Raw genomic sequence first — 57,671 nt, forward strand, 5'->3', positions numbered from 1 at the left:
TGTTCTGGCACTGGATGCCTGGTGGGCAAGGTATCGTCGCCGCAAAACCTGATTGCAGCCGTGTGCTTTCATTCTGCGGGATTCCTGCTATAGGTTGAGTGTAATCAGCAGGTTTTTCGTCCTTCCCAGACATCACATGAAATAAGGCCGCCATGGGACAGTCACTATTCAGATCGTTTCACATTCTTCTGGCCATTCTGTTGCTCTCAGTGACCGGGATGGTGACCGCTCAGACGCAGGAACAGTCACAGGCGCCGGAGCTGCCTGCCGATATTGATGTCCGGTTTGTGGTGGATGTTTCCGGGAGCATGGAACGTACCGATCCGGGTAATCTGCGCAGTCAGGCTGTGCCCATGCTGGCCGAGCTCATGCCCGAGGGAGCCCGTAGCGGACTATGGACTTTTGCACGCTACGTGAACATGTTGGTGCCCTTGGAAGAGGTCGACGATCAGTGGCGTCAGCAGATGCGTGATGCCCGCTCGCAGATTGGATCGCCTGGACAGTACACGCACATGGGGCGGGCCCTGGAGACCGCCACTGAGGACTTCTGGCCTGGCGGTGATTATGACAATACCCATGTGGTCCTGCTTACTGATGGTATGGTGGATGTTCCAGAGGGCGAGGAGGCCAGTCGGGAAGAGCGTGAGCGTATTCTGGATCAGGTGGTCGGCCATTTTCAGGAGCATGGCGCACGGCTGCACACACTGGCGCTTTCGGAAGAAGCTGATGGCCCCCTGCTGGAACAGCTTGCTGCTGAAACCGGGGGGCACCATGCCATCGCCCGCTCGGATACGGAACTGATCAGGGCCTTTCTCTCAGCGTTTGGTGCGGCCTCGCCGACTGAGGAGGTTCCACTTGAGAACAAGGGATTCTCAATTGATGACAGTGTGGATGAGTTTACAGCACTGATTTTCCGGGATCGGGGAACAGAGTCGGCGGAACTGGTTGATCCGGCAGGCAACCGGGTCAAGCGTAACAGCCTGCCTGAGGGTGGCCGCTGGCACCGCGCGGAGACCTATGATCTGGTGACCATTCCGGAGCCCACCACCGGACGTTGGGAGGTGGACGCGATGGTGGGGCCGGACAGCCGCATCAAAGTGGTCAGTGAGCTGCGAATGGCAGTTGCTGATCTGCCGGCGCGGTTCTTCGCCTCGGATGTTCTGGATCTGGAAGTCGCCTTCTACGAGGATGGCGACCGGCTCACCGATGAGGACTTCCTCGGAGTGATGGATGTCCGCGCCGAGATCCGGAACGAGGAAGGGGATCGCCAGGGAACCGTCCGACTTTCAGGAGCGGGTGTACCCACCAACGGGGTTTTTGGCGGCGAGATTGCAACCCTGAGTGAGCCGGGACGCTACGAGGTCCGGCTTATCGGTGAAGGTGAGACTTTCCAGCGCAGTCAGCGTCAGGAGGTTAAACTGAAACCGCCGTTTGATACTGAAATCCAGGGCGTCGGGACCGGGGACGACAGCCGCTGGGTATTCCGGGTAATTCCGCGTGATCCTGGACTTGCAGCGCAGAGCATAGACGTTTCGGCGATGGTGACCGGTCCGGATGGTAAGACACGGAAGCGCATTCTGCAGTCGGACTCCAATGGTCGCGACCGGATGATGACGCTGACCGGAGAACAGGGCGATGGAACCTACCGTGTTCGTCTCAACATGGAGGCGCAAACCCAGGATGGTCGCCCTGTATCATTGAGTACCGCAGCTTTTGAGGCTCAGTTCCCACGCACGGCTGATACGGCGGATTACCAGACACTGAAGCCTGAGCCGCAGCGCCCGGAACCGGCGCCGCAGCCCGAGCCGGAGCCGGAACCAGAGCCGGAACCGCTTTTTGATCCTGAGCCTGTTGAACCGCCTGAGGAAAAACCAGAGCCGGAAAAGGCGTCTGATGCAGGGGATGGTATCAACTGGCTGCTTTGGGGCAGTGCAGGTGGTGGCCTTATCGGTCTGATGGCCATCGCTGGTGGGCTCTGGTGGTGGCTGCGTCGCCGCGGTGCCTCTGGCGCTCAGCGGCCTGCGCCGCGGGAAAGCGAAAGCACCCCTGAAACACCGGCGGATGAAGCGTCTGGTGAGTCCGAAGAACCTGCCATGGAGGCGGACCTGGAAACGGAAGACACACAGGAGCCGGATTCCGGGCCGGATGATGGCACTTCCCTGGCGGAAGCGGCCGCTGCCTATCAGGCGCAGAAAACAGAAGATGAAGCGCCTGAAGAAGACGAAGCGCCTGAGGCAGAAAACTCTGAGGCCCTATCAGAGGATGCTTCAGCGGGCGATGAAGCCGTTCCCACAGTGGAGCCCACTGGCGCTGACGAGGAGACTGCTACAGAGCCAGAGCCAGAGCCAGAGCCAGAGCCAGAGCCAGAGCCAGAGCCAGAGCCAGAGCCTGATGAAGAGGGGGACAGCGCTGAGCCCGATGAATCCGCCCAGGCAGAGGCCGGCGAAGCTGAGGAAGCCATTCCGACCCTCGGAGGTGAAGAGAGTTCGGAGGACGACCCTGAGGCGTTGGCTGATCAGATTCTGGAAGAAAACCAGGAAAACCAGGATAATGCCGGCGAGGACGAGTTCTCGCTGGAAGACTTTGATATATCCGAATTCGATGATCTGCCGGATCAGGGAGATCAGGCGGATTCCAGTGAAGAGGATGACAGCAACCGCTGACGTTCTGTGAACCTTGGCTGCGCCATGGTTCCGGATTCGGGGCCGACGATTACTTGTTGGCCCCGTCCGCCTGCCTATATACTTCGCCCCTCGCACAAGGCCGGACCCGTTATTAAGGGGACCGCGGCCGCCAGTTTCCTGACTGAGGTTCGCTGACATGAAATTTGAGGGTACCGAGAACTACGTTGCCACTGACGAACTCCAGATGGCCGTTAACGCAGCCATCACACTGGAGCGCCCACTGCTGATCAAGGGCGAGCCCGGTACTGGCAAGACCAAGCTGGCTGAGGAGATGGCTAGCGGCGTTGGCGCCGAGCTGATCACCTGGCACATCAAGTCCACCACCAAGGCCCAGCAGGGGTTGTATGAGTACGATGCGGTCTCGCGACTGCGCGACTCACAGCTCGGTTCCGACAAGGTTCACGACATTGGCAACTACATCGTAAAGGGCAAGCTGTGGGAAGCATTTGAAGCGGACCAGCGGGCTGTGCTTCTGATCGATGAGATCGATAAGGCGGACATCGAGTTTCCCAACGACCTGCTACAGGAACTCGACCGCATGGAATTCTTTGTTTACGAGACCCAACAGCAGGTGGTGGCAAAACAGCGCCCGATCGTTGTGATCACCAGTAACAACGAGAAAGAACTGCCGGATGCCTTCCTGCGGCGTTGCTTCTTCCATTACATCGACTTCCCGGATCACGACACCATGAAGGAGATCGTGGATGTGCACTTCCCAGGCATTCAGCAGCAGCTGGTTCAGGATGCGCTTGAGATCTTCTTTGACGTGCGCCGAGTGCCTGGCCTGAAGAAAAAGCCGTCCACTTCTGAGCTGATCGACTGGCTCAAGCTGCTGATGGCAGATGATTTGGCCCAGAAGGTTATCCAGGACAAGGACACCTCCGATGCGCTGCCGCCACTCTATGGGGCGCTGGTGAAGAACGAACAGGACGTGCACCTGCTGCAGAAACTGGCATTCATGGCGCGCCGGCGCCGCTGATACGCTGGCGGTAACGCGGATTCACCGACTTCGGGGGCTCTATGCTCATCGACTTTTTCCTGGAAGTGCGCCGCGCCGGGGTGCCGGCCAGCCTGCGGGAATTTCTGGACCTTACCGAGGCGCTGCAGAAGCGGCTGGCATTTGCGGATATGGAGGAGTTCTACTTCCTCAGCCGTTTGTGCCTGGTCAAGGACGAACGCCATTACGATAAGTTTGACCGGGCCTTCGATGCCTATTTCAAGGGTATCGAGAACCTGGATGAGCTGCTTGAGGCTCTTATTCCGGATGACTGGCTGCGCTCTGAGTTCGAGAAACACCTATCTGAGGAAGAGAAGGCGCAGATCGAATCCCTCGGTGGTCTTGAGGAGCTGATCGAGACTTTCAAGCAACGCATGGATGAACAGACTGATCGCCACGAAGGTGGCAATAAGTGGATTGGTACCGGCGGCACCTCCCCTTTCGGTGCTAACGGCTACAATCCTGAGGGTTATCGTATCGGCCAGGAAAAAGGCCGCCACGGCCGTGCGATCAAGGTCTGGGAAAAGCGTGAATACCGGGATCTGGATGATAGTGTCGCCATCAGTTCGCGCAATATCAAGGCAGCGCTCAAGCGCCTGCGCAAGTTCGCGCGGGAGGGCGCTGCTGAGCACCTGGACTTGGATGACACCATTCGAGACACCGCGCGCAATGGTGGCTATCTGGATTTGAAAATGGTTCCAGAGCGCCACAACGCGGTCAAGGTGCTGCTGTTCTTCGACGTAGGCGGATCCATGGATCCGCACGTGAAAGTCTGCGAAGAGCTGTTCTCCGCCTGCCGGGAAGAGTTCAAGCACCTGGAGTACTACTACTTCCACAATTTCACCTACGAAGGTGTGTGGAAAGACAGCAGCCGCCGTACTACTGAGATCACCCCCACATGGGAGGTGATCAACACCTATCCTCCGGATTACAAGGTGATCTTCGTTGGGGATGCCACCATGGCACCCTATGAGGTCAGTCATCCTGGTGGCTCCATCGAGCACTGGAATCAGGAGGCGGGCTCAACCTGGTTCCAGCGGATCACGGAGCATTTCAGCAAGGTGGTCTGGCTCAACCCACTGCCTGAGGATCATTGGGGGCAGGGTGGCTCCATGGGCATGATCCAGAAGCTGGTGGGATTCCACATGTACCCTATGACGCTGGAAGGATTGGAGTCGGCCATGCGTTATCTCAGTCGCTGAGTTGCGATACGCAATGATGACGAAGCTGTAAAAAGGCTTTAAGATCCGAATCCACAAAAACACCAATTAGAGACAGGTTACTCGAGGAGATCCGTCATGGATATGGAGCAGTTTTTCAAAGAGCGATACCCGGCTGAGCTCCCCCGGCAAGTGGATACCAACCAGTACAGCACCATGCTGGAAGTGTTCGAAAAATCCGTGGCGCGGTTTGCCGACCGGCCGGCATTCAGTGGTGTTGGCGTAACCCTGACGTACCGGGATCTGGATCATTACAGCCGCGCCTTCGCCGCCTGGCTTCAGAATGAGACGGATCTCCAGCAGGGCGACCGTATCGCCATCCAGATGCCCAATATCCCGCAGTATCCGATCGCCATCTACGGTGCGATGCGGGCCGGTCTGGTAGTAGTGAATACCAATCCGCTCTACACCACGCGTGAAATGGAGCATCAATTCAACGATTCCGGCGCTCGCGCGCTGATTGTACTGGCCAACATGGCCAGCAATGTTGAGAAAGTCCTTCCGAATACAGGCCTTGAGCATGTAATCGTTACCGAGCTTGCGGACCTGCACAAGCCGCTCAAGCGCAAGATGATGAACAGCGTGGTCAAGCACGTTAAGAAGATGGTGCCGGCTTACAATCTGCCCAAGGCTCATGCCTTTCCGAAAGTACTCAAAGCCGGCGCAGGCCTGACTTACCGCCCTGTCAGCATGCAGCGCGAGGACATTGCGGTTCTTCAGTACACTGGCGGAACGACCGGTGTTGCCAAAGGGGCCATGCTGACCCACGCCAATCTTGTCTCGAACCTGCTTCAGGTTAAGCCGATGGTTGAGACCCAGATGGAGGAAGGCAAGGAAGTGGTCGTGGCACCGCTGCCTCTGTACCACATCTACTCGTTCACGATGAACTGCGGCGTCATGCTTGAAAGTGGCTGCCACAGCATCCTGATTCCGAACCCGCGGGATATTCCAGGTTTCGTGAAAGAGCTCAAGAAGTGGCAGTTTACGGTTTTCATGGGGCTCAACACGCTGTTCGTGGCGCTAGCCAACAACGAAGAATTCCGCAATCTTGATTTCAGTAACCTCAAGATCACGGTAGCTGGAGGCATGGCCTTGACCAAGCCCACCGCGGATCAATGGCAGCAGGTTACTGGGTGTGAGATCACCGAGGGCTATGGCCTGACCGAAACCTCGCCGGTAGTAAGCCTGAATCCGCTGGGTGCCGCTCAGGTTGGCACCATCGGTATACCTATCCCGGGCACTCTCATCAAAGCGGTTGATGACGAGGGTAACGATCAGCCGGTTGGCGAGTCCGGTGAGCTCTGTGTGCACGGACCGCAGGTCATGAAGGGTTACTGGCAGCGTCCTGAGGAGACCAACAAGTCCATTGATGAGGAAGGTTGGTTCAAGACCGGGGACATGGCTGTGATCCAGGATGATGGTTTCGTAAAGATCGTGGATCGCAAGAAGGATATGATCCTGGTTTCGGGCTTCAACGTCTATCCGAATGAGATCGAGGACGTTGTGATGGGTAACCCGAAGGTTCTGGAATGTGCTGCTGTCGGGATTCAGGACGATAAGAGCGGTGAGGCGGTTAAGATCTTTGTGGTTGCCAAGGATGAAGACCTGAACAAGGACGAGATCATAAAGTACTGCCGTGAGAACCTGACAGCCTACAAGGTACCGAAGCACGTTGATTTCCGGGATGAACTGCCCAAGAGTAATGTGGGCAAGATTCTGCGAAAGGAACTGCGGGACAGCTGAGGTTGCCTGCAGGCTGGCTTCTGGAAACCCCGTCTGGATCAGGCGGGGTTTTTTGTTCTATGCCGTCCCCACCTCACTCCACTTAATCTCCTTTGCATTCCGGAGCGCATCTTTCATTGAGTGACCAGAAAAGCAATTGGCGAGAACAGATCAAACAGTCTCTGGCTGAGTGCCGGCAATGGGAGGCTGCGCGTATTCTGCGGCTGATGGGGCGTGGGCAGCCGGATGGGAAGACGCGGGAGCGGATTGAAGCGCTTCTGAAAGAAGGGCAGGAAGCGCTGGCGTACCGTCAGGGTCTGGTGCCTGCGCTGTCGTACCCGGAGTCGTTGCCGGTTTCTGAACGCGCCGAGGACATCCGTTCATTGCTGGAGCAGCACCAGGTAGTGATCGTGGCTGGTGAGACAGGGTCGGGCAAGACAACACAGCTGCCGAAAATGGCGCTTGAGGCCGGACGGGGTCGGCGCGGGCTGGTGGGGCATACCCAGCCGCGGCGGATTGCGGCGCGCACTGTGGCGCAGCGGCTCGCGGAGGAGATGCAGAGCCGCGTTGGTGAGACAGTTGGGTATCAGGTTCGCTTCAGTGAGCAGACAAGCGAGGACTCGCTGGTCAAGGTGATGACAGATGGCATTCTGCTGAATGAACTGACCCATGATCGGCTCCTGGATCGCTATGACACCATCATTGTTGATGAGGCTCACGAGCGCAGCCTCAACATTGATTTCCTGCTGGGGGCATTGAAGCGGATCCTGCCGAAACGGCCTGACCTTAAGGTGATCATTACCTCAGCGACCATTGAGCTGGATCGCTTCAGCGCCTATTTCGACGATGCGCCGGTGCTGGAGGTTTCCGGGCGGACCTACCCGGTGGAGGTTAGGTACCGGCCACTTGCGGATTCCGAGGATCCGGAGTCCGGTTGGCCGGGGGCAATCGAGTCGATTGTTCATGAAATTGAGGATTACGAGAAGGATCAGAGCAAAGCACCCGGGGATATTCTGGTGTTCCTGCCCGGGGAACGCGATATCCGCCAGGTAAGCACAGCGCTGCGGCATGCGGATCTTAAGCATACGGAGGTTCTGCCCTTATATGCGCGCTTGTCCAATCAGGAGCAGAACCGGGTTTTCCAGCCCCATGGCGGGCGCCGCATTGTGCTGGCGACCAACGTGGCGGAGACCTCGCTGACAGTGCCCGGAATCCATTATGTGATTGACACGGGACTGGCGCGGCTGAGCCGGTACAGTGTGCGTTCCAAGATGCAGCGGCTGCCGGTGGAACCCATCGCCCAGGCCAGCGCGGAGCAACGCAAAGGGCGTTGTGGGCGTGTGGCGCCGGGCCTGTGCTTTCGGCTCTATGATGAAACGGATTTCCTGAATCGACCGGAGTTCACGGACCCCGAGATCCGGCGCACCAATCTGGCCTCGGTGATCCTTCAGATGACCAATATGGGCCTTGGCGACGTTAAACGTTTTCCGTTTATTGATCCGCCGGATAAGCGTCTGGTCAATGACGGGTACAAGCTGCTGGAAGAGCTGGGCGCCGTCGACCACAGTCGCAAAGTGACGAAAGCGGGGCGACGCATGGCACGGCTCCCGGTGGACCCCCGCTTGGCGCGGATGCTGCTGACGGCGGAGCGTGAGGGCAGTCTGAGTGAAGTGGCCGTCGTCGCGGCCGGGCTCAGTATCCAGGATCCCCGTGAGCACCCCGGAGATAAACAAACCCAGGCCGATCAGGCACACGCGCTTTTCCGCGATAATCATTCGGATTTCAACAGCCTGCTCAACCTCTGGAATGCCTGGGAGGAGCAGCGCCAGTCACTGTCCGGCAATCAGCTCCAGAAATGGTGCCGGAAGCATTTCGTGGCGTTTCTGCGCATGCGCGAGTGGCGGGATATTCACCGTCAGATCCTGCTTCTGGCGCGCGAGCAGGGCATGCGCGTGAATCAACGGCCGGCAGACTACGGTGCCGTGCACCGGGCGCTTCTGTCCGGTCTTCTGGGCAATGTGGCACTCAAGGAGGAGAAGGGCTGGTTTCACGGCACGCGCAATCGCAAATTCCGTATATTCCCGGGCTCCGCCCTGGCGAAAAAACCGCCCAAGTGGATCATGGCCGCCGAAATCGTGGAGACCAGTCAGGTGTTCGCACGTATGGTTGCCGGGATCGAGGTCGAGTGGATTGAGCCGCTGGCAGAGCATGTCGTCAGGCGCAATCACGCGGAGCCGCACTGGGAAAAGAAACGAGCCCAGGTCATGGCCATGGAGTCGGTTACGCTCTATGGGCTGACGATCGTGGCGAATCGGCGGGTGGGGTACGCGCGCATTGATCCGGAGTTGTGCCGTGAGATCTTCATCCGGCGTGCTCTGGTTGAAGGGGAGTACCGGACGAAGGCCCCCTTTGTAGTGGCGAATCGGGAGCTGGTCGCAGAGGTAACAGAGCTGGAGGACAAGGTGCGCCGGCGGGATCTGCTGGTGGACGAGGAAACGCTGTTCCAGTTCTACCATGAGCGGCTGCCTCCCGACATTGTCAGTGGCAAGCACTTCGAAAAGTGGTGGAAGCGGCTCAGCGATGACGAGCTGAATCGTTTCTACCTGACCGAATCCGATGTCTTCCAGAAAGAGCCCGGCACGGACACCGCCAGTCTCTATCCGGATACGCTGGAGTGGCACGGTCTGGCGTTTGAGCTGCGATACCATTTTGAGCCTGGAACGGCTGAAGATGGTGTGAGTATCCGGGTGCCTCTCATGGCCCTGAAGCAGCTGCCGGTGGAGCGGCTGGGGTGGTTGGTTCCGGGGCTGTTGCGTGACCGCGCCATTGCGCTTGTTAAGAGTCTGCCCAAGTCCCTGCGGCGCAACTTTGTGCCTGTTCCGGATTTTGTAGATGCCGCGTTGTCCAATCTTACGTTCTGCAATGAGCCCCTGACGCGCAAGCTCGGTGAGCAGCTCCAGCGAATGACCGGGGTCCGGGTCCCGGTAGAGGACTGGAGCCCGCAAAGCCTGCCGGATCACTTGCGCATGAACGTCCAGGTGATCGATGAAAAAGGTAATATTCTGGATCAGGGGCGTGATGTGGAGACCCTGATCACCCGCCATGAAAGTGACGCGCATCAGGCGCTTCAAACCGCCATGCAGAATGAGCCCGAGACGTCCGACTCGGAAACCGTTGATACGGACTGGCCCGGGGGGAAATTGCCAGAGAGTGTGGAGACTGAGCAGGGCGGTATGCAGGTGCGCGTTTACCCGGTGCTGGCGGATGAGGGCCAGGGCGTGCGCCAGACCCAGGTGCTGGATCCGGTTCGGGCCTGGTATCTGAACCGTCGTGGCATCGCCAGGATTCTGGTGAACCGGCTTGGCAATACCCTGCGGGATCTGGATCGCCGGTTACCCGGTTTCCATGATGCCTCGCTGCTGTTTGCACCTGTTGGGCGCAAGGCGGAGCTGCTCGATGACCTTCTCATCGCAACCGCGCAGTCCCACTTTCTCGTGGATGAGGCCCTGCCGCGCAGTGAGCAGGCACTGCAAGCCTGCCTGGAAGCCGGCCGCAGTGGTTTCGTGCCGGCTCTGGAGGCCAATAGCCAGCTCCTGCTCCAGATCATGGAGCGTTATCACAAAGTGATGAAGGGCCTGAAAGGCAAGATCCCCCTGAACGTGGCTCAGAGTATGGCGGATCTCAAATTCCAGATGAATCAACTCATCTGCCCGGGGTTTATGGCGCAGACACCACCGGAGTGGCTTAAACATTTTCCGCGCTATATGGACGCGGCGCTGATCCGGTTGGATAAGATGCCAAGAGAAGCGGGTCGTGAACGGGCCTTTCTCAATGAATTCCAGCCATTCTGGGACCGCTACGTTGAGCGCCGCGAGGTACTGGCGGTGCAGGGCATTGAGGACGACGCCCTGATTACCTATCGCTGGATGCTGGAGGAATACCGGGTGTCTTACTTTGCGCAACAGCTCGGTACGGCCGTCACGGTTTCACCCCAGAGACTTGAGCGCCAATGGCAGCAGGTGCGCCGGTAAACCCGTACACCTGACACGCCGGTTCGATGTGTTACTATTTTCAGTAATCAACATCAACAACAAACCGGAGCCATCCCGTGTCGACAGCAGTAATTAGTGCCACCGGTCTCTTCTCGCCGCCCAGCGTTATCGACAACGACGAGCTGGTCGAGGCGTTCAATGCGTATGTTGAACTCTATAATACGCGTAACGCGGCGGCCATCGAACGCGGTGAGCTTGACGCGCTCCATCCTTCATCTTCCAGCTTCATCGAAAAGGCTTCGGGTATCAAGCGCCGGCACGTTATGGATAAGGACGGTATTCTCGACCCGGAGCGAATGAGGCCCTCCATTCCCCAGCGATCCAATACGGAGAATGGCATCCAATGCGAGATGTCGGTCAAGGCAACCCAGCAGGCGCTGGAGCGGGCAGGCCTTCATTCGAGTGATCTGGACGCAGTGATTGTAGCGTGCTCGAATCTGGAGCGTCCGTATCCGGCAGTGGCGGTGGAAGTGCAGGACGCGCTGGGCGTGGACGGTTTCGCGTACGACATGAATGTGGCTTGCAGCTCCGCGACCTTTGGCATCCAGAACGCGGTAGACGCGGTCAATAATGGTCATGCGCGCACCGTGCTGGTGGTCAACCCCGAGATCTGCAGCGCCCATCTGAATTTCTGCGATCGTGACAGCCATTTCATCTTCGGTGACGCCTGCACTGCCATTATTGTGCAACATCCGGATGACGTGCCCGCCGGGCGTGGCTTTGATGTACTCGGCACACGGCTGAAGACGCGTTTCTCCAACAATATCCGCAACAATTTCGGGTTCCTGAACCGTGCCGACGAATCCGGTATCGGCCAGCCGGACAAACTGTTTGTGCAGGAAGGGCGCAAGGTGTTCAAAGAAGTATCACCACTGGTGGCAGACCTCATCGGTGAACATCTGGACGCTCTGGGCCTTACAACCTCGCAGCTGCAACGCATGTGGCTGCATCAGGCCAACCTCAATATGAATGAGCTGATTGCTAAGCGGGTTCTGGGGCGGGACCCAGAACCCGGTGAGGCGCCGGTGATTCTGGATGAGTACGCCAACACAAGCTCTGCAGGCTCCATCATTGCATTTGATCAGTACCAATCAGACCTGAACAGTGGCGATCATGGCATCATCTGTTCTTTCGGAGCCGGCTACTCCATCGGGAACGTCGTCGTGCGCAAGCGCTGAAGCTGCCCTATTGGCCGCTCTCAGCACTCAGGGCCCGCATCATGATTGATCCACACTACTTTGGCGTTAAGTTTCCAGGCTGCTGCTCCTGTTCTGTGTCTGGCGTTGATTCCAGGGCCGGAACAGACGATTTCAATCCCCTTCAGACAGGATTTACAGATTGATGATGCAACGTACTCCCGTCGCTCTCTGTCTTGCTCTCGGGCTCAGCGCGAGCGCCCTGGCGCAGCAATCGGAAGGCGATGCCAGCAATTTACCCGGCAACGTTGACCCCGAAACGGTTGCGACGAGCTCTGTCTACGATGAACGTGACCCCTGGCAATCGTTCAACCGCAGCATATTCGCATTCAATGAGGTGGTAGACAGCAACGTGGCGCGGCCGGTGGCGCGCGGCTATAACCGGGTTACGCCTGAGCCGGTGAACAATGGCATCAGCAATTTTTTCAGTAATATCGGTGAGCCGGCCAACGTTGTTAACAGCCTTCTCCAGGGTAAAGGCGAAGCAGCACTGATCAGTACCGGCAGGTTCATCTTCAACACTACTTTTGGACTGCTGGGACTGGTGGATGTTGCCAGCTATATGGAGCTGCCGGAACAGGATGAGGACTTCGGACAGACGTTTGGTGTCTGGGGTGCGGATACAGGTCCCTTCCTCATGCTGCCATTTATGGGACCGTCGACGGTTCGTGATACGGCGGGGCGGAGTGTGGATTATGCCGTTCCGGATCTTATGGAGAATGTGGAATCACCGGAGCGCTATTTCCTTTACGCGCTTTATGGCGTGGATCTCAGAGCGTCATTGTTGAGCTATGAGGATCAGATCACGGGTGATCGCTACACGTTCATACGCAATGCCTACCTGCAACGGCGTGAGTATCAGGTCAATGACGGGCGCGTAGAGAATGATCCTTTTGCTGAAGACGATGAGGATCTCATGCTTGAGGATTTCTGATCGGGGCTATACTCAGGTCATGGTCGATCCACGCAGTGGTTACCGGAGTCCGTATGAGCCGAAATATCTCGCATTACCGCAAACTGATCGAGCAGGCGCGCACCTACGAACAGTGGAAGGCGGCGGCGCTTGAGCTGGACTACCTGGAAGGCAATGTGGAGTGGAAGGAAGCGTTTGCTTCTGATCTCTACAACTACAACCTGATCCATGACCGTCTGCGTGAGCTGCGCCATTACCACCAGACCGGTGACCACGCCCGTCTCAAGCGGGCAATCCGCGAGGGGCTCCATCATGACCTCGGCAATATCTCCAACCCTGCCCTCTACCACAATAGTTACGTTGGCACCAAACATCTGATTGAGGAGTACGTTAACCAGGTCTGCGACTCCATCAATCTGCTGTGCGACACGACCATTCCGGAGCTTCCGGAAAGCGAGAAGCTCGGGTTCTTCAAAGACACGCTGCTGAGTTATGGCCGACCGGCCCTGTTGCTGAGTGGCGGAGCTACTCTCGGCCTGTTTCATCTGGGCGTTATCCGCACGCTCTGGGAGCGGGATCTGCTGCCACAGGTGATCTCCGGCTCCAGCGCTGGCGCGGTGATGGCCGCCATGGTGGGCACCACGCCGGATGACGAGCTGGATCAGCTTCTGGAGCCAGAGCGCCACAACCTCAAGGCCTGGCGCTGGAAAGGGGTGATCAACGGGCTTCGGGGTGCCGGTTTCATGGATCAGGCCGTGCTGGAGCAGTGCCTGAGGGAGAATATCGGCGAATTCACGTTCGAGGAGGCGTTTCAGCACACAGGGCGTTCCACCAACATCAGCGTTTCCTCGGATCAGGGGCAGCATGCGGCGCGACTGCTGAGTGGTTACACATCGCCCTACATGCTGGTCTGGAGCGCCGCACTGGCTTCATCGGCGGTGCCCGGTGTATTCCCGCCGGTGCAGCTGCAGAAAAAGGACCACCAGGGGGCGACTGTGCCCTACATGCCCCGCTTGCGGTTTGTGGATGGCTCCGTGGTGAGTGATCTGCCGCGGGAGCGGCTCATGCACCTGTACGACGTCAACTTCACGCTGGTCAGTCAGACCAACCCCCATGTAGTGCCTTTTCTGCGGCGCCATCATGGGCGCACGCGGGAGAGTCTGGCGGGCTTGCCGCTGTCGATGCTGCGCGCTGAAATGCAGTTTCATGGCAAGGGGTTGTTCGACGTTCTCAGGCAACGCATGCGGCCGGAGCTGGCGCGCCAGGTCTGTGGCCAGATCTATACCATTATGGCGCAGCAGTACCAGGGGGATGTGACCCTGGCGCCACGCTACAGAATGCGCCATTTCCGGCAGATGATGTCCAATCCGTCGCCGGAGTTCGTGCGCGAAATGATGCTTGAAGGCGAGCGTGCAACCTGGCCGCTGATCTCCCAGATCCGGACGCACGCCAAGATATCGCGCACGCTTGAAAGCTGTATCCGCCGCCTGCGTCAGCATAACCGCAAAGGAGCCGAGCTGCACGTGATCGCAAGCTGAGCCTGTACGCTCCCGGTGGCGCCCGCTATCATGGGCGCCCCCATCCCCACCTGTGGACAGGAGCGCATGCTCAACGAGGACACCAAGGCTGAGATCCAGGCGGCGTATCGCGCCGTGCTTGCCGGCAAGGATCTGCGCGCCCGCTACGGTCAGCGGCTGATGATCGCGGAGATTGCCCGCTACCTCGGTGAGATCACGGAACACGATGGTCAGCGGACATCCGCCCATAAAGCCTGCGTCCTGGAGGCCGGCACCGGCACCGGCAAGACCCTGGCCTATCTACTGGCTGCCATCCCTGTAGCGAGGCAACTGGGCAAGCAGCTGGTGGTGTCCACCGCCACAGTCGCGCTTCAGGACCAGATTGTGAACAAAGATCTGCCGGACCTGAAAGCCCACTCGGGGCTGGATGTGAGTTGGTCTCTGGCGAAGGGGCGGGGCCGCTACCTGTGCCTGTCCAAGGTCGAGCAGCGGCTTCATGGTGAAGGCAATCAGGACAGTGACACCATTCCGCTGTTCATGCTCCAGGACGAGCCAGGGGAGCCGGCGGAGACCCGCGCATTCCATGAGAAGCTGTTCTCCAGCTACGCCGCGCGCGAATGGGATGGTGATCGAGACCACTGGCCGGATCATATTCCCGACGAAATCTGGCAGGGGGTGACCACGGATCACCGCCAGTGTACCAACCGGCGCTGCAGCTACTTCGACAGCTGCCCCTTTTTTGCTGCTCGTGCGGAACTGGAACACGCTGACGTGATCGTGGCCAACCATGATCTGGTGCTCGCGGATCTGGCGCTGGGGGGCGGCGCCATACTGCCTAAGCCGGAAGACACCATCTATGTCATGGACGAGGCCCATCATCTGCCGGACAAGGCTCTGAATCACTTTGCTGCCTCGTTGGGCCTGGAAGGTACCCGGCAGTGGCTGCGCAGTCTGAGCCAGGCCCTGGCGCAGCTGCTGCCGCACCTGCCCGCTGATTCTGAGGCTGCGCGCACCGTGCAGAAACTGACTGATCTGGGGCGGGAAGTGGACCCGATGCTGTCCGAGCTCCACCAGTGGCTGGAAGATAATATCCCCTGGGAAGGTGATGGTGATGCGAGCGCCAGCCAGTACCGTTTCCCCGGCGCGCGCTTGCCTGAGGCGCTGACGGAGCAAGTGACAGCGCTCCAGCTGCATCAGGTGCAGCTGACGCGGCGGCTGGATCAACTCGCTGATTTTCTGGAAGAAGGCATGGATGAACGCAGGGAAGGCGATATTGATCGGGAAACCGCTGAGGCCTGGTACCCTGTTGTTGGTCAGTTTCATGCCCGAGCTGAAGACCAGTTGCGCTTGTGGCAGGCCTGGGCTGAGGCCGTTCCAGAGGCTGAAGAAGGCGAAGACAACACCCGCACCCCAGCGCCGGCGCGATGGCTCAACCGCCGGGGTGGCGACAATGGGGATATCACCCTCTACAGCAGTCCCGTACTGGCGAACAATGTCCTTTTCAGCCGTCTCTGGAGCCGTTGTTTCGGAGCCATCCTGACATCTGCCACTTTGACGGCACTGGGCCGCTTTGATCGGCTCAGCATGCGCGCCGGTCTGCCGCCGGACAGCCGCTGTCTCGTGATTCCGTCTAATTTCCGTTATCAGGAAAACGCGACCGTGGAGGTGCCCGCCTCAAGCATGGAGCCAGGGGACCCGGCCAGTTATGCGGAACGGCTCGTGGATCGTCTTCCGGGCGTACTGGAGGGGGACACAGCCTCCTTGGTGCTATTTACTGCGCGCAGGGACATGCAGCGAGTGCGGGATATGCTGCCGGAAGCCTGGCGGGACTGTGTGATCACCCAGGATGATCATACGCGGGCGGAAGTTCTGGAGCGTCACCGCCAACGGGTGGATAACGCAGAGACCTCGATTCTGTTCGGGGTGGCCAGTTTCGCTGAGGGTATTGATCTGCCGGGAAGCTACCTGGAACACGTGGTGGTGACACGCCTGCCCTTCTCGGTGCCGGATGATCCCATTGAGGCCAGCCTGGCCGAGTGGATCGAGGAAAGAGGCGGCAACCCCTTTATGGAAATCAGTGTACCGGATGCCTCAATACGGCTCGTTCAGGCTGCAGGGCGCCTGTTGCGCAGTGAGTCCGATACCGGGCGGGTGACCATCATGGACCGCCGCATTGTCTCCCGGCGTTACGGCAGCATGCTGCTTGACGCACTGCCGCCGTTCCGCCGTGTGATTGCCGCCTGAGCGGACCTCAGTCCGCCCGCTTTGCTGGGTGAGGTTCTTGGCTGATGAGCCCCTGTTGCCGTGCCATGGCGTAGGCTGCTTTGGGCCCACTCCATAGTGATGGCAGCAGGATCAGCGATACCGGAATGGCTGTGATCACGATGAACTGCTGCAGCGCACTGATCTGGCCCTCACCCATGTAGAGCAGGATGGCCGCCATCATGGCCATGGCAACGCCCCAGAATACACGCACGGCGCGGTTCGGCTCGTCATGCCCTGTCCCGACTACCGAGATGGCGTAACTCATGGAATCGCCGGTGGTCGCCACAAAGATGGTGGTGAGCAGTAGTATGGCCAGCGCCATCAGCATGCCGCCGGGCAGTGCCTGAGCAACCGTCAGCGTGGCGACATCGAACTGGAAGTTCTGAAGCGGCTCGGCGAGGTCAATGACGCTCTGCATCTGGTAGAAAATGCCGGAGCCGCCCAGCAGCGTGAACCAGACCGTAGTGGCAACCGGTGCCATAACCGCGACCGCGAGGATCATCTGGCGAATGGTGCGGCCACGCGAGATACGTGCCACAAATATCGCCATCAGCGGCCCATAGCCGATGAACCAGGCAAAGAAGAACACCGTCCACCACTTCATCCACCATGCCGGTGCCGTCTCCGATGTCATGGTTGCCATGCGGAAGAACGAGGAGATGTATTCACCGAAGCCCTGGGTATAGGCGTTGATGAGGAAGAGGGTGGGACCGAAGATAAAAATGACCGCCGCGATGGCGAGTGCCAGCATCACATTGAAGCGGCTCAGGAACTGGATGCCACGGTGAATACCGGTTACCGCCGAGGTCACGTAGATCGCTCCTAGGGTGATTACGATCATCAGCTGCGTGGAGTAGCGGTCCTGAATGCCGAACAGCACCTCAAACCCGTAGCTTACCTGGGTTGCGAGAAAGCCGATGGGCCCTACGGTGCCGGCCACAACCGCAACCACACAGCAGGCATCCACAATGCTGCCCAGCCAGCCGCTCATGATGCGCTGGCCGAACACCGGGTAGAGCAGTGTGCGGGGGCGCAGTGGGTGACCAAGGTCGTAGTGATTGTGCGCCAGAATGATGGCGGTCAGTGATCCCAGAATGGCCCAGGCCAGAAAGCCCCAGTGCATGAATGACTGGGCGAGAGCGCCGGCGACGGCTTCGGCGGTGCCGGCCTCGGTTTCAAATGCCGGTGGCGTGACCACGAAGTGATACACGGGTTCACCAGCGGCAAAGAACACACCCCCGCCGGCGAGCAGTGTGCACATGATCATGGATAGCCACCGGAAGGTACTGATCTCCGGTGTGGTGCGGTTACCCACAAACGCACCGGCCGCGGGAGAGACGGCGACACCCAGCGCGATGAAGAAGGTCGCCAGAAGCAGCAGCTGGAAATAGGAGCCCAGCGCCGCGGCAGTGGCAGTAAAGCCGGCACCAATGCTTTCCGACACCATGTTGATGTCGTAGAGCGACAGCAGGATGAAAACAATGATGAACCCGGCACTGAGTCCGAGCACCACCGGATCACCAAGGGGGCGATTCTCAGTTTCAGCCCCGGGGGTCGGTTCGGATGGAGTCATGAGAGCCTCGTGGCGAGTGAGTTAAGCGCGGGATGATGACAGCTGATTTCAGGAAATCAATGGGTGTTTTGACAGGCGGACAGAAAAAAGCCACCAACGGTTGCCGCGGGTGGCTGAGAGAAGAGCTCAATTGAGGAGAAATCCGAAAGGCCTGAAATCGAATTCCTGTTGCCTCTTGTTACGGTGCCCAATTTAGGGCGGACGGGGGCGTAGAGGGATCGTCCAAAGGGCGTAAAAAGCGACCTGAAAGGGCGCATGGATCCCAAAATGTGATACGCGTCACATTTTAACCCAAAAACTAGTCGACCAGCCCCAGCTCACGTGCTCTTGCCAGCGCTCCGGTGCGGCTGCTCGCCCCGAGTTTCCCGTAAAGGTTGCGGATATGGGCCTTGACCGTGGTCTGAGCTACCGACATCCGCTGCGCGATCTCCTTGTTGGCGTGACCGGAGTGGATCAGTGCCAGGACCTCGATTTCGCGCTGGCTCAGAGGTTCCACCAGTTCTGAGGGGCCGGTACCGGAGGTTGCTGGCGCGGCAGGTGCCTGAGCGGCTTGCGTTATCAGTAGCGGATCAAGCTCGCGCCGGAATGCCAGCGGCAGTCCGTGATGGTTCATGCGCTGATACAAAGCCGCGAGCGCCGGTCCTTCCTCCACGAACAGGCGCAGGAAGCGTTCCCGTGAGGCGAGCTCCAGAGCACGGTGCAACATCACCCCTGCCTGCTCGGCGCGCTCCAGACGCTCCAGGCAGACCGCGTAGACCGCAAGCAGCTCAATCAGATGCTTAATGTGGCGACCTTTCTCGGTCGACAATCTCAGTGGCGCAAGAATGTTGATGGCCTCTTCCGCCTCACCCCCAGAGAGCAGCAGCCGCGCCAGGCCAATACGAGCCTGTTCCCGGTTGATGGGGTTGCGGTAGTTGTGATTGTCGAGTCGTTCCCGCCAGGTCTTAGCGCCTTTGATGTCGCCCAGTGCCAAGTGGCAGCGTACATGCAGCGCCTCCAGGCATGGCGGTTCGAAAAGGATGGCGTCGCGTTTCTGGTCCTGGACACGCTCGGCATCCTCAAGGTATTCCATAGCGGCCTGGTACTGCCCGCGGGAAAAGGCCAGATGGGCGCGGGTGTACTGGATCACCACATGCTGACCGGGCTCGCTGCCGGAGTCCAGATGGGGCAGCAGAGGGTTCATGTGCGCATCCGCCAGTGTCAGGTCATTCTTCTCCCGGTGGATCTGGACCATGGCGCTGTTCTGCCAGCAGGACACCAGCCGGGGTTGCTGCGGGTCGGTGTGATAGGAGTTTACCCATTCGCGCACGCTGGTACCTACCTCCAGCGCGCGATCCATCTCGCCCTGGTAGAACAGAATCCAGGCAAGGAGGCCACCGCTTGAAAGGGTGGTGGCGTGTTTCTTTTCGCGGCGGCCATGATCAACAGCGGATTCCAGGGCGTGGGTAGCGCTTGCCAGATCGCCGTTGGCATAGCAGTCCAATCCAATGCCGTAATAGGTCACCGATTTGAGTGGGATATTGGTGTGGTCAATATCCTTCAGAACCTGCTGGGTCAGGTGCCGGGCACTGGAGTGATCGCTGCGGGTGCGGGCCATGTAGGAGCGGATGAGCGCGATCTCATTGTGAAGTGCCAGAGCCACATCGGCGTTGTCGTCCGAGTTGGCCACACGGATATCCAGCGTGTCTTCCAGCTGTTCCAGCAACGGCTCGATGTTGTTGAGCCGGTTGAGGAAGAACAGCGCCCAGATCTCCAGCATCATCAGCCGCGGATTGGCGGTTGTGCGTTCCTGGGGCAGGTACTGCAGCCATTTGTGGACCAGTTCGTGAAAGCCGGTATGGATCAGGTTATTGCCGTATTGCTCCAGTACCTGCTCCAGCCAGTTCCAGTCTTCCAGCTGGAGGATCTGAACGATGGCCTCCTGCAGCAAGTCCTGATCCAGAAGCCAGCGGATTGCGCGCGCCTGCAGGTCGCGGTAGGCCTCCGGCTCGGTTTGGTGCAGGCGCTGGGCCAGCGCTTCCCGGAAAAGGTCGTGATAGCGGAACCAATGGTCACGGGTATCCAGGGGAATGATGAAAAGGTTGGCGTGGACCAGCTGCTCAAGAATGGCCTGGCTGTCGTCTCGCTCCAGGATGCTGTTGCACAGCTCGCCACTGAGGCGCCGGCAGACGCTGGTGCGCAGGAGAAAATCCTGAACTTGCGGTGTCTGCTGATCCAGAATTTCGGTCAGTATATAGTCACTGATCTGGCGGCTTTGATCGCCTTCACTGAGTACCACCTGGGCAAGACCACTATTAGCGTTCATGCTCTTGCCGGAAAGAGCCGTCAGCTGCATTGCGGCTGCCCAGCCCTCAGTCCGTTGCCAGATCGAACGTACCTTCTGTTCATCCAGCGCAAGCCCCATATAGTCATTGAAGAAGGCGCTGCATTCTGTTTCCGAGAAGGCCAGGTCGCTGGCATGGAGGCCTTCCATCCACCCTTTGACCCGCCATCGGGCGAGCGGAAGGGATGGTTCGGTGCGTGACAGCAGGACCAGATGCAGCGCCGGAGGCGCATGATCCACCAGAAAGGTTATCTGACGCTGGATGTCCGGGTCCCGGATCAGGTGATAGTCATCCAGAATCAGTGTGGCGTGCGGGATGGACTGTTCAATCAGGCTGTTGATGACGGCCGTAAGGGCACCCTCGATGTGCTCCTCGCCCGGAGTGTCCAGATAGCGATGGATGGCGTCCTGATGCCCCATGAACGCATTTTCCAGCGCGCCAACGGTATAGGACCAGAAACGGCGCGGTTCGTCGTCCTGTTCATCAAGCGATAGCCAGCCCACCGTCTGGTCGTGATCCGCACACCACTGGTTCACCAGCGTGGTCTTGCCATACCCGGCAGGTGCCGTGATGGTCGTGATGCGCCGTGCCGCATCGGGTTGCAACCGTTCAAGGAGACGGGGGCGGGCAATGGCGCGGGGATCCGCAGCCGGGCGCATGAATTTAGTTGCCAGTAACATCTTCCAGTCCCTGATCCCGTTCCTGTGCTCGGTTTCGCATTGTCGGGCCTGGCGGTTGCATGTTCAAGGTACGTTATGAGCCGGATTGCTGCACAGGGCTGGGACAGGATGCGGAAAAAATGGAATAATAGGCTATATTCTTATAGCCACATAAAAGCCCCGGAGTCTCCAGGCATGAAGCTGCAGCAACTGCGTTACATCTGGGAAGTAGCCCACCATGATCTGAACGTGTCCGCCACTGCGGCCGAGCTGTTCACCTCGCAGCCGGGGATCTCCAAGCAGATCCGCATGCTGGAGGATGAACTCGGAGTGGAGATCTTTGCGCGCTCGGGCAAGCATCTCACGCGTATCACACCGGCCGGCGAGAGTATTATCCGCGAGGCCGGTGAGATCCTGCGCCGGTCCGATGGCATCAAGCGCATTGCCCAGGAGTTCAGCAACCAGAAGAAGGGCGAGCTGCGAATCGCCACCACCCATACCCAGGCACGCTACGCACTGCCTGAGTTGATCCGGGCGTTCATGGCGGAATACCCGGAAGTGACGCTGCACATGAATCAGGGCACGCCCTGGCAGATCTCCGAGATGGCGGCTAACGGGGTGGTGGATTTTGCGATCTGCACTGAGGCTCTGGACCAGTTCCATGATCTGATCATGATGCCGGGCTATCGCTGGAACCGCTGTGTCGTGGTGCCGAAAGACCATCCATTGGCACAGCTGACAACTCTGACACTGGAAGAGCTCGCCAAGTACCCGCTGGTGACTTACGTGCAGGGGTTCACCGGGCGCTCACGGCTGGACAATGCGTTCGAGAGCCAGGGTTTGACGCCCCGGGTCGTGTTTACAGCCTCGGACGCGGACGTCATCAAGACCTATGTGCGCCTCGGCCTGGGCGTCGGCATTGTGGCGCATATGGCCCATGATCCGGCGGTCGACACCGACCTGGTGGCGCTGGATGCCCAGCACCTGTTCGAAGCCAGCATCACCCGCATCGCGTTCCGTAAAGGAACCTTCCTGCGCGCCTACATGGTCGATTTCATCCAGCGGTTCGCGCCGCACCTCAGTCGTGACCTCATTGAGGCGGCGGCGCAGCGCACTTCCCAGATGGAGCTGGATGAACTCTTCAAAGATGTGATGCTGCCTACCTACTGAGGAGGTGGCTTACTCAGCGCTGGAGCTGGTGATCATGTTGCTGGCGTGCAGGCCACATTCCTTCTGGGTCGCTTCCTCCCACCACCAGCGCCCCTCGCGCTCATGCTGGCCGGGCAATACAGGGCGCGTGCAGGGTTCGCAGCCGATGCTGACGAAGCCGCGGTCATGCAGTTCGTTGTAGGGCACTTCCATGGTCCGGATATAATCCCAAACATCCTTCGATGACCAGTTGGCCAAGGGGTTGAACTTGATCAGTGGGCCGTTGCGCCCCTCGAAAGTGGCGTCCTGCTGGACCACGGGGACGTCATTGCGGGTATCGGGGCTCTGGTCCCGGCGCTGACCGGTAATCCACGCATCGAGCCCTGAAAGCTTGCGCCGCAGCGGTTCCACCTTGCGGATGCCGCAGCATTCCTCGTGCCCATCCTGATAGAAACTGAATAACCCCTTGCGATTGACCAGATCCTGTACGGCCTGGGTATCAGGGAAAAGGAATTCGAGGTTCAGATTGTATTCCTGCCGGACATGATCCACGAACCGGTAGGTTTCGGGATGGAGACGACCGGTGTCCAGAGTGAACACGCTGAAGGGTTTTTTAAGACTGTGCGCCATCGCGATCAGTGCCACATCTTCAGCGCCGCTGAACGAAATGGCGATGTGCTCAAACTGCTCCAGTGCGGTTTTAATGATTTTCCGGGGCGAGGCCTCCGCGAGTTCGCTGTTCAGCGTCTCAATATCCATGAATGGCATTCCGTCTTTGGCGGTTTATTCATAACCGCCAAGTCTAACATCCGTAAGGCGTTATTACCCGTGCATTAAGTCCAGGCTTTATTTATGATAAGCACCTATAACGATACGACTTGTAATGCTGGTCTGGGTACTGGTGTAAAGGAGGGGACGTGGAGCTGGCCTGTCTTGATCTCGAAGGGGTGCTGATCCCCGAAATCTGGATTGCGTTTGCCGAAAAGACCGGCATACCGGAACTGAAAGCCACCACCCGGGATGTGCCGGATTACGATCAGCTGATGCAGCAGCGTTTGAAACTGCTGGAGCGCCACGGTTATGGGCTGCCGGAAATCCGTGAGGTGATCAGCGAACAGCAACCGCTTCCCGGTGCGCCGCAATTCCTGGACTGGCTGCGCCGCCATTTCCAGCTGGTGATTCTCTCGGACACCTTCTATGAGTTCGCTATGCCCCTGATGGCAAAGCTCGGCTACCCAACGCTGCTGTGCCACCATTTGACTGTGGGCGAGGACGGCACCATCGAGGACTACCACCTGCGCCAGCCAGACCCCAAGCGCCAGGCTGTGCGCGCTTTCCAGCAGCTCAATATGCGCTGCATCGCCACCGGGGACTCCTACAACGACACCAACATGCTGGCCCAGGCTGAAGCCGGGATTCTGTTTCATGCGCCGGACAACGTCATCCGCGAATTCCCGCAGTTTCCGGCCGTGCATGACTACGAAAGCCTCAAACAGGCGTTTCTCAACGCCAGCACCGCCCAGCACGAATAACGGCGCCTGCACGCATCTACGACGCAGGCGCCTGCAGGCGCTCGAGCACATCCATCAAGAGCTGGATTTTGGTGATCGACTCCTGATACTCAGCCTCGGGCTGGGAATCCGCCACAATCCCGCCACCTCCGAAGCAGGTAATCTCCCCGTCCCGGCATTCCAGCGTGCGGATGGCAATAGTGCTGTCAAAGCCGTTCCCCGGGCTCCAGTGGAAAAAGCTCCCGCAGTAGACGCCACGGGGCTGCTCTTCCAGTTCGCGGATGATTTCCATGGCGCGGCGCTTGGGTGCGCCGGTGATGGAGCCACCGGGGAAGGCGCTCAGAAGCAGATCCAACGGCGACAGCCCGTGCGCCAGCTCACCGGTAATACAGGACACCAGATGGTGCACATTGGCGAAGGTTTCCAGCGCAAAGAGTGGGGCAGCGCGTATCGAGCCGGTCCGGCAGCACCGGCCCAGATCATTGCGTAGAAGATCCACGATCATCAGGTTTTCGGCCCTGTCCTTGGGGCTCGCCAGCAGCGCCTGCGCCAGCTGGCGGTCCTCACTCGGCGTATCACCGCGTCGGCGCGTGCCCTTGATCGGGCGGGTCTCCACAAGGCCTTCCCTGACCCTGAGAAAGCGTTCCGGCGACAGACTCAGGATGCAATTGGCGCCCGTGTCAAAGTAGACGGAACAGGGGCCTGGATTGGCACTATAGAGCGCCTGGAAGGCATGGATGGGATGGCCCTGGTAGTGCGCACTGAATGGCTGGGCGTAGTTGACCTGGTAGACATCTCCGGCGTGAATGTAGTCCAGGATCCGCTGGATCCGCTCCAGGTAGAGCGCTCGTGACTGCAGGGGTCTGAACCGGGCGGTGAGATGAAAAGCGGCCGGTTGCGCCGCCTGATCAGGACGCTGGGCAAGCGCCTCCAGGTGCGCGTGGATATAGCGCTTACGCGCTAGGGGGCAGTCGGGATGGATGCGCAGCTCCAGAGTCCCCGCTTCTGGGCGGTACAGGATCAGCCAGTCGTACTCATTGACCTGGACGAGGGGCATTGATGATGGCGCGCGGTCCGCCAGCTCCATTTCCCCGTCGCCATAGGCCACAAATCCAAGCTTGAGCGGCAGCCAGCCCTCGCCACTACCGGGCGCCTGGCGGGCATGGTCGCTGAGGTTGGTGCTGTGGTCGGCACACCGGTAACGGGTCTCACGAAATCGCGGCAGAGCGGTCAGTATCCGCACGGGTGCCGGGTCCCGTGTAGCACCGGGCACATCAAACACGCAGAAACCGGGCTCCTGCGAAAGCGCCCGGGTCAGGGTTGACCAGCTGATCTGTAGCAGTGGTTGACTCGATTCCATGATGATTCCGGTGAAAAGCGTCACAGTTTAACCTTTCAGTAGCTTCTATGTGAGCCCGTGAGCCCCGTGCCAGCGCTGCTTTGAGGCACAATCATGGCCTGAATAGTAAGGCCAACGCCTGGAGGTTACACCATGCTTCGAACCCTGATTTGCACTGTGATGATTCTCATGCTGCTGCCTGCAGCCGGATCGGCGCAGGAAGCGGGTAAAAGTCTTGAACAGCAGAACTCAAAGGAGATGGCCTTTGGGCAGCTCTCTGAGAAACAGCAGAAGCTGGTTGTCGGGATGCTCAAAAAGCTCTTCAAGGAGGGCAAGGTCAAGGCGGAAGACAGCATCCGCGATAATGGCAGCTTTGTGCCTTACGCCTACGTTGCTAACCATCAGGGTAAAGGGCAGTTCCTGCACATTGACCCGGAACAGGAAATGCGGGCCGAAGTGGCGGCGCATGCGGTTCAGAAGACCATTGTGACCAACGCCCTTCGCGGCGATCTGGCGGCAAGTGGTCTTTTCATGACGTCAAAGATGCCACAGGGCATTAAGGAAAAGACGAAACAGGAGCTGGCAGAATCAATCAAGGGTGACAGAAGCATCGAGGATGTGCGCTTCCTTATGGTGGAGCTGCAGCACTTGGGTGGGCTTGGTCTGCTCATGTCGGTTCCCTATTGGGAAAACGATGAGGACAAGTGGGTGTTCGGAAAACCCATTTCCCAGCAGATCAATGCGGAGCTGCAGGCAACGGTCCAAAATATGATGCGGAAAGCGGCGCAAAAGCAGAAAAACAGTGGCTGACTCGCCTGTTCCTGGCCCAAAGCAGTTTGCCCTGTTTTCAGTAACGCAAATGGCCACCTGCGGGTGGCCGTTTTAGGTAAGAAGCTGACCGAATGTTAATAGAGTCACAAATCACCTCTCCCCATTGTCTCAGCTTCTCACCTGTGAACCTGGTCACTCTATGATCCGATTGTCTGACCTAGAATCAAAATTACCGGTCGGAGCCGGCCGGTAATAACAACAAAGCAAGCAATCAAAAAAATCTCGAAGGAGAACAATTATGAAAGGCCTGAATAAAGTAGCACTCGCAACCGCCGTTGCCGCAGCACCGTTCGCCGCTCAGGCAGAGCTTTCCGCCATGTCCGACCAGGCCATGGGGAACACCACTGGCCAGGCTGGCGTGACCATTGAGTTGGATACCCAGGTGAGCATGGACCAGATCCAGTACGATCAGGGCGCTGATACAGGCTCTGTTCTGATGAACAATCTGGACATTGCTGGTGTTGGCGGTCCGGGGTTTGATGATGGCCTCGACGTAACCGTGGACGTTGATCTGGCGAAAGACGGTGAAAGCCTGAGTGACTACAACCAGAAAATTGCTGCGCCTGGTGTCGGCACTGGCAATGATCTGGACCTGAACGATGGCGATGCCCTCATCTCCGTGGGCAACCTCAAGGGTGATGGCGCCGTCGACATGAACGTCAATATCGGTGATGGCGACGCGACTGGCGAACTGGGCGACGCGTCCAATGACGGCAACGCCATGCAGCTTGCCGACTCCGATGGTGATGCCCAGGCAACGCTGATCTCCGACATTGACATGAACTTGTTCCTGTCGCAGCTCGACATTGTTGCCCGTACTGACAACAAGGTTGGCGGCGACGCGGATTCCGGCTCTCTCGAGATTGAGACAGCCTTCGCCATTGACAACCTGGATGCGCAGTTCGACGTAGCGTCCGTGAATATCCAGGGCATGCGCATGGCAGGCGCTGACTCGCTGGGTGCGCTGAAATCCACAGGTGCCGGCTCCACAGCCGATCCCACGGCAATCAACCACGCGGTTGTGAGCATGGATATCGGCCAGGGCGATGCGGTTGGCATCAGCGGCGAGGCGCTCAACATCAACCTGGATAACTTCACGGCTGACATCTGGATGCCTGAGATCAACGTTGGTTCTGGTGATGGCACCACAGCCAGCATCGGCCGGGTTGGTATCGACAACCTGAACATCTCGCAGACAGAGATTGCAGTTTACGGCCGCGAATAAAGCCTCGGCCTAGTCTGGAAAGCCACCCTTCGGGGTGGCTTTTTTTATGCCTGAGTGTCCGTTTTGGGAAACCTTCCGCATCAGTGGAGGCGGTCGGGACGTTATGGTAAGGGGAGAAGCCGGGACTGCGACCGGAACAGCTCCCTGTTGTTGATCTGCTGATAAGGCTGTAGTGGGGGAACCAATGGCAGGCAAGAAAAAGCAAACAAAACGTATCAGAAAGCGGGGATCAGGGGGTGCCAGAGGAATGCCCGGCCATCGGGTTCCCGAGAACGAGGTTCCGCAGCTGGAACAGGCGAAGGCGAACCTGAAAGCAGCTGAAGGAGCAGAGGCCATTGCGACCGCGGCCCAACAGCTGCTGCGTATTGATCCGGCGGCCCCGGAAGGCTGGCATTCATTGGCCCAGGTGCAATCAAGCAGCAACAAAAGCGAAGACGCGCTGCTCAGTTACTCAAGGGCGCTGCGGATTGACCCGGACAACGAGACCCTTTTGGGGCGTTACATTGATCAGGCGCTGAAGGCGCAAGCCCATCTTGATGCCCTGAGCGCGGCGCGCCACTGGGCAAGTCTTGACAAGGAGCGCTCGGTGACCGCCATGAGGCTTCTGTCAGGCCTCTACGGCATTCTGGGTAAAGAAGCATTGAGCTGCCACTGGGCCCTGAATGCAGCGTATCAGGAGCCTACGGACAGCACAGAAGCCACCGATGAACAACACCTACGGGTACTGGTTCTGGGAACGCTGAACAACGTGCCCTACCAGTACGATCCCTCATCCCGTCAGCTCAGCGTCAGTGAGGGCCACAACAACCTCATGCACATGACGGACCGGGGCGCGATCGCGCTCTATTCGCTGACGGTGGACGTTATTGACGACCAGCCAGAGGTTCTTTCCCGTATTCCGCATGTGGACGTGATCTACAACAGCATTACGGACGTGGGGCGGTGCCACGAAGGCCTCAGGAAGGCGGAGAAAGTATGCGCCAAGTTTAACGCGCCCGTCATCAATGCGCCCTCCGAGGTGCTGCGCACCACACGCGCGGAAAACGCGGAACGTCTCGGGCAGAATGAATGCCTGCTCATGCCACGCAGTATCTCTCTGGGCCGGGTCCAGGGCGATATCAGTGGCGAGGTTCAGCGTGCCGTTAGGGATAATGGGCTCAAGGCACCGATCATAGTCCGGCCCTCGGGCTTCCAGAATGGCAAGCACATGTACCGGATCGATGATCCCGGATCCACCCCGGTACGGATCACCAGTGAAGCGGAGGTCTATGTCCTCCAGTATCACGATGTCACCTTCACCGATTCACGTGCCGAGGGCCACCGTTTCCATCCCAAATACCGTGCTTTCATGGTTGATGGCAAGCTCTATCCCGCCCATCTGCGGGTGGGCCATGATGGGGATTGGAACGTGCATTGGGAGGAAACCCGCAAGGCCTTCCGTAAATTCCCCTGGCTCTATGATATGGAGCAGGATTACATCGAGGATCCGGTGTCCCATTTTGAGGCTGGCATCTGGGAAGACCTTGAAGCAGCGCTAAAGACGCTGGATTTGGATTATTTCGGGGTCGATTTCGCCGTCTGCACGGAAGCTGGAAATCACGGCAGGATCGTGGTTTTCGAGGCCAATGCCAGCATGCGCAGCTTTCTGCGCCAGACCTACCAGAACACGCCCGAGAACGAGGCGGCCCGCGAGATCATCCTTGCGGCGCACCGGATGTTCTGTGCCCGGGGCGGTGTGCCGGAGTGGGATTTCAATCCACCGAAAGGGCTCGAGGGGCCGGCCCAGAAGCATGGTCTTGAACTCGATCCGGCGGTGCCCGTGGCCCGGCATGTGCTTTTCAGTGGCGACCTTCAGGGGCACGGCTTCCGGGAGTGGCTCCGGCATGAACTGCACACGCATAACCTGAAGGGATGGCTGCGGAACCTGTCCGACGGCCGTGTAGAGGCGGTCCTGGCTGGCAGTGACAAGGCGTTGGCGCACCTTCTGTCCGACCCCAACGGGCCGGAAGAAGCCTCCATCGACCAGGTGGCGGTCGCGGACTGGACCGGAACAATGCCGCGACGAATCCGTGTCCTGGAAGCCGCTAGTGAGCCTGCCGGCACAACCGCCGTGATGGCGGAAGCCTGAGGGAGTGCTGGTGCGGGGCAGTCATGGCGAATCTTGATCCGGACGATTTTGGAGCTCTGACACGCTTCTTCCACGAGGCGCTGGAGGCGGGGCTGAACCATTACAAGGGGCTGGAGCAGGCGCCGGTATGGCAGCCCGCTCCGGAAGCGGCATGGCGTGCGTTTGCTGGCCCCGCGCCCCGGGAGGGGCAGCCTGTTGACCAGCTCCTGGACCATTTCAGGGATTACCTGGTTCCGTATACCAACGGCAACCTCCACCCGGGCTTTTTTGGCTGGGTCCACGGTGGCGGTAATCTCTATGGCGCGTTGGGTGAACTCTGCGCGGCGCTGCTGAATAACAACCTGGGTGGCAGGAACCACATTGCACACGCGGTTGAAGGGCAGGTGGTTCAGTGGAGTCGTGACCTTTTTGATTTTCCTTCTGGGAGTTCCGGCCTGCTGGTCAGTGGTACCTCCATGGCTTCGGTTATTGCGCTTGCCGTTGCACGGCAATGGGCGCTGGGCGAAGAGGTGAAGCGCCAGGGTGTTCAGGGTAAAGGGCCGGTTCTGGTTGGTTACTGTTCAACCCAGACGCATGGCGCCCTGGTCAAGGCTTTTCAGCTCCTGGGCCTGGGCAGTGATGCCTTACGGCGCATTCCCGTGCGTGACGATCACTCGCTGGACACTGGGGCCTTGCAGGCTTGCATTGAGCAGGATCGTCGGGCCGGCCTGAAACCCTTTGCCGTTGTGGGTACGGTCTGTACCGTGAATACCGGCGCCATCGACGATTTGCAGGGCATCGCTGACATCTGCGAGCAGGAACAGCTCTGGTTCCATGTGGACGCTGCATTTGGTGCCGCCCTGGCGTTGCTGGAGGAATACGCGGGAGAGCTGGCAGGGGCCAGTCGCGCGGACTCAGTGGGTTTTGATTTCCACAAATGGTTTCAGGTCCCCTACGCTGTTGGCGGGGTCCTGGTCCGTGATGCGGACACGCACCGGCGTACTTTTTCGGAGCCGGTCGAGTACCTTGAGACCCAGCCATTGGGCCTGGAGGCCGGAGCCCCTTGGCCCTGCGATCTGGGGCCGGAACTGTCACGCGGGTTTCTGGCGCTGAAAGTCTGGTTCACGTTCCAGGGGGCAGGGCTGGATACCATGGCGGCCAGTGTCCGGAAGCATTGCCATTTGGCGCGTCAGCTGCAGGATACTGTCATGGCCGCAGCGGATATGGAGACCCTGGCACCGGTCAGCAGCAATATTGTTTGCCTGCGTTATCGGCCGGTCCGCGGTGGCAATGGGGCCGAGGATTCGGAGCACTACCTGAATGCCCTTAACAGGGCCATCGTGACGCAAGTGCAACTCCAGGGGGTATCCGCGCCCTCCACCACCACGCTCGATGGCGCTCTTGCAATACGCGTGGCCATCGTGAACCACCGAACCGAGTGGGAACACCTTGAGCAACTTGTCCGTCATACTCGCCGTATTGGCGAATGCCTGGATGCGTATTACCCCTCACTCCTGAATCCGACGCACTGGCATTTCATGCAGGGGGGCGACGGGCGTCTCGTTGTTGATCCCGTCACCGGACTCAATCGATACGGCTGCTCGCCCGCTCCCCGGGAGCATGCGTTCACCTTCGCCTCATCCACGGCATCCTCTGTTTCGCCTCAGGCCTATGAGGCGGCGGACCATTATCGTCAGCAGTTATTGCATGATGTGGTAGCTGGCGAGGCGGGCCGTGTGGTCCCCGATTATTTCCGTGGCCTTGAACAGGATCTGGGCCGGATTCTGGGTCTGGCCGATCTGGATCCAGGGGTTGTTCTGCTGCCCTCCGGGACCGATGCCCAGCTGCTGTCAGTGGGTGTAACAGCTACTGGATCGGCTGGCTCCTGGGTGAGCGTTGTCTGCGGCGCCGATGAAACGGGGTCTGGAACGCCGGAGTCGGTGACCGGGCGGCATTTTGACGACACTACCTGCCTCGGCGTACCAGTCAGCCGTGGTGAGCGGCTGGCTGGCATGGCTCCCATCGGTTACAGGGCGGTTGAGGTCCATGATGACAGCGGCCGCCCCCGTACCCCGGCAGAGATGGATGCCGCAACGCAGGCGCGTGTTGAGGCGCTGGTGAGCGATGGCCACTCTGTCATTCTGCATGCCATGGAGCAGTCCAAGCTCGGCAGGTGGTGTCCGTCACGGGAGGTGATGGAGCGGCTCCGGCAGAGCTGTGGTGATCGGCTCCAGATTGTGATTGATGCTTGTCAGCTGCGGACGGATCGGGATGATCTGCGGTGTCACCTCGAAAAAGGGGATATTCTGCTGTTGACCGGCTCCAAGTTTTTTACAGGGCCGCCATTCAGCGGTGCCGTAGTTTTCCCCGCCCAGCTCTGTGCCCAGCTGCCACGGGCGCCCAGCTTGCCAGTGGGATTTGCCGACTATCTGCCCTCGGATGCGCTTGGCAGCTGGCAGAGCCTGGTTCCGGGCGCCAATCCGGTCGTACAGACAGGCGTGCTACTGCGGTGGCGCGCGGCGCTGGCGGAGATGGAACGCTACTACGCGGTTCCAGAATCGCTCCGGATCGACGGGCTCAACCGGTTCAGCAACCAGGTTGTAAGGCTTCTGCGCGACCATCCGTTGGTGGAGCCGCTCTTCGAACCTGACAGCCCTTGGTGGGCCCGTAGCGACTTCAGTGGGGAAGAGCTTTCCAACCGGCGTACCATCTTTCCCTTCCTGGTTCGGGGGTCAGTCAACGGTGACTGGCTTGACCCGGGGGAGACCCGAAAATTGTATGAACTGCTGAACCAGGAGCTGGATACGGATACGCTGGAACCGTTGAGTCGGGAGAGGCAGAAGATCGCTGGCCAATGTTGTCACATTGGGCAACCGGTGCCTCTTAAAGGCTCGGACACGGCGGCTCTGCGAATCAGTATTGGGGCACGGGTTCTGTCCTGTGGGTATCACTCCGGCCAGGGGCTGGAAGCCCACCTGGAGGACGAGCTGGAACAGGTCGACATCATCCTGCGTAAGATCCGCCTCTGCATTGAACACTGTCTTACATGAGAGCGCGCTGGCGTGGGCAGTGAGCAACCATCAGCCTTCCCAAACCTCTGTGAGTCAATCCTCATTTCTGAAAAACAATGACGGTGGGTTAATATGGAGGTTATTTATAAAGTCTTTTATATCAGTTACCTATAAATGATATTGACTGAAATGGCCATTATTCCCGTCAGGTAAGCCATTCGTTCATTTTGCTAAACAGTCCATTTTTTAACCTCACATGGTCATTACCATGTTGCACATGGCGCTAACTACAAAAAGAAAAATGGGCGCCTGATTTGAGCGCAGCATGTGCTGCCCAATAACAAAGAAGTATGAGGAGTACCCCTATGAAGGGCCTGAATAAAATAACACTCGCTGCGGCCATTGCCGCCGCTCCCCTTGCTACCCAAGCGATGGAACCTATGTCCGATGAAGCCATGGGTAATACCACCGGTCAGGCAGGTGTCACTGTTGAGCTGGATACGCAGATTGCTATTGACCAGGTGTCTTACAGCCAGGGCGAAAATACCGGCTCGTTCCTGGTTAATGACATCGATATTGGCGGTGGTGCATTCGGTAATTCACTGGATATCGCGATCAACGTTGATCTGGTTGAGGATGGCCAGACCCCGGACGATGTGAAATCCGGAGTGACCCCACGAGCCATCCAGCGTAATCCGCTCAATGATGGTGATGCGCTTATCTCACTGAAAAACATTGAAAATGATGGCAGCGTTCCGGTTGATGCGGGCATTACCATCGGCAGTATGGGGCTTGAAAGCAAAGACGGGACAGAATCAGCAACACTGATCTCGGACCTGAACACTGAGATCTTCCTCTCCCAGCTGGACATCATCGCCAGGACTCAGGATCTGAATGGCGATACGGGCACCACTGGTTCGTTGGGCGTGGATGTGGCCTTCGGTATTGATAATCTGGATGTCAAATTTGATGTCGCAGCTGTGAGCCTGAGGGGCTTCCGCATGGCGGGTAAAAACGCGCTCCAAGATCTCAAGAAGGATGGCGATCTTGATGATCCCAACGATAACGGGAATAAGGGAACTGGTAGCGTCGCTGCCCAGCCGGCTCTGGTCAGCATGGATATTGGGGTAGGTGGCGCGGTTAATTCCGATGTGGATGAAGCCCTGCGGGTCGAACTGGACACCTTCCAGGCCGATATATGGATGCCTGAAATCGGCATCGGCAATGCTGACAGCAATACGGGCGAATACGCGAGCATTGGCTCTGTCGGCATCAGTAATCTCAAGCTTACTGATACGACCATGGCAATTTACGGACGTGAATAACTCTTGGAAGGCGTCTCAGCAGTAACAGCACGGCCGCCCTTGTTGGCGGCCTTGCTGTTTGAAGATGAACCGGTTTGCAAACCTAAGTCGCCGCAATCAGGAGTGAGTGATGAAAATGCGACAAATTCCCGTGCTCTCTATTCTGGCCGCTGTTTTGCTTATGAGTGTCAACGCTCATGGTTCCAATGTCAGCGCCGATACGAAGGTAGCGTTCGATCCCCGGAATCAGGTCATCCCGTTTCCTTATGACATCCTGTTCGAGGCGGGCGCGGATTCAGCCGGCGATCTTGATGGAACACTTAATATTCCCGTTGAAAATCCCGAAAGCAGCAGTGCCAGTGTACCGTTGGCGCTGAATCAGTTGGATGGCTTTTCAACCGTTGGTGCATGGCGGGTGGGGTTTGATGGCGCCATCAATCCCGAAACCCTCGTTGGGGGTGAGACCGTCCGTGTTTTTGAAATGAAAGGGGGCGGTAAGGGCTACCCTGAGCGGGCCCGTCCCAGTGATGTGGAGCGGGAGCTGGTTGAGGGTGAGGATTACACCCTGAACTACGACGCTGAGCAGCAAGCGCTTCAGATACGACCGCTTGAACCCCTGGCGTTCAATACTACCTATACCGTGGCCCTTATGAAGGGCATCGAGGATACCGACGGAGAAAAAGTGGGGTATCCCGTCTCTTGGCTGGGGGCTTTGAATACAGACAGGCTGGGCAGCTGCGATGAGCCCATTAAAGAGGGCCAGACGCTGCTGCAGTGTGTTACCAACCGTGCCATTGAGCCGATTGAGGAAGACCCGGATTACGAGGCCAGTCGGTTTGACATGCTGCTGGCCTGGGGCGTGACCACTCAGCGCGTGGATGCAACCTTCGCATCCGCAGCGACTTTCATCGAAAACGACGGTCTTAAAACACTTTTCAATGAAACGGAAGCCGAATGCACCTCTGTGATCTGCCTGGTCAATCTTGACGAGGCCACGGGGGAAGAGGCCCCGTCGACTCCTGGTGGGAAAGCCCGCATTCTGCCTGGTAGCATCCGGCTTCCCTACGGCATAGGTGAGGCATCCGATCTGTCGCCGGGGTCATCAGGCAACGACTTTGAACCCTCGCCGGCCAACGATGACGCGGCCCTCAGTGAGCACTGGGAATGCCAGGAGGGGCCCTGTAACTCAGACGCGGTTCGCGGCAACGCCGCTGGTAAGTCCATCGTTGACTCGGTTCAGACGGCGCCATTGGTGATGGCGGTGCCGGACCCAAGTGCTGGCGGCGTACCTGAACCATCCGGGGATGGCTACCCGGTTGTGATCTTCCAGCACGCCATTCAGCAGAATCGCTCCAATGCGCTCGCAGTCGCGGATCGGTTGGCGCAGGAAGGATTTGCCGTGGTGGGGATCGACATGCCACTGCATGGCCTTGTTGAACGCAACATTGATAACCCGGACCTTACGGATCTTTACGCGCCCAATTTCAATTCCCGTCTTTACAATTCGGCGATCACAAGCCCTTGTTGGATTTTCTGCGATGGGGATATTGAGTGGGCGAAAGGGATGCGCGGTGCACTGCCAGTCACCTACGAGCGCACCCAGTACCTTGATCTGGTGGGCAACGGTGATGACGCCAGTGATGGCGTGATTGATTCATCCGGATCGCACTTTCTCAATCCCTCGCAGCCGCTGACCCAGCGGGACAATCTGCGCCAGGGCGCGCTGGATCTGGTAACGTTGGCGCATCACCTGCGCAAAGGCGACGTTTCCGAATGCGGTACCCAACTGTTCAGTGATGGTTTTGCTGGGCCGGACTGCGGCAAGAACGCGGCACTGGGGCAGCTCGATCTGGGCTCTTTGCATTTCGTTGGGCATTCGGTTGGTAACGTTGTGGCCGCCCCCTTCCTGTCCTGGGATTCGCGCATTGAGTCAGCGTCTATGCTGACGCCCGTTGGGGGTCTGATGCGGGCGCTGGAAGGCAGCGAGACCATTGGGCCACAGTTGCGTGCGGGGCTTGCGGAAAGCGGTGTGGTGCCAGGCACGGAACGGTATTATCGCTTCTTTGCCTCGGTCCAAGCGGTTATCGATAGTGCCGAGCCGCTGAACCATGCGGCTGCGATCACCAAAGGGAGTGACGGTGAAGCGCGGCCTGTCTACCTGACGCAGATTCTCGGCAATGAGGGCGCCTCCGGAACCGGTAAAACCCCTTCCGATCTGGTGCTCCCGCCATCTGTCGAGGGTCGGCCGCTGGCCGGAAGTACGCCCCTGGCTGAGGCTGTGGGTCTGAAAAAGGCACCAACCGGTGCTGATGACCCGGGTAACGGGTCGGTTACGCTGCGCTCAGGCTACCGTAAAGGCGGCGTGCTTCAGGCGGCACTCGGGTTCCGTTTCGGCACGCACGCCTCGCCGCTGCGGCCCGTTACGCAAGACAGTGATCCCCGCGAGGGAGATGGGGCTACGTTCCCGGTCTACCGCGGCGAGCAGGTGCACAATGAGATGCAGAACCAGCTTGCCGAGTTCCTGAGCAGTGACGGCGAAAAACTCACCATTGAAGACGTTACTCTGGTTGAAGCACGCGACTAAGGCGTCACGTGGTGCATCAAACGAAGCTAGAAAGGGGCCATGAAATGGCCCCTTTCTATTTTGAAGATGCTCTCACGTGAATCGCTCTAAAAGAGGGGGTTACTGCTGTGGCACATCAATGGAGAGATCGAATCCGCCCCCTGGTTTGGGGGTGAGTTTGACCGGTCCGTCATCAATGCCTTTCGGCAGATCAATGGCCCCAACGCCGGGTGGGTTATTGCCCATTGAAAAGTTCAGCGTCTCGCCGTCGAAGCTCAGGCCAAGCTGGCCGTTCTCGTAACTGCGGCTGAACGGGCCTTCGGGAATGTCCGGCACGCCGTAGCCCGGAATCGACGGTTGCGCCAAACCGGTATCGATCCGTGGCTGTACGCCTGCGAGCGGGTCCGCCGAGGATGCCAGCGCCTGGCGAAGGAATTCCTGCTCGGCAAAGCGCTGAGCCTCATCAAGGCTTGCCATGCGCTGTTGCTGCCTTTCCATGATGGTCTGCGTTTCATCGGCTTCCGTACGGATGGGTTCGCCAGGGCGGACCAGCGCCCGGACGGCCCTCGCTCGGCTCTCTTCAACGCTACGGCGCTGGCGATCACTTCGAGGAGACACCACAATGGCGGAATCCTGGATGTAGGTTTCGACCATTTCATCCTGGGAGAGGCTCCGGACACCATCGGCAAGCGCGGCGCTGGCAAAAAGGCCTGCACCCAGTACGGTAGCGGTTAGAATCGGTCTGGTAGCCATGGTCGTATGCCCCGGTCGTATGCTGATTGGTCAGCTTTCAGTATTTGTTGTTTGACAGGCTATTGCAACAGCGATTGGTGCCTAACCGTGAGCGTTCGTTAACAGGCGTGACAGGAATCAAATGGCGGGTTCGTTTGTGAAACGTCTCTGGCGCCGGTGGGTGAACCGGCGTATTCCCCGGGCGGATGGTTATAGACCGGGAAGGCGTAACATTTTTGTCCTTCCCACCCGGGAGGGGCTGATGTTCACCGGGGTGCTGCTGATTTCGCTGCTGACCGGTATCAACTATCAGAACAGCCTGATTTATCTGTTTACCTTCATCCTGGGGGCGTTGTTCTACGGCACTATCTTCCAGACCTACCGTAATATCGAGGGGCTGCATTTGAGTTTGGTGCGGGCCGGTGAAGCCGAGGCTGGTAACAGCCTTCCTGTAGCAATCCGCATCACCGATGAAGACCACCGTTCCCGTTCGGCATTGCGGTTGCAGATTGACGCTGAGGCACCGGTCATGGTCACTGTTGAGGCGGGTGAGGGGCGTGTGGTGCTGCTGCCTGTTGCCACTCGCCGGCGCGGCCTGCGGCAAACCCCTTCCATCCGGCTCGAGACCGACTTTCCGTTCGGGCTGATCAAGGCCTGGACCTGGTTTCGCCCGGCATCCAGGGGCCTGGTGACACCGCGCCCCGTCACGCCACCACCGCTCGAGGTATCGCCGGATGTGGTGGGGGAAGAGGGCGAGGTTACGTTGAATGCCTCACCCGGTGACTCGGATATCCGGCTCAGGCCCTACCGTCAGGGTGATTCGCCCAGGCGTATCAGCTGGAAGCGCTTCGTGCGCAATGGCCAGTTGGTGGTAATGGACTGGGATACGCCGCCAGCGGACCCGCGCTGGCTGGACTGGGCGCAGTTCCCTGGCGTGGATACTGAGTTGCGGCTGAGTTATCTGGCCTGGCAGGTGGAGAGGCTGAGTGAGCAGGGGCAGCCTTTCGGGTTGCGACTACCGGGTCAGACCCTGGAGCCGGACAGCGGTGACCACCATGAGCGTGCCTGCCTGACCTTGCTGGGGACTTTCGGATTCGATGAGGCGCGGGCATGAGCCGTCATCACCTTGATCCATGGGTGGCCGCTTTTGGGCTGATCCTTCTGGCCCAGCTGCAGCGGTTGCCATTGTGGCTCTCGCTGGGCGCCGGCGCCGCGGCGCTCTCCGGCTGGCTGCTGCAGCGCTACCGGCGCCGCGGGCTCCGGCCCCTGTGGCTTGGCGTTCTGGCGCTCGCCAGCGCCGCGGCTTTCTGGGGCTATTACCGCGGGCAGTTCACGGTGGATACCGCTGCCTCCTTCCTGGTACTTACCGTTGCTTTAAAGTGGCTGGAACTGGGGCGGCGCCGGGATCTGTTCATTCTGTTCTTTATCCAGTGCTACCTGGCCGTGGTTACGCTGCTCTTCCATCAGTCCATGCTGTGGGCCGGGGGGCTTCTTGTCAGCGTGTTTCTGCTGTTCACCGGGCTGCAGATGGCGCTGGGCGGTCGTGTTGAGCGCATGGGCGGCGAGGCGATGAAACGCTCAGCTCTGGTTTTTGTGAAGATGCTGCCGGTGGTGATTGTGCTGTTCATCTTTTTTCCACGGATCGGACCTCTGTGGAGCGTGCCACTGGTATCTGATCAGGGCATGACGGGGCTGAGTGACAGTCTTGAGCCCGGGGCGATTACCAGCCTGGCTCAGAATGACGATCCGGCCTTCCGGGTAACCTTCGGCGGGCAAACGCCGGAATCGGGGCAGCGTTACTGGCAGGCTCTGGTGCTTGATCGGTTTGATGGCCGGCGGTGGGATCGGCGCAGCCCTGATGAAGGCGGTGGCATTTCCCGTGTTCCGGAGGATGCCGCAGCCGGAGAGATGGCGGAGGACGAGTACGAGGTGATGCTGGAGCCTCATGGGCGCCGCTGGGGATTCGCGCTGGCGGATTCAGTGCCGGCATCCACGAATGTAAGCCTGAATCACAACGGTATGGTGCGGTTTGAGCGCAGCGTGGATACCCGAAGGCGCTATCGCATGAAACGCGCGCAGCCGGCGCAAGCGCAGCGTCTTTCAGAATCCGCACAGCGTTTCTATACCCGCCTCCCCGGTGACACCAATGACCGGACCCGTGGATGGGTGGCCCAGCAGCGGCGACAATCCGGCGACAGAGAGGCGCTGGTGCGGCGGTTGATGGAACACTTCAATCAGGAGCCGTTCCATTACACCCTGCAGCCGGAGGGATTGGGAGAATCCGACACTGTGGACGCGTTGATGTTCGAAACCCTGGAGGGATTCTGTGAACACTACGCCAGTGCGCTGGCCTTCATGCTGCGCACAGCGGATATTCCGGCGCGGATTGTTACAGGCTACCTCGGCGGCGAGCCCGGAGTGGATGACGAGTATCTGATTGTGCGCCAGTATGACGCCCATGCTTGGGTTCAGGCATGGTTACCAGGGCGTGGTTGGGTGCGGCTCGACCCCACAGCCATGATTGCCCCTGACAGGATCGAGAACGGGCTGCGTGCGGCCATGGGAGAAGACGGTGGATTTCTGGCGGATGATCCCTTTTCCATGAACCGCTATACGGATGTGGGCTGGGTCAACTGGATGCGCCTGCGCTTTGATGCAGTCAACTACTATTGGCAACGGTGGGTCGTGGGCTACGAGGGCCAGACCCAGCTTTCCCTTCTGGATCGGCTGCCTGGTGACATCAATCGGCGGATGCTGGGTGTTATCACAGCAGTGCTGGTTGCTGTTCTGATCATGGCGGGCGTGGGAGTCTCGTTGCTGCGCTCCCGGCGCCGCCACTTCCGCGACCCCTGGTACCGGCTGTATGATCGGTGGTGTGGGTGGCTTGAGCACCGCAATGTCGCGGCCGGTCGCAACGAGACACTGGCCGGACAGGTGTCGGCAGCACAACAGGCCTTCCCGGCGCTGGCGGCTGACGTCCGGGCCTTGGGCGCGCTCCTGGAACGGGCTTTTTACAGTCCTGAGCAGCTGAGGCACATTGATCTCGCACGGGCGCGCCGTCTCATGAACGCAATCCGAAAACGGAAACCCCATGGCCGATCCGGAAACACAGCCACTGCAGAGTGATGCCTTCGCTCCCTGGCCCTGGCAGTCTGATACGTATGATCAGCTGATGCAGCGTCGTCAGGAGGGGCGTTTTCCCCATGCTTCGATGCTGCTGGGGCCGGCTGGCGTTGGCAAGCGTCAGCTATCGGTCGCGCTGGCGTCGCTGCTGCTGTGTGAAGGGCCGGTAAACAGGGGTGAAGGGACCACGGCCTGTGGCGAATGCAAACAGTGTCGCCTGCTGGCCGGCGAGGGCCACCCGGATGCACGCCGGCTCATGCCGACGGATCAGTCGCGTTTTATCCGCATTCATCAGGTGCGGGCGCTCGGCTCGTTCGTGATGGAGAGCCCCCAGGTGGCGCGCCGCAAGGTTGCGATTATTGAGCGCTCAGATCAGCTCAATCTCAATGCCGCCAATGCGCTGCTTAAAACTTTGGAGGAACCGCCTGCTGATACTTTTCTTCTGGTACTGCAGCGCGAGGGGCAACCGGTTCTGCCCACCATCCGCTCCCGCTGTCAGATCCTTCGGGTGGCAGCGCCGGGTACTGCCGAGGCCAGGCAATGGCTGGCGCAGCGGCGATCGGAGGATACCGCTGCGCTGGATCAGGCCCTGAGGTGGGCCGGAGGGGCCCCCTTGGAAGCGCTTCGCCTGCTTGAGGCGGACAGGCCAGGACAAAGGGCGCAGTGCCTGAAGGCGCTGCAGCAGGCGCTGAAATCGGAAATCACCATGTCCGAGGCGGTAAAACCCTTTCTGGCTATGCCGCTAACGGAAGTATTGGACCTGCTTCAGGGCTGGGCGCTGGATCTGGCACGGGCGGGAGCGGATCCGGACGCCATTGGCGACAATGAGGCAGCGCCCATGCTGCGGTTTCTGGCCGGGCGTCGGCATCCGTCGGAATTGACTGCCATCCATGAAAGCATTATGGAGGTTCGTCGGGGCCTGGATTACAACGTCAATCCAGAGCTTGAAGTGATCGGTATTCTGGAGCGGTGGCGCCAGCTGATGCGCCGTCCAGGGGTGGCAAACCCCGCATAAGCGGCTAGACTGGCCAAAAGCGAAAACGCAAGCAAACGGGAGAAACATGGGGCCTGGAATCGGCGCACGCAGCGGCATCATGACGCTGACCATCAAAGATAAGGCGGTGCTTTACGCCGCCTATATGCCCTTCGTTCGCAATGGCGGCCTTTTTATCCCGACGCAGAAAAACTACCGGATGGGGGATGAAGTTTTTCTGTTGCTCAACCTGATGGACGAACCGGAAAAGATTCCTGTTGCCGGCAAGGTGGTCTGGGTCACTCCGAAAGGGGCTCAGGGCAACCGTGCCGCGGGAGTCGGTGTGCAGTTCAATGGCGACGACGAGACGGCGCGCACCAAGATTGAAGCCTACCTGGCCGGGTCCCTGAATTCAGACCGGCCGACGCACACTATGTAACCCATGGCCACTTCTGAGCCTGAACATCTGACCCTGGATGTCCCGTCTGGCACTCTTGGGGCTGTTGCGTGGGGGCATCCGTCGTCCCCGTTGGTCCTTGCTTTCCACGGCTGGCTTGATAACGCTGCCAGTTTCAGCCGGCTCGGGCCGGCCCTTGGCGATCACTTCCGGGTCCTGGCAGTGGACCTGCCAGGCCATGGCCATTCCTTTCACAGGCCACCCGGGGCGAGCTATGAGTTGCTCGACTATGTGCGGGATCTCGCGCCCCTGTTTGATCGATTGGTGCCGGGAGAAGGGGCTGTTCTTGTTGGTCACTCGCTTGGAGGGATCATTGCGAGTCTTCTGAGTGTGGCGGTCCCAGAGCGGGTTAGGGCACTGCTGCTCATCGACAGCCTTGGCCCCTTGACTGGGGATGCTGAGGCCTTCCCGGCTCAGCTCAAGCAGGCCATAGATCGGGTGCGGCAGGGCAGCCGCGGGCAGCCTCCCTACTATGCGAGCCTGGAAGAGGCTATCGAGGCACGCATGAATGGGCGGATTCCACTGACCCGTGCTGCCGCTGAGTGCATCGTCCCCAGAAGTCTGCGACAGGATCAGGATGGCTGGCAGTGGAATACGGATCCGAGGCTGCGCTACCCCTCCATGCACCGGCTTGAGGAAGATGAAGTCACAGCTTATCTGGCGGCCATTGCGGTTCCCACGCTGCTGATACGTGCGAGCCGTGGTATGGCGGTTTTCAAGCCCGAATGGCTTGAAAACCGCCTGCCCAGGCTTGCTGACTGCACCCTGATGGATGTGGCAGGAAGTCACCACTGCCATCTGGATGCGGAAGGGGAGGGGGTTGCGGAAGGTTGCCTCGCCTGGCTTGGGAGGAAGGGGCTGTCCCCCTTGCAATGAGAGCGGGCTGTCCGCATTGTCGATCCACAGAGGGACCAACCTGAAGGGGAGCGGCAATGAGTGAGCCACAGACAGTGGCCCTGGTGCTTGGCAGTGGCGGCGCCAGGGGCTACGCGCATATTGGTGTGATTGAGGTTCTGAGGGAGCAGGGCTACAACATCGTCGCAATCTCTGGTGCCAGTATGGGCGCACTTATCGGCGGCATGTATGCAGCGGGTAAGCTTCAAGCCTACAAGGACTGGGTTACGGGGTTGGACCAGCTGCAGCTGCTGCGCCTGCTGGATTTTTCGCTGGGATCCCCGGGCGCGATCCGGGGCGAAAAGGTGTTTGGTGTTGTTCAGGAGATGCTTGGCGACACCCGGATTGAAGATCTCGGAATGCCCTTTACGGCCGTAGCGACCGACCTACTGGCCCATCAGGAAGTGTGGTTCCAGGAAGGGCCGTTGCACCAGGCGGTAAGGGCGTCGACGGCTATTCCCAGCGTGATCACGCCCGTCATGCTGCAGGGGCGTGTTCTGGTCGATGGAGGGCTTCTGAACCCTTTGCCTATTATTCCCACAGTGGCGGCCCATGCGGATCTGACCCTGGCCGTAAACCTCAGTGGTAATGATAAACGCTATGCCAATCTGCCGCCCCTTGAGGAGTGGGCATCCCGTGAGCGCAAACAGAGTGAGGCGGCGGCCGAGGCCGCGGCACAGGCGGCAGCCGATGAGGAAGTGGATCCTGCTGAGGAGGCTGACGCATCGCCGGATGAATGGCTCGACAGGCTCAAGCAGCGAGCGGCCAGCTGGTTCGATTGGGACAACCAGGAGGCTGCGGGCCGGCGGCGCAACCGGGCCAGCAGCGAGGAGCAGGCACTGATAGACGTCCAGAAGCGCCATGCTTACGAAGCGGAGGCAGGCGCTGGTAATGGCGAGGACGATGCGCGTGCCGTAAGTCTTCAGGAACTCGGGCTGGGCAAGTTCGACGTCATGAACCTGGCGATTGAAACCATGCAGGACTCGCTGACGCGCTACAAGATTGCCGGCTACCCGCCGGATATCCTGATCAATCTCCCCAAGCACGTATGCCGCTCGTTTGATTACCATCGTGCACCGGAGCTGATCCAGCTGGGCCGGATGATTGCCGAGGATGCGCTGGAAGACCACCGTAACGCGGGTAAGGGAGAACCCCGGATTCCGGGCTCGAAACGCCAATAGCTGGTATAATACGCGGTTTTACCGGAATCTGTTGGGGGCATTGGGTGACGAGCGAGGCCATTGAACAACTGCAAACCGTGCGTGACTGGCTGCGTTACGCGGTATCGCGGTTCCGCGAAGCGGGTGTCTGGTGCGGTCATGGCACCGACAGCCATTGGGACGACGCGGTGCAGCTGCTGATGCAGACGCTCCACCTGCCTATGAGCGATAACGTTCCGTTTCTGGATGCGCGCCTGACGCTCTCTGAACGGGAGCGGGTTCTGCAGCGCATTGAGCGCCGCGCTCGTGACCGTGTGCCGGTACCGTACCTTACCGGTGAAGCGTTTTTCATGGGATTGGCGTTTCATGTGGACGAACGTGTTCTGATTCCGCGCTCGCCAATTGGTGAATTCCTGGCCGCCGAGGGCGAGCCCTGGCTGGCGGGTCGACCGGTTGAGCGCATACTGGATCTTTGCGCCGGTAGCGGCTGTATTGGTATCGCCGCAGCCCATGTGTTTCCGCACGCTCGGGTGGATCTCGGTGAGGTCTCACCGCAGGCTGTTGAGGTTGCCGAAAACAACATCAAACGCTACGCCCTTGAGGGTCAGGTCCGCGCTGTCACCTCCGACCTTTTCGACCAGCTGGACGGGCCCTATGATCTGATCCTTGCGAACCCGCCGTACGTAGACGCCAGGGATATGGCAGAACTGCCCGCTGAATACCGGCATGAGCCGGAAATGGGGTTGGCTGCCGGCGATGACGGCCTGGAACTGATGGGCCGGATTCTGCATCAAGCGCCGCACTACCTGTCGCAGCATGGCGTTCTTGTGGGCGAAGTGGGCAACAGCCAGCCGGCGCTGGAGGCAGCCTTTCCGAGCGTGCCCTTCACCTGGCTTGAAATGGAAAACGGCGGTCACGGGGTCTTCGTGGTCGACGCGCAAACACTGGCGCAGGCCGCGCCCCTGCTGAATGGATAGAAGTCATGTCTGGTAACTCTTTCGGAACCCTCTTTACAGTCGCCACCTTCGGCGAAAGTCATGGGCCCGCGCTGGGCTGCATTGTCGATGGTTGCCCGCCTGGCATACCGGTCTCCGCGGAGATGATTCAGGCGGATCTGGACCGGCGGCGGCCGGGTACCTCCCGTCATACCACCCAACGCCGGGAATCGGACGAAGTGCGGGTTCTTTCCGGGGTGTTTGAGGGAGTGACCACGGGGGCACCCATCGGCCTGTTGATTGAGAATACCGATCAGCGTTCGAAAGACTATTCGCAGATCAAGGACCAGTTCCGCCCGGCGCACGCTGACTATACCTACTGGCACAAGTACGGTATCCGCGACTACCGCGGCGGTGGCCGTTCCTCGGCACGGGAGACCGCCATGCGCGTGGCTGCCGGCGCCATTGCCCGGGCCTTCCTGAACGAGAAGGGTATTCGCATCCGGGGCTGTATGACCCAGCTGGGGCCCATTGAGCTGGGTATGACCGATTGGTCCGCAGTGCACGATAACGCCTTTTTCTGTGCTGAACCGGAAAAAGTCCCGGACCTGGAATCCTTTATGGATCAGCTGCGCAAAGACGGTGATTCGGTGGGCGCTCGGATCCGGGTTGAGGCGGATGGCCTGATTCCCGGTCTGGGTGAACCTGTGTTTGATCGTCTGGATGCGGATCTGGCTAAGGCCCTGATGAGTATCAACGCGGTGAAAGGTGTGGAAGTCGGAGCCGGCTTTGAAAGTGTCAGCCAGCGGGGAACCGAACACCGGGATGAGATGACGCCGGACGGATTCCTTTCCAACAATGCCGGGGGCGTGCTGGGTGGCATCTCTTCCGGGCAGCCTCTGGTCGCCAGCCTGGCTCTGAAACCTACATCCAGTCTCCGGTTGCCCGGTCAGGGGATTGATGTCGAAGGCAATCCGGTGGAGGTTGTGACCACCGGCCGTCATGATCCCTGTGTGGGCATCCGGGCCACCCCAATCGCTGAAGCCATGATGGCGATTGTCCTTATGGATCACTACCTGCGCCACCGTGCCCAGAACGCGGATGTACGGGGGGATGCGCCTGATATCGAGAAGGTCCGCCGCCAGCAGGAGGGCTGATATGGCGGCCTCCGAGACGGGGACCTACTGGCGTCTATCCAACCTCTATCTATGGTTTTTCGCCGCCCTTGGCGTGTTCATGCCTTATTGGGCCCTCTACCTTGAAGATCAGGGCTTTCGCTATATTGAGATTGCCCTGCTCATGGCGACTCTCCAGGGAACCAAGATCATCGCCCCCAACCTCTGGGGCTGGCTGGGGGACCGTACCGGACAGCGGCTGCGCCTGATCCGTTTCGGCTCCCTGCTGGCGTTGGTGTGCTTCAGCTTCGCGTTGCTCCGGCCTGGCTTCTGGGGGGTGATGCTGGTGATGCTGTCGTTCAGCTTCTTCTGGAACGCGATACTGCCGTTGTTCGAGGTCATTACCCTGCACAATCTGGGTACCAGTTCACGGCGTTATGGCCGTGTAAGGCTGTGGGGATCGATCGGGTTCATGCTCTCGGTGGCAGGCTTCGGCGCAGCGTTGGATTATATGCCGGTAAGCGTCATCCCCTGGCTGGTGTTGCCGCTTTTTGCGGGGCTCTTTATAGCTTCTCAGCTGATCCATGATGAGCCCAGCACTCGCCGGATGCCCCATCACGGATCCGTTACTGCGATTATGAAACGGCCTGAGGTGTGGTCGTTCTTCATCCTGAACTTCATGCTTCAGGCGAGTCACGGCCCTTACTACACGTTCTTCTCCATCCACCTTGAACAGCTTGGCTACGCGAAAATCAGCACGGGCGCGCTCTGGGCGCTGGGCGTGCTGGCAGAGGTGGGGCTATTCCTGGTGATGCACCGTTTGCTGTCTGCTTACCCTATGCGGGCAATCATGCTTTGTGCGGCGGCACTGACGGCACTGCGCTGGCTGGTGATCGCTGAATTTTCACAGCTTCTCTGGGTTCTTCTAGCGGCGCAGCTGCTGCACGCGGCGTCCTATGCGGCACTGCACGCGGCGTCGGTGCACTATATCCGTCTGCATTTCGGAGATGGGCATCAGGGGCAGGGGCAGGCCCTATACAGCGGGCTTACATACGGCGCTGGTGGTGCTACCGGCGCTTGGCTCTCGGGACTGCTTGTGGAATGGGAGAGCACGGTCGCCGCCTTCTATGGCGGCGCCGGTTTCATGCTGGTCGGCATTGTGGCCGCCTGGGTGTGGATGCGGCCCGAACCGCAGAGGGCGTACGCCAGCCAGTAGTTTCCTGAGTCTGCGCGGCCATTCAGAGGTTGCTGAAATCGCTGGCGTCGTGGCGCTCGGGGAGCTTGGTGCTTTCCTCGCCCCAGGTCTTGTTGACCAAGCGGCCACGCTTCACCGCCGGGCGCTCGGCGATCTCATCCGCCCAGCGCATCACATGGGTGTAGCTGTGCGCCTCCAGGAATTCGGCCGCATCGTAGACTTTGTTCTTTACCAGCGCGCCGTACCAGGGCCAGATCGCCATATCCGCAATGGTGTATTCATCGCCTGCGATGTAGCGGTTGTCCGCCAGCTGGCGGTTAAGCACATCGAGCTGGCGTTTCACTTCCATGGTGAAGCGGTTGATCGGGTACTCGTAAGATTCCGGGGCATAGGCGTAGAAATGCCCGAAACCGCCTCCAAGAAGCGGGGCCATGCCCATTTGCCAGAACAGCCACGAGAGGGTTTCAGTACGCCCGTGAATGTTGCTGGGCAGGAAATCGCCAAACTTTTCGGCCAGATAGAGCAGAATGTTGCCGGATTCGAAGAGGCGCAAGGGCGGGTCCTGAGTATGATCCATCATGGCCGGTATCTTGGAGTTCGGATTAACGGCCACAAACCCGCTACTGAACTGGTCGCCTTCAAGAATGCTGATCGGCCAGGCGTCGTATTCCGCTCCGTTGTGGCCCTGCTCAAGAAGCTCCTCCAGTAGCACTGTAACCTTCACGCCATTGGGCGTTGCCAGGGAATAGAGTTGCAGCGGATGTTTACCTATCGGCAGGTCCTTTTCATGAGTGGGGCCGGCGATGGGGCGGTTAATGCTGGCAAAGCGCCCGCCACTGGTGTGTTCTTCCCATTTCCAGACTTTCGGAGGCGTGTAGTTGTTTTCACTCATGGTTGCAATCTCTCACTGCGTTCGGGATCTCGGCGGAATACGACCGATATTGTGGAGTATGCCATTCACAGGCCGGGTTCAATAAGCATCCCGGATCAGATCGATTCCCGGTTTCAGAACACGGCGCCATTGCGCATCCAATGAGGCGTCGTATTCCGAGTCGTGTTTGGCAACCGCCTTCATCAGCGCGTCCAGCCAAATGGAATACCATTCGGGTGCTATGTCATAACCGTGTCGTGAATGGGTTTCGGCCAGCTGCTTCAGTTTTGTGTCCGGCATTCCCCGGGCATAGAGAATCAGCTGCATGATGCCGTTGCGCAGCAGATGGCGCTGTTGCTTCATGTCGGTATCGCGGAACTGATCCTTGATGGTCTGTGAGCTGCTCATAAAGTAGTCATAGAAATCAATAAAGAACTGTTCGTCCGTGCAGACCCGCCCGTAACTCTGGAATACTGCTTCGACTTCAGAGCTGTCCATACGATCCTCTGCCTGTTTCTGTCCGTGTGTCTTAAGGCGGGATTATAGACCAGTAAAATCGGTTTGTGTTGACGCGCTTACGGTCTGGAGCAGCGCACGCGCGGCTCTTCCGGGTTCACGCCCGCGGATGCCTACAGCTCCCAGCAAACGGGTCAGGGGATCGGAGATATCGAGGGCCACCAGGCTGTTATCGAGCATTGTGTTGGGCAGTACCGACCAGCCCAGACCCACGCTGCTCATCATTTTGATGGTTTCAAGGTAATTGGTGGGCATCTGGGCATCCAGAGTGATGCCATGTTGAAGAAAGTGGTGGGAGACTACCCGGTAGGTTTCAGTGGTACTGGCAGGCAGGATGGCCTGATAGTGGGCTATGTCCTGGAGCGTCAGCTGATCAGCCCGGGCCAGTGGGTGATCCGGGCCACAAACGAAGCTCATCGGATCTTCCCAGGAGCACCAGACCTGGAAGCGTTCCATGATCCGATCGTTGAGCGTAACCCAGGCGAGCGGGGCGTCATGCTGGTGCAGCTGTTGGAACACCTGCTCGGACTCGAGAAACTGCAGGTTGAAGGTCAGTTCAGGTTCGGTTTGCTGAAGGGCCCGCAGCCATTTGGGCAGGTGATGGAGGCCAATATGGTGGCTGGTGATCAATGACAGGGGGCCCTGCATACGATGGTCAAGGCTGGCGATGGCTTCCCGGGCGTTGTGCAGATCGTCGAGTACCTTTCTGGCATGCGGGAGCAAGGCGTGGCCGGCGTCGGTCAGCCGCAGACCCCTGCCGCTGCGTTCGATGAGGGGGCGGCCGGTCTGGTGCTCCAGGGTCGCGATGCGTTTGCTGACAGCGGATTGGGTCAGATGCAGGGCTTCGGCGGCTTCGGAGAAGGAGCTGGTATCGATGACGGTGATGAAGGCGATGAGGGATTGCGTGTCCATTAAGAGTGTCTCCAGCCGTCAGGTCTTTACAGCGGGAGCCGCGCCCGCCACTCCCATTTCAGGCGCTTTCGCTCCCGCGCAACTGGCATAGTATTCTTGCTTGGAATTCAGACCAGGAAAAACATGAATTGAGGTGATCTGAAAAGAGTCTGTACCATGACGGGTAAATCGGTCAAACCACGTTCAGTCTGTTATCAGATCGGGCGTGGTCGCCTGCAAGGGGAGTAGCGCCATGAGTGGCAAGACACTGTACGACAAGCTTTGGGATTCCCACCTGGTGAAGGAGCGTGCTGATGGCTCCTGCCTGATCTACATCGATCGGCACATGCTGCATGAGGTGACGTCGCCGCAGGCCTTTGAAGGGCTTCGACTTGCCGGGCGCAAACCTTGGCGGATTGATGCGAATCTGGCGACGGTGGATCATAACGTCCCCACTACCGGGCGCGAGAATGGCGTTGAGGGGATCGCGGATCCGATTTCGCGGACCCAGGTCCAGACCCTGGATGACAACTGTGATGAGTTCGGGATTGTCGAGTACGGCATGAGCGATCAGCGCCAGGGTATCGTGCATGTGATCGGGCCTGAGCAGGGGGCGACTCTGCCGGGAATGACGGTTGTCTGCGGGGATTCGCATACCTCCACGCATGGGGCTTTCGGAGCGCTGGCGCACGGTATAGGGACTTCTGAAGTTGAGCATGTGCTGGCAACCCAGTGCCTGGTTCAGCAGAAGTCGAAGAATATGCTGGTGCAGGTGGACGGGGAGCTTAAGCCGGGCATTACGGGTAAGGATGTGATGCTGGCGATCATCGGTAAGATCGGTACGGCGGGTGGTACGGGTTATGCCATTGAATATGCGGGCTCGGCGATTCGCGGTCTGTCGATGGAGGCACGTATGACGATGTGCAACATGTCCATCGAGGCGGGCGCCCGCGCCGGTATGGTAGCAGTGGATGACAAAACCATCGATTATGTGAAGGGCAGGCCGATGGCGCCTAAAGGCGAGATGTGGGACCGGGCTGTCGAGGCATGGCGCCAGCTCAAGAGCGACAAGGACGCGGCCTTCGACAAAGTAGTCCATCTGGATGCCGCTGAGATTCAACCCCAGGTAAGCTGGGGGACCTCGCCAGAGATGGTTACCAACGTTGGCGATCGTGTTCCGGATCCGGCAAATGAAGCCGATCCGATCAAGCGTGAGGGGATGGAGCGTGCCCTGAAGTACATGGGGCTTGAGCCCAATACGCCAATGACCCAGATCAAGCTGGACCGGATCTTCATCGGATCCTGTACCAATGCCCGCATTGAGGATCTGCGCGAGGCCGCGTCCATCCTCAAGGGCCAGACCATTGCCGCAACGCTCAGGCAGGCGATGGTGGTGCCGGGGTCCGGTATGGTGAAGGCGCAGGCCGAAGAAGAAGGGCTGGACCGGATCTTCATTGATGCTGGCTTCGAATGGCGTGAACCAGGGTGTTCCATGTGTCTGGGCATGAATCCCGACCAGTTGGGTGATGGTGAGCACTGTGCGTCCACCTCCAACCGTAATTTCGAGGGCCGGCAGGGCTTTGGCGGACGCACCCATCTGGTGAGTCCGGCCATGGCAGCGGCCGCGGCCATGCATGGCCATTTTGTGGATATTTGCGAGTACTACGACAGGGTTGGGTGAGACCATGAAGGCATTCACGAAACACACGGGGCTGCTTGCACCCATGGATCGATCCAACGTTGATACCGACATGATCATCCCCAAGCAGTTTCTCAAGTCCATCAAGCGCACGGGGTTTGGGCCCAACCTGTTCGATGAGCTGCGCTATCAGGATGAGGGGAAGCCAGGCAAGGACAACAGTAAGCGTCCGCTCAATCCGGATTTTGTCCTCAATCAGCCGCGTTATCAGGGCGCCAGTGTGCTGCTGGCGCGGGCCAATTTCGGCTGTGGATCGAGCCGCGAGCATGCGCCCTGGGCACTGGAGGACTTCGGTTTCCGGGCAATCATTGCACCAAGTTTTGCCGACATCTTCTACAACAACTGCTTTAAGAATGGAGTGTTACCCGTTGTTCTTAAACAGGAAGAGGTCGATGAGCTTTTTCAGGCTGTGGAGGCCGTGGAAGGGTATTCGTTAACCGTGGATCTGGAGAACCAGACCGTTTCGACGCCGGATGGTAAAACCTATCGGTTCGATGTGGATGAATTCCGCCGGCATTGCCTGCTCAACGGCCTCGACGATATTGGGGTGACACTGGAAGATGCGGATGCCATCCGCAGTTATGAGCAGCGCCGCAAGCAGGAAGCGCCCTGGCTGTTTCCGGCGGATTGAATAGTATTCAGACATCAAACTTTCAGGATGATGACACCATGACACAGAAGGTACTTTTACTCCCGGGCGACGGTATTGGTCCGGACGTTATTGAACAGACCCGTGTCGTTCTGGAGCGCGTTAGTGAGCGCAGTGCCCTGGGCCTGAGTTTTGATGAGGCTCTGGTGGGCGGTTCTGCCATCGACGCTGCGGGAACAGCGCTCCCTGATGACACCATGGCAAAGGCTCGGGAGGCTGGTGGCGTTCTTCTGGGTGCGGTGGGTGGTCCCAAATGGGATCATCTTGAGATGGCTGAACGCCCCGAAAAGGGACTTCTGGGTCTGCGTTCCGGTCTGGGACTGTTTGCCAATCTGCGTCCGGCGTTTCTTTATCCCCAGCTGGCGGAAGCATCCAGCCTGCGTCCGGAAGTGGTGAGCGGATTGGATATTGTTATTGTGCGCGAGCTGACCGGGGGGATCTACTTCGGTCAGCCGCGTGGTATTGAGACATTGACAAATGGCGAACGCGAGGGCCTCAACACTTACCGTTACAACGAGTCTGAGATCCGTCGCATCGGGCGGGTCGCGTTTGAATCGGCCCGCCAGCGCAACAAACGGGTCTGTTCCATCGACAAGGCCAATGTTCTCGAAGTGACCGTGCTGTGGCGGGAAGTCATGAATGAGCTTGCGCAGGAATACCCGGATGTTGAGCTGAGCCACATGTATGTGGATAACGCCGCCATGCAGCTGGTGCGCGATCCGAACCAGTTTGATGTGATTGTCACCGGCAATATGTTCGGTGATATCCTGTCCGATGAGGCCGCTATGCTGACGGGCTCAATCGGTATGCTACCGTCAGCGGCACTTAACGAGAGCAAGCAGGGCATGTACGAACCCTGCCACGGCTCGGCGCCGGATATTGCCGGTCAGGATAAGGCGAACCCGCTGGCGACGATCCTCTCCGGAGCCATGATGCTGCGCTACAGTTTCGGTATGGAAGAGGCGGCCAGCGCTATAGAAAAGGCGGTGCGGGACGTTCTGGAGCAGAAACTGCGCACGCCGGACATCCATTTTGAGGGAACGCAGCTTGTGGGCACCCGTGCCATGGGCGAAGCGGTCCTTTCAGCCCTGGATGCTCACTTGTAAGAGGGCTTCGCCTGCAAGAGCTCAGGGCTCAGATATACAAACCCAGTAGGTTACAAACAGAGGCGGAACAATGAAGCGAGTAGGTCTGGTTGGCTGGCGTGGCATGGTCGGTTCCGTGCTGATGCAGCGGATGCAGGAAGAGGATAACTTTGCTGGCATCGAGCCGGTATTCTTTACCACATCGCAAGCAGGGAAGCCGGCGCCGGACTTTGGCAAAGAGGCGCCTCCGCTTAAGGATGCCCGGGATATTCAGGAACTGAAGGCGATGGACATCATTGTCACCTGCCAGGGTGGTGACTACACCAATGAAGTCTATGGGCCTCTGCGTGAAGCTGGCTGGGACGGCTACTGGATTGATGCGGCCTCCGCGCTGCGCATGGAAGACAGTTCTGTCATTGTCCTTGACCCGGTGAATCGTGGTGTCATTGACCGGTCTCTGGACGCGGGGCGGCGCGATTTCATCGGCGGTAACTGTACCGTCAGTCTGATGTTGATGGGGATCGGGGCGCTTTTCGATCACGACCTGGTGGAATGGATTAGCCCTATGACCTATCAGGCCGCGTCGGGCTCTGGCGCCAAGCACATGCGCGAACTCCTGGACCAGATGGGGGCTCTGAATGGCGCGGTTTCCGATCTGCTGGCCGATCCTTCTTCCGCGATTCTGGAGATTGACCGGCAGGTGACCACAACCATGCGCAGTGGCGAGTTTCCGACGGAGAACTTTGGCGTGCCCTTGGCTGGCAGTCTGATCCCCTGGCTCGACAAACCCATGCCATCCGGTCAGAGTAAGGAAGAGTGGAAAGCGGGCGCCGAGAGCAACAAGATTCTGGGGCGCACCGATAACCCAGTGCCAATTGACGGTACCTGCGTGCGCGTTGGCGCCATGCGCAGCCACAGCCAAGCGCTGACGATCAAGCTCCGTCAAGACGTTCCGCTTTCCGATATCGAGGCTATGCTTCAGGAACATAGCCCGTGGTGCGAGTTTGTGCCGAATGAGCAGCAGGCCAGTATGGAGAAGCTCAGTCCGGCTTATGCTACGGGGTCGCTGAATGTGCCCGTTGGCCGGCTGCGTAAGCTGGCCATGGGCGGGCAATACCTCAATGCCTTCACGGTCGGTGACCAGCTGCTGTGGGGCGCCGCTGAGCCGCTGCGGCGGATGCTGGCCATTCTGCTTGAGCGCAATGGCTGAATCTGGAAGGATTCTGTGCCCTGGTCTGGCGTGAAACGGGGCGCATTCCCGCCAGCCGGGCATCGTCCTTGCCCGGCGATTTATTGCGTAATTCGCGTTTATCAACAATACTTCCGCTTAACTTCATAATTACAGGTGTATTTCCTTAATCTGCGCGGAATTCGCGGATGGCTGCCTGACGAGAACGGGGAAAGGATACGGCATGAAAGTACGCAAACTGGCGGTGGCGCTCGCCCTGGCTGGCGGGCTTGGATCAGGTCTTGCTCAGGCTCTTGGCATGGGCGAGGGGCGCATACTAACGAACCTGAACGAACCGCTCCGGGCTGAAATTGAGATCAGTGAACCGCGTGATCTTTCCGCGGACCAGATCAAGGTCTCTCTGGCGCCGGAATCTGAATTTGAGCGCGCTGGCCTTCGCCGGATGGATGTACTCCACGACCTGAAGTTCGAGGTGGTCGAATCCGACGGGGGATTCCAGATCGAGGTCACTTCCGAAGGGCCTATCCGGGAACCCTTCCTGAATTTTCTGGTGGAGCTGACCTGGCCGAAAGGACGGTTGCTGCGCGAATATTCGTTCCTTGTGGATCCTCCGTCCCGCGATCCCGGCCCAGAAGCCATTGGTCCCAGCGCGGAGACGGAAGGTGGCGGTACCCAGGCCCGATCTGAGCCGGCTTCGCAGCGCCAACAGCAACAGGCCAGTACAGCTGCTGCCGGGGCACCTGAAGAATACGGTCCCACTGGCGCTAATGATACACTCTGGGGCATTGCCGGTGAGGTCAGCCCCTCCAGCGATCTGAATCGCCATCAGGTGATGTTGGCAATCCAGGACGCCAATCCCAAGGCTTTTGCCAATAACAATATCAATGAAATGCGCCGTGGCCATGTCCTGCGTATCCCGCCTGAGGAGGCGATGCGTTCGCGTTCCAGGCAGGAAGCGATCCAACAGGTCGTGGCGCAGAACGAACGCCACCAGCAGGGAACTCAGCGCCAGGCGTCAACAGATTCTTCTCCCAGGGCGCCGCAGGCAGATGACTCGGCGGAAACGGCACAACAGGCTCCGTCATCGGAAGCGCAACCTTCACCCGGTGAGTCTGGCGATGACGGTGAGGATGAGCTCCGTATCCTGGTGGCGGATGGTGAAAACAGCGGCGATGATGGAACCATGGCCGGGATGGGTGATGGCGAGGGTGACGAACGGCTCGCCTCTGCTCTGGAGGAGCTGGACCGTGCCGAGAGGGATCGTGAAGAGCTATCGGATCGTCTGGCGGATCTGGAGAAACAGCTTGATACTATGAGCCAGTTGATTGAGCTGAAAGACGATCAGCTGGCAGAAATGGAACAGCGGCTTGCCGAGGCACGCGAGAACAACGGGGCGTCCGACGTCCAGGCTTCGGGTGAAACTGCGGAGGCCGCGCAAGGGGGCTCTGGCGAGGCTCCGGACGCCCAGTCTGAGTCCACTGACAGTCGCGACGATTCCGGCAGCGAGGTTGTGACTGAATCTGAGGCCCAGCAAACTCAAGGTCAGGAACCGACGACTGGCGATGAAGAGTCTGAACCCGCCGTCGCCTCAAGTTCAGGCGGTGAATCCGGTGATGGCGATGGCGCTGCTCAATCCGATTCGGAACAGACAGAGGGCAAGGGCGCGCCCGCCAATCTAACTCAGGTCTTTCAGCGCGTGGTCAACGATCCCCGCTACCAGATCGGAGCAGGCGTTCTGGGTATAGGGTTGCTGGGACTGCTCTGGGGGCTTGCACGACGTAACGCGGCCCGGGAACAGGCTTTCTACGATCAGCTGAAGGATGTAGCCGAAACGTCGGATGAACCGGTTGAGGATGAGCAGGCACTGGATCTGAGTGCGGCCGCTGATGAATCCGAAGAGTCGTTGACTGACGCTGAGCAGGCCTCTGACAGTCAGGACGGTGAAGACGCGTTGGCTGAGGCTGATGTCTATCTTGCCTATGGGCGCCATGAACAGGCTGCGCGCCATCTGGAGCAAGCTATTTCGGCCGAGCCAAGTCGGGTGGATCTGCGGCTCAAGCTGCTTGGCGTCTATGCGGATGCCGGTGAATCGGAGAATTTCGAAAAGCAGTATCGTGAGCTCAGTGCTTTCAATGATGATGACGTCATGCAGCAGGCCGACGATCTGCGCAGCCAGCTGGACACATCTGACGAAGACATCAGTATTGAGGACCTGACCGAGCAGCTGAAGACGGGTACCGGCTCCGAAGCCGAAATGGTGGGCGAATCGCCTGGTGAAGAGCAGTCGCCCGTTGCGGAAGATTTGCTCGAAGACGATGAGTTTGATTTCAGCGCCCTTGATGATGTGGATGATCTGCTGGGTGAATCTTCTGACGTTGCAAAGGATACGGCCACCTCGGACAGTGAGAAGGAGACTGAGGAAGAGGCTCAGGCTGAAGAGTTCAGTATCGATTTCGATCTGGGCGAGGATGAAAAACCAGTTGCCCCCGAAATGACTGACTCTGGCTCAGAGACGGAAGAAGATGTGGCAGACCTTGGTTTCTCCATGGACGATTTGGAACTGGAGGAGCCCCGAGAGCCGGAGAATGAGTCAGTGCCTGAGCTGGATGCCGGACTCTCCGAAGAGCAACCCGAGACGGGGTCCAGCCACACTACCGAAACCGCCGAAACCACGGCGCAGACGGATGCCGAGCTGACACTGGATGAGCTTGATCTGGAGCTGGAAACAGAGGCGCCAGCGCCATCAGAGGAAAAACCAGAGGGGACACCTGAAGCGCCAGCGCAAGCTGAATCAGGGCCATCTTCAGAGTCGGAGTTTGATGATTCCTTCCTTGAGGAGCTGGATGCGGAGCTGGATCGGGTGACTGGTGAGGAAGCGGAAAGCGATGAGCCTGTGGCTACGACAGCACAAGCGCCGGCGCCGGAGTCTGATGATGAACTGGAAGATCTGGCTCTGGACGTCTCCGAGGAAGATCTTGAGCTGGCCGAGGAGGTTGCTCAGGAAGGCATGGCCGAAGACCCGCAACAGCCGGGGCAGGGTGAGGCGTCAACGGATAAAGCGGACGCACCCGCCGACCAGCTGGAAGAAAGTCTGATGGACTCGGAAGCAGACGATCTCGGTCTTGAGAGTGCTCTTTCCGACGATGAATTGGCCGCTCTGGAAGGTGAGGAAACGCAGACACCCGCTCCTCAGCAGAGGCAAGGGGCAGCAGAGATGGAATCCGAAAGCGTGTCCTCGGGATCCGAGGGCAGTGACGAGGAGTTTGATTTCCTGGAGGGCACGGACGAGGCTGGCACCAAGCTGGATCTCGCGCGGGCCTATGTGGAGATGGGAGATGCCGACGGCGCGCGTGACATTCTTGAAGAAGTGGCGCGCGAAGGCAGTGAAGACCAGCAGAAGGAAGCCCAGCGGCTTCTCAATGAACTCTGAATCATCGTGCTACAGGACCCCGCCGAGCTGACAACAGCGTTCGCAGCTGGCCCAGGGCGTATAGCCCTGGTGCTTGAGTATGACGGCAGCGGCTTCCACGGATGGCAGGACCAGAAAAGCGGCCTCCGAACCATTGGTGGAACGCTCGCTTCGGCCGTGTCAAAAGTTGCTAATGAACCGGTTACCCCGGTGTGTGCAGGGCGCACGGACTCTGGCGTTCATGCCTGTTATCAGCCTGTGCATTTTGATACTGGCGCCTCGCGTGCCATTCGCTCCTGGGTTCTGGGTATCAATAGCGCGCTTCCCGGCGATATACGGGTTCACTGGGCCGGGCAGGCCACTCCGGACTTCAGTGCGCGTTTTACCGCCCGTTGCCGTCGTTATCGCTATGTGATGCTGGACACCCCTACCGCACCGGCACTTCTACGCGGGCGCGTGGCGTGGACGCATACACCTCTGGATCGCAACGCCATGCAAAAGGCTGCGCAGTACCTGATGGGAGAACAGGATTTCTCGGCCTTCCGGGCTGCCGGCTGCCAGGCTAACAGCCCCTGGCGATGCATCCAGGCGATCACTGTTTATCGCGAAGGCCCTT

Annotated in this window: 41 protein-coding genes (2 of these 41 cut by a window edge); 33 read left to right on the forward strand and 8 right to left on the reverse strand. The window is 59.1% G+C overall.

Going from position 1 to position 57,671, the window contains the following annotated elements; all coding sequences use genetic code 11:
- From AAF659_RS03965 to dinG, 10 genes are all read left to right on the forward strand, one after another.
- Positions 1 to 52: the 3' end of a hypothetical protein gene (locus tag AAF659_RS03965; RefSeq protein ID WP_349750390.1), read on the forward strand. It extends 293 nt beyond the left edge of the window; 52 of the gene's 345 nt are visible here — the last part of the coding sequence; its start codon lies off the left edge, out of view; it ends in the stop codon at positions 50 to 52.
- Between the two features lie 100 nt (positions 53 to 152).
- Complete coding sequence (locus tag AAF659_RS03970) at positions 153 to 2,663, forward strand: VWA domain-containing protein (RefSeq protein WP_349750391.1); 2,511 nt, start codon at positions 153 to 155, stop codon at positions 2,661 to 2,663.
- Between the two features lie 157 nt (positions 2,664 to 2,820).
- Entirely contained in the window at positions 2,821 to 3,663 is an 843-nt protein-coding gene (locus AAF659_RS03975) for an AAA family ATPase (protein WP_349750392.1), read from the forward strand.
- A gap of 41 nt (positions 3,664 to 3,704) precedes the next feature.
- Positions 3,705 to 4,883: a vWA domain-containing protein gene (locus AAF659_RS03980; protein ID WP_349750393.1), complete on the forward strand. Its 1,179-nt coding sequence runs from the start codon at positions 3,705 to 3,707 to the stop codon at positions 4,881 to 4,883.
- A 102-nt stretch (positions 4,884 to 4,985) separates the two neighbouring features.
- Entirely contained in the window at positions 4,986 to 6,644 is a 1,659-nt protein-coding gene (locus AAF659_RS03985) for an AMP-binding protein (RefSeq protein WP_349750749.1), read from the forward strand.
- A 116-nt stretch (positions 6,645 to 6,760) separates the two neighbouring features.
- Complete coding sequence (hrpA, locus tag AAF659_RS03990) at positions 6,761 to 10,654, forward strand: ATP-dependent RNA helicase HrpA (RefSeq protein ID WP_349750394.1); 3,894 nt, start codon at positions 6,761 to 6,763, stop codon at positions 10,652 to 10,654.
- Positions 10,655 to 10,731: 77 nt separating this feature from the next.
- Positions 10,732 to 11,853 carry a beta-ketoacyl-ACP synthase III gene (locus AAF659_RS03995; protein WP_349750395.1) on the forward strand — a complete coding sequence of 374 codons (1,122 nt, stop codon included), beginning with the start codon at positions 10,732 to 10,734 and terminating at the stop codon, positions 11,851 to 11,853.
- Positions 11,854 to 12,016: 163 nt separating this feature from the next.
- Complete coding sequence (locus AAF659_RS04000) at positions 12,017 to 12,805, forward strand: MlaA family lipoprotein (RefSeq protein ID WP_349750396.1); 789 nt, start codon at positions 12,017 to 12,019, stop codon at positions 12,803 to 12,805.
- A 53-nt stretch (positions 12,806 to 12,858) separates the two neighbouring features.
- On the forward strand, positions 12,859 to 14,322 hold the full coding sequence (locus AAF659_RS04005) for a DUF3336 domain-containing protein (RefSeq protein ID WP_349750397.1): 1,464 nt from the start codon (positions 12,859 to 12,861) through the stop codon (positions 14,320 to 14,322).
- Positions 14,323 to 14,352: 30 nt separating this feature from the next.
- Positions 14,353 to 16,545: an ATP-dependent DNA helicase DinG gene (gene dinG / locus AAF659_RS04010; RefSeq protein ID WP_349750398.1), complete on the forward strand. Its 2,193-nt coding sequence runs from the start codon at positions 14,353 to 14,355 to the stop codon at positions 16,543 to 16,545.
- A 7-nt stretch (positions 16,546 to 16,552) separates the two neighbouring features.
- Here dinG and AAF659_RS04015 read toward each other — a convergent pair whose 3' ends face one another.
- The gene (locus tag AAF659_RS04015) at positions 16,553 to 18,139 is read right to left on the reverse strand and encodes a BCCT family transporter (protein ID WP_349750399.1); all 1,587 of its coding nucleotides are present in this window, start codon (positions 18,137 to 18,139) and stop codon (positions 16,553 to 16,555) included.
- 298 nt (positions 18,140 to 18,437) lie between these two features.
- Positions 18,438 to 21,143: a winged helix-turn-helix domain-containing protein gene (locus AAF659_RS04020; RefSeq protein WP_349750400.1), complete on the reverse strand. Its 2,706-nt coding sequence runs from the start codon at positions 21,141 to 21,143 to the stop codon at positions 18,438 to 18,440.
- A gap of 174 nt (positions 21,144 to 21,317) precedes the next feature.
- On the opposite strand from AAF659_RS04020, the gene cysB reads away from it, so the two are divergent.
- Positions 21,318 to 22,292 carry an HTH-type transcriptional regulator CysB gene (gene cysB / locus AAF659_RS04025; RefSeq protein WP_349750401.1) on the forward strand — a complete coding sequence of 325 codons (975 nt, stop codon included), beginning with the start codon at positions 21,318 to 21,320 and terminating at the stop codon, positions 22,290 to 22,292.
- A gap of 9 nt (positions 22,293 to 22,301) precedes the next feature.
- Here cysB and AAF659_RS04030 read toward each other — a convergent pair whose 3' ends face one another.
- On the reverse strand, positions 22,302 to 23,030 hold the full coding sequence (locus AAF659_RS04030; protein WP_502949187.1) for a phosphoadenylyl-sulfate reductase: 729 nt from the start codon (positions 23,028 to 23,030) through the stop codon (positions 22,302 to 22,304).
- Positions 23,031 to 23,188: 158 nt separating this feature from the next.
- Here AAF659_RS04030 and thrH point away from each other — a divergent pair, with 158 nt between their 5' ends.
- A complete protein-coding gene (thrH, locus tag AAF659_RS04035; protein WP_349750403.1) occupies positions 23,189 to 23,803 on the forward strand; it encodes a bifunctional phosphoserine phosphatase/homoserine phosphotransferase ThrH in 615 nt (204 codons plus the stop codon).
- Between the two features lie 16 nt (positions 23,804 to 23,819).
- On the opposite strand, the gene pabB is transcribed toward thrH, so the two are convergent.
- On the reverse strand, positions 23,820 to 25,142 hold the full coding sequence (gene pabB / locus AAF659_RS04040) for an aminodeoxychorismate synthase component I (RefSeq protein ID WP_349750404.1): 1,323 nt from the start codon (positions 25,140 to 25,142) through the stop codon (positions 23,820 to 23,822).
- A gap of 132 nt (positions 25,143 to 25,274) precedes the next feature.
- On the opposite strand from pabB, the gene AAF659_RS04045 reads away from it, so the two are divergent.
- From AAF659_RS04045 to AAF659_RS04070, 6 genes are all read left to right on the forward strand, one after another.
- A complete protein-coding gene (locus AAF659_RS04045) occupies positions 25,275 to 25,931 on the forward strand; it encodes a hypothetical protein (protein WP_349750405.1) in 657 nt (218 codons plus the stop codon).
- 259 nt (positions 25,932 to 26,190) lie between these two features.
- Entirely contained in the window at positions 26,191 to 27,177 is a 987-nt protein-coding gene (locus tag AAF659_RS04050; protein WP_349750406.1) for a DUF6160 family protein, read from the forward strand.
- Between the two features lie 247 nt (positions 27,178 to 27,424).
- The gene (locus AAF659_RS04055) at positions 27,425 to 29,305 is read left to right on the forward strand and encodes an acylphosphatase (protein WP_349750407.1); all 1,881 of its coding nucleotides are present in this window, start codon (positions 27,425 to 27,427) and stop codon (positions 29,303 to 29,305) included.
- A 23-nt stretch (positions 29,306 to 29,328) separates the two neighbouring features.
- Positions 29,329 to 32,334 (forward strand): pyridoxal phosphate-dependent decarboxylase family protein, encoded by a 3,006-nt coding sequence (locus AAF659_RS04060; RefSeq protein WP_349750408.1) that lies wholly within the window; start codon positions 29,329 to 29,331, stop codon positions 32,332 to 32,334.
- A 326-nt stretch (positions 32,335 to 32,660) separates the two neighbouring features.
- Positions 32,661 to 33,620 (forward strand): DUF6160 family protein, encoded by a 960-nt coding sequence (locus AAF659_RS04065; RefSeq protein WP_349750409.1) that lies wholly within the window; start codon positions 32,661 to 32,663, stop codon positions 33,618 to 33,620.
- 109 nt (positions 33,621 to 33,729) lie between these two features.
- Positions 33,730 to 36,183, forward strand: coding sequence for an Ig-like domain-containing protein (locus AAF659_RS04070; RefSeq protein WP_349750410.1), 2,454 nt, complete (start codon positions 33,730 to 33,732; stop codon positions 36,181 to 36,183).
- A gap of 99 nt (positions 36,184 to 36,282) precedes the next feature.
- Here the strand turns inward: AAF659_RS04070 and AAF659_RS04075 are convergent, their stop codons facing one another.
- Positions 36,283 to 36,915, reverse strand: a complete 633-nt coding sequence (locus AAF659_RS04075; protein WP_349750411.1) for a hypothetical protein — start codon at positions 36,913 to 36,915, stop codon at positions 36,283 to 36,285.
- Positions 36,916 to 37,156: 241 nt separating this feature from the next.
- On the opposite strand from AAF659_RS04075, the gene AAF659_RS04080 reads away from it, so the two are divergent.
- Genes AAF659_RS04080 through AAF659_RS04120 form a run of 9 tightly spaced genes read left to right on the forward strand, consistent with a single transcriptional unit; the run spans position 37,157 to position 46,767 of the window.
- Complete coding sequence (locus AAF659_RS04080; RefSeq protein ID WP_349750412.1) at positions 37,157 to 38,008, forward strand: DUF58 domain-containing protein; 852 nt, start codon at positions 37,157 to 37,159, stop codon at positions 38,006 to 38,008.
- Positions 38,005 to 40,020: a transglutaminase TgpA family protein gene (locus tag AAF659_RS04085; RefSeq protein ID WP_349750413.1), complete on the forward strand. Its 2,016-nt coding sequence runs from the start codon at positions 38,005 to 38,007 to the stop codon at positions 40,018 to 40,020. The genes AAF659_RS04080 and AAF659_RS04085 overlap by 4 nt, the downstream gene beginning before the upstream one ends.
- On the forward strand, positions 39,986 to 41,032 hold the full coding sequence (holB, locus tag AAF659_RS04090) for a DNA polymerase III subunit delta' (RefSeq protein ID WP_349750414.1): 1,047 nt from the start codon (positions 39,986 to 39,988) through the stop codon (positions 41,030 to 41,032). The genes AAF659_RS04085 and holB overlap by 35 nt, the downstream gene beginning before the upstream one ends.
- A gap of 46 nt (positions 41,033 to 41,078) precedes the next feature.
- Complete coding sequence (locus tag AAF659_RS04095; protein WP_077531261.1) at positions 41,079 to 41,429, forward strand: PilZ domain-containing protein; 351 nt, start codon at positions 41,079 to 41,081, stop codon at positions 41,427 to 41,429.
- Between the two features lie 3 nt (positions 41,430 to 41,432).
- Positions 41,433 to 42,323, forward strand: coding sequence for an alpha/beta fold hydrolase (locus AAF659_RS04100; protein ID WP_349750415.1), 891 nt, complete (start codon positions 41,433 to 41,435; stop codon positions 42,321 to 42,323).
- A gap of 56 nt (positions 42,324 to 42,379) precedes the next feature.
- Complete coding sequence (locus tag AAF659_RS04105; protein WP_349750416.1) at positions 42,380 to 43,522, forward strand: patatin-like phospholipase family protein; 1,143 nt, start codon at positions 42,380 to 42,382, stop codon at positions 43,520 to 43,522.
- Positions 43,523 to 43,566: 44 nt separating this feature from the next.
- Positions 43,567 to 44,478, forward strand: a complete 912-nt coding sequence (prmB, locus tag AAF659_RS04110; RefSeq protein WP_349750417.1) for a 50S ribosomal protein L3 N(5)-glutamine methyltransferase — start codon at positions 43,567 to 43,569, stop codon at positions 44,476 to 44,478.
- Between the two features lie 5 nt (positions 44,479 to 44,483).
- On the forward strand, positions 44,484 to 45,593 hold the full coding sequence (aroC, locus tag AAF659_RS04115) for a chorismate synthase (protein ID WP_349750418.1): 1,110 nt from the start codon (positions 44,484 to 44,486) through the stop codon (positions 45,591 to 45,593).
- Position 45,594: 1 nt separating this feature from the next.
- Positions 45,595 to 46,767 carry an MFS transporter gene (locus tag AAF659_RS04120; RefSeq protein ID WP_349750419.1) on the forward strand — a complete coding sequence of 391 codons (1,173 nt, stop codon included), beginning with the start codon at positions 45,595 to 45,597 and terminating at the stop codon, positions 46,765 to 46,767.
- A 22-nt stretch (positions 46,768 to 46,789) separates the two neighbouring features.
- Here AAF659_RS04120 and yghU read toward each other — a convergent pair whose 3' ends face one another.
- From yghU to AAF659_RS04135, 3 genes are all read right to left on the reverse strand, one after another.
- A complete protein-coding gene (yghU, locus tag AAF659_RS04125; RefSeq protein WP_349750420.1) occupies positions 46,790 to 47,638 on the reverse strand; it encodes a glutathione-dependent disulfide-bond oxidoreductase in 849 nt (282 codons plus the stop codon).
- Positions 47,639 to 47,716: 78 nt separating this feature from the next.
- Positions 47,717 to 48,115: a globin family protein gene (locus AAF659_RS04130; RefSeq protein ID WP_349750421.1), complete on the reverse strand. Its 399-nt coding sequence runs from the start codon at positions 48,113 to 48,115 to the stop codon at positions 47,717 to 47,719.
- A 42-nt stretch (positions 48,116 to 48,157) separates the two neighbouring features.
- Positions 48,158 to 49,045 carry a LysR family transcriptional regulator gene (locus AAF659_RS04135; RefSeq protein WP_349750422.1) on the reverse strand — a complete coding sequence of 296 codons (888 nt, stop codon included), beginning with the start codon at positions 49,043 to 49,045 and terminating at the stop codon, positions 48,158 to 48,160.
- 232 nt (positions 49,046 to 49,277) lie between these two features.
- Between AAF659_RS04135 and leuC the strand changes: the two genes are divergently transcribed.
- The 6 genes from leuC to truA all read left to right on the forward strand — a co-directional run.
- Positions 49,278 to 50,705, forward strand: a complete 1,428-nt coding sequence (gene leuC, locus AAF659_RS04140; protein WP_349750423.1) for a 3-isopropylmalate dehydratase large subunit — start codon at positions 49,278 to 49,280, stop codon at positions 50,703 to 50,705.
- 4 nt (positions 50,706 to 50,709) lie between these two features.
- Entirely contained in the window at positions 50,710 to 51,354 is a 645-nt protein-coding gene (leuD, locus tag AAF659_RS04145; RefSeq protein WP_349750424.1) for a 3-isopropylmalate dehydratase small subunit, read from the forward strand.
- Positions 51,355 to 51,392: 38 nt separating this feature from the next.
- Positions 51,393 to 52,478, forward strand: a complete 1,086-nt coding sequence (leuB, locus tag AAF659_RS04150) for a 3-isopropylmalate dehydrogenase (protein WP_349750425.1) — start codon at positions 51,393 to 51,395, stop codon at positions 52,476 to 52,478.
- A 70-nt stretch (positions 52,479 to 52,548) separates the two neighbouring features.
- Positions 52,549 to 53,667: an aspartate-semialdehyde dehydrogenase gene (asd, locus tag AAF659_RS04155; RefSeq protein WP_349750426.1), complete on the forward strand. Its 1,119-nt coding sequence runs from the start codon at positions 52,549 to 52,551 to the stop codon at positions 53,665 to 53,667.
- Positions 53,668 to 53,869: 202 nt separating this feature from the next.
- Positions 53,870 to 57,076, forward strand: a complete 3,207-nt coding sequence (locus AAF659_RS04160) for a FimV/HubP family polar landmark protein (protein ID WP_349750427.1) — start codon at positions 53,870 to 53,872, stop codon at positions 57,074 to 57,076.
- 6 nt (positions 57,077 to 57,082) lie between these two features.
- Positions 57,083 to 57,671: the 5' portion of a tRNA pseudouridine(38-40) synthase TruA gene (gene truA, locus AAF659_RS04165; RefSeq protein ID WP_349750428.1), read on the forward strand. The gene runs 254 nt beyond the window's last position; 589 of the gene's 843 nt are visible here — the first part of the coding sequence; it begins with the start codon at positions 57,083 to 57,085; its stop codon lies beyond the right edge, outside the window.

The sequence above is a fragment of the Salicola sp. Rm-C-2C1-2 genome, from assembly GCF_040196175.1.
Lineage (GTDB): Bacteria > Pseudomonadota > Gammaproteobacteria > Pseudomonadales > Oleiphilaceae > Halospina.

Bases quoted from the DNA above. Each gene is read 5' to 3' on its own strand.
- AAF659_RS03970 (WP_349750391.1), top strand. From the start codon at position 153: ATGGGACAGTCACTATTCAGATCGTTTCACATTCTTCTGGCCATTCTG.
- AAF659_RS03975 (WP_349750392.1), top strand. From the start codon at position 2,821: ATGAAATTTGAGGGTACCGAGAACTACGTTGCCACTGACGAACTCCAG.
- AAF659_RS03980 (WP_349750393.1), top strand. From the start codon at position 3,705: ATGCTCATCGACTTTTTCCTGGAAGTGCGCCGCGCCGGGGTGCCGGCC.
- AAF659_RS03985 (WP_349750749.1), top strand. From the start codon at position 4,986: ATGGAGCAGTTTTTCAAAGAGCGATACCCGGCTGAGCTCCCCCGGCAA.
- AAF659_RS04000 (WP_349750396.1), top strand. From the start codon at position 12,017: ATGATGCAACGTACTCCCGTCGCTCTCTGTCTTGCTCTCGGGCTCAGC.
- AAF659_RS04005 (WP_349750397.1), top strand. From the start codon at position 12,859: ATGAGCCGAAATATCTCGCATTACCGCAAACTGATCGAGCAGGCGCGC.
- dinG (WP_349750398.1), top strand. From the start codon at position 14,353: ATGGGCGCCCCCATCCCCACCTGTGGACAGGAGCGCATGCTCAACGAG.
- AAF659_RS04015 (WP_349750399.1), bottom strand. From the start codon at position 18,139: ATGACTCCATCCGAACCGACCCCCGGGGCTGAAACTGAGAATCGCCCC.
- AAF659_RS04020 (WP_349750400.1), bottom strand. From the start codon at position 21,143: ATGTTACTGGCAACTAAATTCATGCGCCCGGCTGCGGATCCCCGCGCC.
- cysB (WP_349750401.1), top strand. From the start codon at position 21,318: ATGAAGCTGCAGCAACTGCGTTACATCTGGGAAGTAGCCCACCATGAT.
- AAF659_RS04030 (WP_502949187.1), bottom strand. From the start codon at position 23,030: ATGGATATTGAGACGCTGAACAGCGAACTCGCGGAGGCCTCGCCCCGG.
- pabB (WP_349750404.1), bottom strand. From the start codon at position 25,142: ATGGAATCGAGTCAACCACTGCTACAGATCAGCTGGTCAACCCTGACC.
- AAF659_RS04045 (WP_349750405.1), top strand. From the start codon at position 25,275: ATGCTTCGAACCCTGATTTGCACTGTGATGATTCTCATGCTGCTGCCT.
- AAF659_RS04050 (WP_349750406.1), top strand. From the start codon at position 26,191: ATGAAAGGCCTGAATAAAGTAGCACTCGCAACCGCCGTTGCCGCAGCA.
- AAF659_RS04055 (WP_349750407.1), top strand. From the start codon at position 27,425: ATGCCCGGCCATCGGGTTCCCGAGAACGAGGTTCCGCAGCTGGAACAG.
- AAF659_RS04060 (WP_349750408.1), top strand. From the start codon at position 29,329: ATGGCGAATCTTGATCCGGACGATTTTGGAGCTCTGACACGCTTCTTC.
- AAF659_RS04065 (WP_349750409.1), top strand. From the start codon at position 32,661: ATGAAGGGCCTGAATAAAATAACACTCGCTGCGGCCATTGCCGCCGCT.
- AAF659_RS04070 (WP_349750410.1), top strand. From the start codon at position 33,730: ATGAAAATGCGACAAATTCCCGTGCTCTCTATTCTGGCCGCTGTTTTG.
- AAF659_RS04075 (WP_349750411.1), bottom strand. From the start codon at position 36,915: ATGGCTACCAGACCGATTCTAACCGCTACCGTACTGGGTGCAGGCCTT.
- AAF659_RS04080 (WP_349750412.1), top strand. From the start codon at position 37,157: ATGTTCACCGGGGTGCTGCTGATTTCGCTGCTGACCGGTATCAACTAT.
- AAF659_RS04085 (WP_349750413.1), top strand. From the start codon at position 38,005: ATGAGCCGTCATCACCTTGATCCATGGGTGGCCGCTTTTGGGCTGATC.
- holB (WP_349750414.1), top strand. From the start codon at position 39,986: ATGGCCGATCCGGAAACACAGCCACTGCAGAGTGATGCCTTCGCTCCC.
- AAF659_RS04095 (WP_077531261.1), top strand. From the start codon at position 41,079: ATGGGGCCTGGAATCGGCGCACGCAGCGGCATCATGACGCTGACCATC.
- AAF659_RS04100 (WP_349750415.1), top strand. From the start codon at position 41,433: ATGGCCACTTCTGAGCCTGAACATCTGACCCTGGATGTCCCGTCTGGC.
- AAF659_RS04105 (WP_349750416.1), top strand. From the start codon at position 42,380: ATGAGTGAGCCACAGACAGTGGCCCTGGTGCTTGGCAGTGGCGGCGCC.
- aroC (WP_349750418.1), top strand. From the start codon at position 44,484: ATGTCTGGTAACTCTTTCGGAACCCTCTTTACAGTCGCCACCTTCGGC.
- AAF659_RS04120 (WP_349750419.1), top strand. From the start codon at position 45,595: ATGGCGGCCTCCGAGACGGGGACCTACTGGCGTCTATCCAACCTCTAT.
- yghU (WP_349750420.1), bottom strand. From the start codon at position 47,638: ATGAGTGAAAACAACTACACGCCTCCGAAAGTCTGGAAATGGGAAGAA.
- AAF659_RS04130 (WP_349750421.1), bottom strand. From the start codon at position 48,115: ATGGACAGCTCTGAAGTCGAAGCAGTATTCCAGAGTTACGGGCGGGTC.
- AAF659_RS04135 (WP_349750422.1), bottom strand. From the start codon at position 49,045: ATGGACACGCAATCCCTCATCGCCTTCATCACCGTCATCGATACCAGC.
- leuC (WP_349750423.1), top strand. From the start codon at position 49,278: ATGAGTGGCAAGACACTGTACGACAAGCTTTGGGATTCCCACCTGGTG.
- leuD (WP_349750424.1), top strand. From the start codon at position 50,710: ATGAAGGCATTCACGAAACACACGGGGCTGCTTGCACCCATGGATCGA.
- leuB (WP_349750425.1), top strand. From the start codon at position 51,393: ATGACACAGAAGGTACTTTTACTCCCGGGCGACGGTATTGGTCCGGAC.
- asd (WP_349750426.1), top strand. From the start codon at position 52,549: ATGAAGCGAGTAGGTCTGGTTGGCTGGCGTGGCATGGTCGGTTCCGTG.
- AAF659_RS04160 (WP_349750427.1), top strand. From the start codon at position 53,870: ATGAAAGTACGCAAACTGGCGGTGGCGCTCGCCCTGGCTGGCGGGCTT.